The sequence below is a fragment of the Nocardioides sp. Leaf285 genome, from assembly GCF_001422955.1.
GTDB classification, from domain to species: Bacteria; Actinomycetota; Actinomycetes; order Propionibacteriales; family Nocardioidaceae; genus Nocardioides; species Nocardioides kribbensis.
On sequence record NZ_LMNH01000007.1, the window covers coordinates 1 to 57,098 of the forward strand.

Sequence of the window (57,098 nt, forward strand, 5' to 3'; positions counted from 1 at the left end):
TTCCACGACCTGTTCCACGACCTGATCTGCGCCACCGCCGCCGAGCTCGGCCGCCACCAGAGCACCACTGGAGCCGTGGTCGAGTCGCTGGAGGTCCGTAAAGCCAGGGCGRTCGGGGTGATCACCGACCGCGCCCAAGGATTGACCGCGTTGGACTCGGTGGAGCCCACGACGGCGAAGGAGCGGGTGGTCTACCTCCACCTGCGCCCCGAGGACCTCGAGCGTGCCGAGACCCTCGCCGCCCTCGACACAGCCCGCATGAACGGAGAAGAACCAGCGCCGGTGGAGCCCCCGCCACCCGCCGAGGCCCCGGCCGACGAGCCCCCACCCGACCCCCGGGACCTCCCCACCCCCGCCCCCGCCGACCACGAGACCGTCCCCGCGGGACAGGTCACGACCCCGGTGGCTGAGGAGCGAGCGCAGCGAGCGTCTCGAAGCCAGGCCTCCGCCGGCGGCGACCCCGAGACCACATCCGCCGAACAGGCCACGACCCCGGTGGCTGAGGAGCGAGCGCAGCGAGCGTCTCGACGGGCTCCCTTCTCGACCCCGGCGGCGACCCCGAGACCACATCCGCCGAACAGGCCACGACCCCGGTGGCTGAGGAGCGAGCGCAGCGAGCGTCTCGACGCCCCGCCGCGGGCAACGACCCCGAGACCACCGCCGGACAGGCCCCGGCCCCGGTGGCTGAGGAGCGAGCGCAGCGAGCGTCTCGAAGCCAAGCCCCGGCCACCGACGAACAGCCCGCGAACGAGCAGCCCGCCGACGAGCAGCCTGCGGACGACCCGTACGGCACCACCGGGCCCGACCTACGCCCCACAGCGGTCCACCGCCACCACGAGACCATCCACCTCTCCCAGATCGACCGCACCGGCCCACCACCCGGTGTCGCCACCATCGAGGGCCTCGGCGTCGTCTCCACCACCACCCTGCGCCGCTGGCTCCTTGGCACCAAGGTCTACGTGCGCCCCGTCATCGACCTCGACCCCACCACCGGCACGACCCACCACCCTGGATGCGCGAACACGTCACCCTGCGCGACCCACGCTGCGTGTTCCCCGGCTGCACCGTGCCCTCACGACGCTGCGACCTCGACCACATCCAGCCCTACCGAGACCCAGACCACGGCGGCAGACCCGGCCAGACGCACCCCTCCAATCTCGCGCCGCTGTGCCGCCACCACCACCGGCTCAAGACCACCGGCTCGGAGGGCAGTCCACCCTGGCGCTACCACCGGAACCCTGACGGCACCTACGCCTGGACCAACCCCCACGGCTGGACCACGCTGGTCCGCGTCGGCTGAGCCCTGTCGGCTTAGCCCTGTCGGCCCCCGGCGCCGAGGTGCGGCTCCCGGGGAAGCGGCCCGATGTGGGGGTGTCTGCGACCGTGGTGCGGTCGGGGTCCGGGTCGAGGGGTCCGGCTGGGCGACACGTCGCCTCCACGCCCACGACACCGCCCGTTCAGGAGCACCTGGTTGAACGTCCCCATGCCCCACGCCCCCTCCACGACCCACGCCCGCTCGACGCGCCACCGGCTCGTCGCGGTCGGTGTGGCCGCCGCGGCGGTCGGCGCGGCCACCGGGGGGCTCGGGATCGGCGCGCGCGAGCTGCTCCACCGCCAGGCCGACCACGCGCGCCGGCTGATCGGGAAGCCCCTGGGCGAGGTGGCGCCCGACGCCGACCGCACGTGGAAGAAGTCCTACGGCGACCCCGTGCAGCTGCTGCTGCTCGGCGACTCGATCGCGGCAGGTCTGGGCGCCGACCGGCCCAAGGAGACCCTCGGCGGCCGGCTGGCCAAGGGGCTGGCCAAGGCGACCCACCGGTCGGTGCGGCTGCGCACGGGCGCGGTCGTCGGGTCGGAGAGCTCGATGCTGACCGCGCAGCTGGCCGGGCTGCCCGCGTCGTACCGCGCCGACGTGGCCGTCATCGTCGTCGGCGGCAACGACGTGACCCACCGCGTGCCCGTGGCCGACAGCGTGAAGCACCTCGAGGAGGCGATCGCGCTGCTGCGCGAGCGCGGCACGGCGGTGGTGGTCGGCACGTGCCCCGACCTCGGGCTGCTGCGGCCGGTGCCGCAGCCGCTGCGGGCGCTGGGCTCGCGCGCCTCGCGCCAGCTGGCCGCCGCCCAGATGACGGCGGCGGTGGCCGCCGGGGCCCACGCGGTGTCGCTGGCGCACTGCGTGGGCCCGTTCTTCATCACCAACCCCGACGAGATGTTCAGCCTCGACCGCTTCCACCCCAGCGCCCTGGGCTACAAGCGCACCGCCAAGGCGATGCTGCCCTCGGTGCTCGCCGCCCTGGGCGTCGCGGAGCAGGTGCCGTTCGGTCACCGCGCCCCGGCCCTGCCGCCGGGCTGAGCCCGCGGGTGCGGCAGGCTCGTGGTGTGACGACCGTGCTGCTGGCCACCTTCGACCTCCTGCCCGACGGCGAGCGCGGGGGCGACCTGCTCCCGCCCGCCCTGGCCCGGCGCGGCGTCGACGCCCGGTGGGTCTCCTGGTCCGACGACACCGTCGACTGGGCAGGGGCCGACCTGGTCGCCGTGCGGTCGACCTGGGACTACCACCGCCGGCTCCCGGAGTTCCTGGCCTGGGCCGAGCGCGTGGGCCGGCAGGCGCCGCTGCTCAACGGGGCCGACGTCTTCGCCTGGAACGCCGACAAGGCCTACCTGCTCGACCTCGCGGCCGACCTGCCCGTCGTGCCGTCCCGGCTCGTCGACGACCCCGACCTCGCCGTCGCGCTGGCCGCGGCCCTGGCGGAGCACGGTGAGGTCGTGCTCAAGCCGCGCACGGGCGCCGGCGGCGTGGGCCTGGTGGTGGCCGCCCGCACCGACGACCCCCGCCTGGCCGACCTCGGCGCCGGGCCCTGGCTGCTGCAGCCGGTCGTGGCGTCGGTGCGCACGACGGGGGAGCGCTCGCTGTTCGTGCTCGACGGCGCCGTGGTCTCGCAGGTGGACAAGGTGGCTCCCTCCGACGACCTCCGCGTCCACCCGCAGTACGGCGGGAGCTCGCGTCCGGTGCCCCTCGACCCCGCGGCGGTCGACCTCGCGGAGCGCGCGACCGCCTGGCTGGGCGAGCGCTTCGGCCGCCCGCTGCCCTACGCCCGCGTCGACCTCCTCGAGGTCGACGGCGCCCTGGCGGTGAGCGAGGTCGAGCTGATCGAGCCCGGGCTCTACCTCGACCTCGTGCCGGGCAACGCCGAGGCGTTCGCCGACGTCGTCGTCGGCGCCCTCGGCGCCGCGTCGACCGCCCCCTGATTTCTTGCACTCGCCCAGGGCGAGTGCTAAACATGATGCTGGCACTCTCCTCTGGAGACTGCCAAGACATCAGGACCGGCGGGTTGAGGTCTGCAGCGTCGGCGGGAAGGGTCCGCCGGATCGGCCAGATCGTCCGTCGCGGGCAACGAGCCGGTCCGTCCACGCACGTCCCATGCGAAGGATCGCAGGAGTTATGTCGAAGCTGATTGCTTTCAACGAGGAGGCCCGACGCGGCCTCGAGCGTGGCATGAACACGCTCGCGGACGCCGTCAAGGTGACCCTCGGCCCCAAGGGGCGCAACGTCGTCCTCGAGAAGAAGTGGGGCGCACCCACGATCACCAACGACGGTGTCTCCATCGCCAAGGAGATCGAGCTCGAGGACCCCTACGAGAAGATCGGTGCCGAGCTCGTCAAGGAGGTCGCCAAGAAGACCGACGACGTCGCCGGCGACGGCACCACCACCGCCACCGTCCTCGCCCAGGCGATGGTCCGCGAGGGCCTGCGCAACGTGGCCGCGGGCGCGAACCCGATGGGTCTCAAGCGCGGCATCGAGGCCGCGGTGGCCGCCGTCTCGGAGCAGCTGCTCTCGATGGCCACCGAGATCGAGACCAAGGAGCAGATCGCCGCCACCGCGTCGATCTCCGCCGCTGACACCACCGTCGGCGAGATCATCGCCGAGGCGATGGACAAGGTCGGCAAGGAAGGCGTCATCACGGTCGAGGAGTCGAACACCTTCGGGCTCGACCTCGAGCTGACCGAGGGCATGCGCTTCGACAAGGGCTACATCTCGGCGTACTTCGCGACCGACATGGAGCGTATGGAGGCCGTGCTCGAGGACCCCTACGTCCTCATCGCCAACCAGAAGGTCTCCAGCGTCAAGGACCTGCTGCCGATCCTCGAGAAGGTCATGCAGTCGGGCAAGCCCCTGCTGATCATCGCCGAGGACACCGACGGCGAGGCCCTGTCGACCCTGGTCGTCAACAAGATCCGCGGCACCTTCAAGTCCGTCGCCGTCAAGGCCCCGGGCTTCGGCGACCGCCGCAAGGCCATGCTGCAGGACATCGCGATCCTCACCGGCGGCCAGGTCATCTCCGAGGAGGTCGGCCTGAAGCTGGAGTCGACCGGCATCGAGCTGCTCGGCCAGGCCCGCAAGGTCGTCATCACCAAGGACGAGACCACGATCGTCGAGGGCGCCGGCGACGCCGCCCAGATCGAGGGCCGGGTCAACCAGATCCGCGCCGAGATCGAGAAGTCCGACTCCGACTACGACCGCGAGAAGCTCCAGGAGCGCCTCGCCAAGCTGGCCGGCGGCGTGGCCGTCATCAAGGTCGGCGCGGCCACCGAGGTCGAGCTCAAGGAGCGCAAGCACCGCATCGAGGACGCCGTGCGCAACGCCAAGGCGGCCGTCGAGGAGGGCATCGTCGCCGGCGGCGGCGTGGCCCTGGTGCAGGCGTCGGCCACCGCGTTCGACAAGCTCGAGCTCGAGGGCGACGAGGCCACCGGCGCCAACATCGTGCGCTACGCCACCGAGGCCCCGCTCAAGCAGATCGCGGTCAACGCCGGCCTCGAGGGCGGCGTCGTGGCGGAGAAGGTGCGCAACCTGACCCCCGGCCACGGCCTCAACGCCGCGACCGGCGAGTACGTCGACATGCTGGCCTCCGGCATCATCGACCCCGCCAAGGTGACCCGCAGCGCGCTGCAGAACGCCGCCTCCATCGCGGCGCTCTTCCTCACCACCGAGGCCGTCGTGGCCGACAAGCCCGAGAAGGCCGCCCCCATGGGTGGCGACCCCTCCGGCGGCATGGGCGGCATGGACTTCTGAGTCCCGCCCCGCACGACCCGCAGCACCCGTAGCACCCGCACCACCGGCAGGGCCCCCGCTCCGGCGGGGGCCCTGCTGTGCTTGGCTGGAGTGGTGGACCCCGCCGAGCAGGACGCCCGCGACCGCGCGCGCTTCGAGGAGCTCGCACCCACCCTCGTCGAGCCGCTGCGTCGCTTCCTCGCCCGCCGCACCGACGCCGACACCGCCGAGGACGTGCTGGCCGACACGCTGCTCGTCTGCTGGCGCCGCGCCGACCAGCTGCCCGACGAGCCGCTGCCCTGGGCCTACGGCGTCGCGCGCAACTGCCTGGCCAACGCCGAGCGGGGCCGCCGTCGCCAGCAGCGCGTGGCCGCGCGCATCGCCGTGGTCGACCCGCCGCGGGCCAGCACCGCGGGGCCGGGGCACGACGCCGTCACCGACCCCGACCTCGCCGCCGACCTCGACGCCGCCCTCGCCGCGCTGCGGGAGGAGGAGGCCGAGCTGCTGCGGCTGTGGGCGTGGGAGCAGCTCACGCCCGCCGAGCTCGCCGTCGTGCTCGACATCAGCGCCAACGCCGCGAGCATCCGTCTCCACCGCGCCCGCGGCCGGCTGCGCGAGGAGCTCGCCGCCCGAAAGGACGAGCGCGCCGCCGGACATGAGGGGACGAGAGGGAGGAGCAGCCGATGACCGACGACCCGCAGCCCGACCCGCAGCCCGACCCGCAGCCCGACGCGGAGCACGACCCCGAGCTGCGCGCGCTCCTGCGCGGCGCCGACCCGGCCGTCTCCCTGCCGCCGGCCGACCCCGCGCGGGTGGCCCGACTCCTGGAGGACGTCATGAGCAAGCCCCGTCACGGTGAGGACGTCTCGACCACCACCGGCGAGAACCGCGCCAGCGGCACCCGCGGCCGCAGCCCGCTGACCTGGCTGGTCGCCGCGGCCGCGGTGGCCCTCATCGGCGTGCTCGGGGTGGGCGCCCTGCTCGGCGCCGACGACGAGGACGACGTGCCCACCGCCGGCGACGCCCCCGCCGTCTCCGGCGACGCGGAGCCCAGCGTCACCCGCCTCGAGGTCGCCGACGCCCCGGCCGGTCGCTGCATGGTGCCGACCCCCGAGGTCCTGGCGGGCGCCTCGCTGGCCTTCGAGGGCACCGTGACCGAGCTGGTCGACGGCACGGCGGTGCTCGAGCCCTCGGAGTTCTTCGCCGGCCGCTCCACCGACACCGTCGAGGTGACCGCGCCGAGCGAGGACCTCCAGGCCCTCGTCTCCGCGGTCGACTTCCAGGTCGGCGAGCGCTACCTCGTGGCCGCCGACGGCGCCCAGGTGATGGTCTGCGGCTTCAGCGACCTGGCCACCCCGGCCCAGGAGCAGCTCTACGCCGAGGCCTTCAACCGGTGAGCGCACGACCGTGACCGTCGCCGGCCTGCTGCTGGCCGCCGGCGCCGGTCGGCGGATGGGTACGCCGAAGGCGCTCGTCGACGACTGGCTGGTGCGCGGGGTCGCCACGCTGCGCGACGGCGGATGCGACACCGTGACCGTGGTGCTCGGCGCCGCCGTGGAGGAGGCCGTGGCCAGGCTCGAGGGCACCGGCGCCGACCACGTGGTGGCGCAGGACTGGCACCGCGGCATGTCGGCGTCGCTGGCCGCCGGTCTCGCCGCCCTCGGGAGTGACGGGCGCGACGGGTGTGACGGGGGCGGGCCGCCCGAGGTCGCCGTCGTCAGCCTGGTCGACCTGCCCGACGTGGGTCCCGCGGTGCTGCGGCGGCTGCTGGCCGAGCCCCGCGGTGCCGCCACCCTCGCCCGGGCCTCCTACGCCGAGGGACCCGGCCACCCGGTGCTGCTCGGACGCGACCACTGGGCGGGGGTGCGCGCCGGGGCCACCGGCGACCGTGGGGCCCGCGACTACCTGCGCAGCCACCCCGTCGAGCTCGTCGACTGCTCCGACCTCGCCACCGGCCGCGACGTCGACAGCCGCTGAGCGTGGCCCCGGTGGACCCCGTGCCCCCCGCACCGACCGCCCCCGTGCGGCTGCAGCCGCTCACGCGCGCGCGGGTCGCCGACCTCGGCGAGCCGGCCCGCGCCTGGGCCGCCGGCCTGCCCGCCGTGCTCGCCGAGCTCTGCGCGCGCTGGGGGCTGACACCGGGGCGCAGGCTGCCCGGCGGCAGCGCGTCGTACGTCGTGGGCGCGAGGACCGCCCGCGGCGAGGAGCGGGTGCTGAAGCTGCGCCTGCCCGACCCCGCGCTGGCCGACGAGGCCGGTGCCCTGCGACGGGCCGACGGCCGCGGCCACGTGCTGCTGCACGACCACGACGAGCGCCACGACGCGCTGCTGCTCGAGGCGCTGGGCGGGTCGCTGGAGCAGTCGCCCCTCGCGCCGCACGACGCCCTCGCGGTGCTGGCGGCCACCCTGCGCGAGGCCTGGACCGTGCCGCTGCCCGAGGGCCCGCCGCCGCCCCCGGGGGAGCGCGCCCTCGCGCTGGCCGCACTGCTGCGCCGCCGCGACGCCGACCTCGGCCGGCCCTGCGACCCCCGCGTGCTGGCCGCCGCCCTCGACGCCGCCGAGCGGCGCGCCGGGGCCGACGACCCCGCCCGCCACGTGGTGCTGCACGGCGACCCCCACCCGGCCAACGCGCTGCGCGTGCGCACCCCGCGACCCGGCGCCCCTGCGGGGTGGGTGCTCGTCGACCCCGACGGGGTGCGCGGCGACCCCGCCCACGACCTCGGGGTCGCGCTGCGCGACTGGACCTCGCGGCTGGTCGGTCCCGACCCGCGCGGGGTGCTGCGCGACTACGCCGCCAGGCTCGCCGACGCGACCGGTCACGACGCCGACGCGGTCTGGGACTGGGGCTACCTCGAGCGGGTCTCCACGGGGCTCTACGTGCTCTCCTTCGGCGCCGACGCGCTGGGTCGGCGCTTCCTCGACTCCGCCCGCGCGCTGGTCGACTGACCGGCTCAGCGGGCCCGACGGATCCGGATCGCGCCCTTGGCGGTGGAGGGGTCGACGACGCGGCCGCCCTGGGTGATCTCGACCTCGCCGGCCGCCACGAGCCGCCGGGCCGCACGCCGCGCCGGCTCCATCAGCTCGCGCCAGCCCTCGTCCTCGGCCGGCCCGACGGCCCGGGCGGCGTCGGAGGGGCAGATCGTCGACATGCGGGCGCGGGCGGCGAGCAGGTCGAGGATGGCGGCCTCGAGCCGGCGGTCGGTGTCGGTGACGCCGTGACGGCGGCACGAGGTGGAGCAGTACTTCACCGAGTCCCAGTCGCGCTCCCACTTCTTGCGCCACTCGATGGTGCGCCCGCACGACGCGCAGGTCTTGGGCTCGGGCACGCTCACGCCCCGAGTCTGCCTCCACCGGCCAACCCGGGACCAACACCGCCCCGTCTACGGTGGGCCGATGCAGCCGACCCCTCCCGCGAGCCCGTCCGACGTCGCGACGCTGCTGGGCTCGACGGGCTACCTCTGCGACGACGACCTCGCCACCGTCGCCTTCCTCGCCCTGCGCATGGAGCGCCCGCTGCTGCTCGAGGGCGAGCCCGGCACGGGCAAGACCGCGCTTGCCGAGGCGCTCGCGCAGACCCTCGACCTGCCCCTCGTGCGGCTGCAGTGCTACGAGGGCATCGACGCCACCCAGGCGCTCTACGACTGGGACTTCCCCCGCCAGATCCTCCACCTGCGCGCCCTCGAGGCCGCCGGCGGCGCCGACGCCGAGGAGGCCGAGAAGAGCCTGTACGACGAGCGCTTCCTGCTCGCCCGTCCCGTGCTCGCGGCCCTCCAGCAGAGCCCGGCCGTGCTGCTGGTCGACGAGGTCGACCGCGCCGACGACGAGTTCGAGGCCTTCCTGCTCGAGGTGCTCTCGACCTACCAGGTCTCGATCCCCGAGCTCGGCACCGTCGCGGCGGCGACCCCGCCGATCGTGGTGCTCACCTCCAACCGCACCCGCGAGCTCCACGACGCCCTCAAGCGGCGCTGCCTCTACCACTGGATCGACCACCCGGGCCTGGAGCGGGAGGTGGAGATCGTGCGCTCCCGCGCGCCCGAGGTGTCGGAGACCCTGGCCCGCCAGGTGGTGACCCTGGTGCAGCAGCTGCGCGAGGGCGGCTCGCTGCAGAAGCCGCCGGGCGTCGCGGAGACCCTCGACTGGGCGCGCGCGCTGGAGCACCTCGGTGCCGAGCACCTCGACCTGGAGACCGCCGCCCGCACGCTGGGCGCCCTGGTGAAGTACCGCGAGGACGCCGAGCGCGTGCGCCACGCGCTCGACCGGGTGCTCACGGCGTGAGCGTGCCGACCGACACCCGGGAGGCCCCCGACGAGGCCGGTCGCGGGGCCGGTCACGGGGCCGGTCACGGGGCCGACGAGATCCTGCTGGCCTTCACCCGCGCGCTGCGCGCCGCGGGGGTCGGGGTCACCTCCGACCGCGCCCAGACCTTCCTCGCCGCCGCGTCGGTGGTCGGGCTCGACGACGTCGACGCCACCCGGTGGGCCGGCCGGGCCACGCTGTGCGCCGGCCCCGACGACCTGGTGCGCTTCGACCAGGTCTTCGAGGCGTGGTTCAACGCCCGCGACGGCCTGCCCCGCACCGTGCCCACCCCGCCGACCGCCCCGACCGCGTCGCAGCTGCCGGAGTCCGACGCCGCGGGCGGGGCGGGCTCCGAGGCCGACGCCGACCTGGTCCGGGCGATGGCCAGCGACACCGAGGTGCTCCGCCAGCGCGACGTGGCCGGCATGACCCACCACGAGAAGGCCCGGCTCGCGGCGATGTTCGCGACGCTGCGGGTGCGCCCGCCGCGGCGGCGTACGCCACGGCACCAGGGGTGGCACCGCGGCGACGTCGACGCGGCCCGCACGCTGCGCGCCAGCCTGCGCCGCATGGGGGAGCCCTCGGAGATCGCGTGGCGGCGCCGCGCCACCCGCCCGCGGCGCGTGGTGCTGCTGGTCGACGTGTCGGGGTCGATGAGCGGCTACGCCGACGCGCTGCTGCGCCTGGCCCACCGCATCACCCTGGCCACCGCCGACGCGGCCGGGCGCGCGGGGTCGGTCGAGACCTTCACCGTCGGCACCCGACTGACCCACCTGACCCGGGCCATGCGGCTGCGCGACCCCGAGCGGGCGCTGGTCGCCGCCGGCGAGACGGTGCCCGACTGGTCGGGCGGCACCCGGCTGGGGGAGTCGCTGCGGCTCTTCCTCGACCGCTGGGGCCAGCGCGGCATGGCCCGCGGGGCCGTCGTGGTCGTCTTCAGCGACGGCTGGGAGCGCGGCGACCCCGCGCTGCTGGCCGAGCAGGTGGAGCGGCTGCACCGCGTCGCCCACCGCGTGGTGTGGGTCAACCCTCACCGCGGCAAGGCCGGCTACGCGCCGGTGCAACAGGGCGTGCTGGCCGTGCTGCCGCACGTCGACGACTTCGTCGCCGGCCACTCGCTGGCGACCTACACGGAGCTGTGCGAGGTGATCGGTCGTGCGTGAGGTGCTGCCCGAGCTGATGGAGTGGTGGGAGGCCGGCGAGACCGTCGGCGTGGCCACCGTCGTCGCGACCTTCCAGTCGGCGCCGCGCCCGCCCGGCGCCTCGATGCTGGTGGGCCCCGACGCCTCGGCGGTGGGCTCGGTCTCCGGCGGCTGCGTCGAGGGCGCGGTCTACGAGCTGGCCCAGGAGGTGGTCGGCTCGGGCACCCCGCAGCTCGAGCGCTACGGCGTCTCCGACGACGACGCCTTCGCCGTCGGGCTGACCTGCGGCGGCATCCTCGACGTCTACGTCGAGAAGGTCAGCCGCGAGACCTTCCCCGAGCTGGCCGAGATCGCCGACGACATCGCGCAGGGGCGTCCGGTGGCCGTGGCCACCGTCATCGAGCACCCCGACCCCGCGTGGCGCGGGCGCCGCGTCGTGGTGCGCCCCGAGACCGAGGGACTGGCCGCGGGCAGCATCGGCTCGCCGCGCGCCGACGACGCGGTGCGCGACGACGCCCTCGGCCTGCTCGCCACCGGCACCAGCGCCGTCCTCGGCTACGGCCCCGACGGGGAGCGCCGCGGCGAGGGCATGCGGGTCTTCGTGTGGGCCTTCGCGCCCAAGCCGCGGATGCTCGTCTTCGGCGCCATCGACTTCGCCGCGGCCGTGGCCCGGGTCGGGGCGTTCCTCGGCTACCACGTCACCGTCTGCGACGCCCGGCCCGTCTTCGCCACGGCCAGCCGCTTCCCCGAGGCCGACGAGGTCGTCGTCGACTGGCCCCACCGCTACCTCACCGCCGAGCACGAGGCGGGTCGCGTCGACGGGCGCACCGTGCTCGCCGTGCTGACCCACGACCCCAAGTTCGACGTGCCGCTGCTCGAGGTGGCCCTGCGCCTGCCCGAGGTCGCCTACGTCGGGGCGATGGGCTCGCGCCGCACCCACGACGACCGCCTCGCGCGGCTGCGCGAGGTGGGACTCACCGAGGCCGAGATCGCCCGGCTCTCCAGCCCGATCGGGCTCGACCTGGGCGCCCGCACCCCCGAGGAGACCGCGATCAGCATCGCCGCCGAGATCATCGCCGGGCGCTGGGGCGGCAGCGGCGAGCGGCTCGCGAGCACCGACGGCCGGATCCACCACCACGACCGGCCCGCGCTAGGGGTCTGACCCCCGGGCCGGAGCGGCGCCCGGGGCCGTCACGACGAGGTGAACAGGTGTGACCGCGATCACCCGCCCGGTGCTACGTTGGGCCCAGACCAGGCGGGATGCCGGCTCGTGCCGGGCGGAGAGGTCAGGGGTGGGCATGACGGGCAGCGACCTCCAGGCGCGCAGGTACGACGCGGTCCGCGCCTGGACCTCCTTCGTCGAGCGTGGTGACGAGGCCGAGGCCCTCGTGCGCCCGGAGATCCTCACCAGCTGGACCCGCTCGTCGCGTGCGGTCTCGAAGGACCTCACCGAGGCGCCCCTGGCCGACGAGGGCGAGACCGAGGCCTACTGGCGCGAGTCGCCGCTGGCCGTCGCCGTCGAGCGGGTGGAGTCCGAGCTGCGCCGCACCGCCGAGGACGGCGACCTGGTCGTCGCGGTCACCGATCCCGAGACCCGGATCCTGTGGACCTACGGCGGGCGGGTGATGCGCCGCAAGGCCGAGAGCGTCAACTTCGTCGCCGGCGCCCGCTGGGACGACCGCTCGGCCGGCACCAACGCCCTCGACCTGGCCAACCGCCTCGACGCCCCCAGCATGGTCTTCAGCGCCGAGCACTACGCCTCGATCGTGCACAACTGGGTCTGCTGGGCCGCCCCGCTGCACGACCCGGTGACCGGGCGCCAGCTCGGCGTGCTCGACCTCTCCACCACCTGGGACCGCACCCACCCGATCGGCATGGCCACGGCGCGCGTCATGGCGCGCCTCATCGAGGGCGCGATGCCCCACACCCACCACGACCCCGCCGCGGCACTGCTGGAGGAGACCGGCGACCCCGGGCTGGTGATGACCCTGCTCGGCACGGCCGAGTCGCGCCTCGACGGCCAGCGCCTGCTGCTCAACCGCCGCCAGACCGAGGTGCTGGCGCTGCTGGCGCTGCACCCCGGTGGGCTGTCGCTGGAGCAGTTGCACGCGATGGTCTACGGCGACCAGGCCGTCACCTTCTCCACGCTCAAGGCGGAGGTCTCCCACCTGCGGGCCGCCCTGGACGGGCAGCTCTCCTCGCGGCCCTACCGGCTGCTGATGCCCGTGGCCACCGACGTCGAGCAGGTGCTCGCCCTCCTGCGCCGCGGCCAGGTCCGCGCGGCCGTCGACGCCTACGGCGGCGACCTGCTGCCCGGCACCAACTCCCCGGCCCTCAGCGAGCTGGGGGAGTACGTCGCGGTCGCCCTGCGCGAGGCCCTCCTGGCCGACCCCCAGCCCGACGCGGTGCTGCGCTACGGCGAGCTCGCGCCCTACGACACCGAGGTCGTCGAGCGCTGCGTGGCGACCTTGTCCGCGCAGCCCGGCCCCCACCCCGCGCTGCCGCTGCTGAAGGGCCGCCTCGCCGCCGCCGACGGCTGATCCCTCCCGGATGAGACGGCCCGCCGGAGGCCAACCCAGCACCAACCAGACCGACCTAGCGTGATGCGCACCACAGTCACCCTCAGGGAGAGTCCATGACCCGGATCAACCTCACCGTCGACGGCGCCACGGTCGCCGACGACGTCGAGCCGCGCATGCTGCTCGTGCAGTACCTCCGCGAGAAGCTCGGCAAGACCGGCACCGTCATCGGCTGCGACACCAGCAACTGCGGCGCCTGCACCGTGCACCTCGACGGCACCAGCGTGAAGTCCTGCAACGTCCTGGCCGTGCAGGCCGACGGCTCGGAGGTCACCACGATCGAGGGCCTGGCCCAGGACGGCCGGCTGCACCCCGTGCAGGAGGCCTTCCGCGAGTGCCACGGCCTCCAGTGCGGCTTCTGCACCCCGGGCATGATCATGCAGAGCGTCGACCTGCTCAAGGACAACCCCGACCCGAGCGAGGAGGAGATCCGCCTCGGGCTCGAGGGCAACCTCTGCCGGTGCACGGGCTACCACAACATCGTGAAGTCGGTGCAGCACGCGGCCTCGCAGGGCGCCGCGGGCGGCTCCGCCGTCACCCAGGCCGCCGGAGGTGCCCAGTGACCGCCACCCAGGAGCGTCCCGCCGAGGCCGCCAAGGAGATCGGGCGCGACCGCCGCCGCAAGGAGGACCAGCGCCTCATCACCGGGCGCACCCGGTGGACCGACAACATCGTGCTGCCCGGCATGGTCCACGTGGCCATGGTCCGCAGCCCCTTCGCCCACGCGAGGATCACCGGCATCGACAAGTCCGCGGCCGAGGCCTCGCCCAACGTGGTCAGCGTGATCACGGGCGCCGACGTCGCCGACGTGCAGGGCGCACTGCCCAACGCCTGGCCCATCACCCCCGACCAGGTCGCGCCGGCCCACCCGCCGATCGCCGTCGACCGGGTCGTGTTCGCCGGCGAGATCGTGGCCGTCGTCGTGGCCCGCAGCGCCGCCGAGGCCCGCGACGCCGCCGAGCTGGTCGACGTCGACTACGACGAGCTGCCCGCCGCCCTCGAGCTCAAGGCCGCCGCCGAGGCGACCCCGGAGAACGGCGGCGCGCTCGCGCACCCCGACCTGGGCACCAACAAGTCGGCGTTCTGGAAGTTCGACTCCGCCGAGGCCGGCACCGGTGGCAACGTCGACGAGGCCATCGCCAAGGCGCGCGCCGACGGCGTCGTGCTCGAGCGGGAGTACCGCCAGCAGCGCCTCATCCCGGCCTTCATGGAGCCGCGCTCCACGGTCGTCGACCCCACGGGCGAGCAGATCACCATGTGGTCGGCCACCCAGATCCCGCACATCCTGAAGTTCCTGCTCGCCGCCGTCACCGGCGTCTCGGAGTCGAAGATCCGCGTGATCGCCCCCGACGTGGGCGGCGGCTTCGGCGGCAAGCTGCAGACGACGCCGGAGGAGTTCATCACCTTCCTGCTGGCGCGTCGTCTGGGCAAGCCGGTCAAGTACACCGAGACCCGCTCGGAGTCGCTGATGGCCGCCCACCACGGGCGCGACCAGTGGCAGAAGCTCACCATCTCGGCCGAGAAGGACGGCACCGTCACCGGGCTCAAGGTCGAGCTGCTGGCCGACCTGGGCTCGCACGTCTCGCTGATCGGCGGCGGCGTGCCCGTGCTCGGCGCCTTCATGTTCAACGCGATCTACAAGTTCCCGGCCTACCAGTTCAACTGCCAGACCGTGCTGACCAACAAGACCTGGACCGACGCCTACCGCGGCGCCGGGCGCCCGGAGGCCACCTTCGGCATCGAGCGGATCATGGACGACCTCGCCGCCGAGCTGGGCGTGGATCCCTTCGAGCTGCGTGAGAAGAACTGGATCAAGCACGAGGAGTTCCCGTTCACGACCGTGGCCGGCCTGGAGTACGACTCCGGCAACTACGAGGCCGCCACGGCCAACGCCAAGGCGATGTTCGGCTACGACGAGCTGCGCGCGGAGCAGAAGCGGCGCCGCGAGTCCGGCGACCGGGTCCAGCTCGGCATCGGCGTGTCGACCTTCACCGAGATGTGCGGCCTGGCGCCCTCGCGGGTGCTCGGCTCCCTCGACTACGGCGCCGGCGGCTGGGAGCACGCCAGCGTGCGGATGCTGCCCACCGGCAAGGTCGAGGTGCTCACCGGGGCCTCCGCCCACGGCCAGGGCCACGAGACGGCCTTCAGCCAGATCGTGGCCGACCGCCTCGGGGTGGCCTTCGAGGACGTCGAGATCCTGCACGGCGACACCCAGGTGGCCCACAAGGGCCTCGACACCTACGGCTCGCGCTCGCTGGTCGTCGGCGGTGAGGCCATCGTCAAGGCCGCCGACAAGGTCATCGACAAGGCCAAGGTCATCGCGGCCCACCTGCTGGAGGCCTCCGAGGACGACCTGGAGTTCTCCGGCGGACGCTTCAGCGTCAAGGGCACCGACCAGGGCCTGGCCATGGCCGAGGTGGCGCTGGCGACCTTCGCGGCGCACAACCTGCCCGACGGCGTGGAGCCCTCGCTCGACTCCGACGCGACCTTCGACCCGGTGAACTTCAACTACCCCCACGGCACGCACCTGTGCGCGATGGAGGTCGACACCGAGACCGGCCAGGTGACGATGCGCAAGTACGCCGCCTGCGACGACATCGGCAACATCATCAACCCGCTCATCGTCGAGGGCCAGCTGCACGGCGGCCTGGTGCAGGGCATCGCCCAGGCGCTGTGGGAGGAGGCGGTCTACGACGACGCCGGCACGCTGGTGACCGGCTCGTTCGTCGACTACCTGCTGCCGACGGCGGCCGACACGATCAGCTTCGACCTCGACCACACCACCTCCCCGGCGACGACCAACACGCTGGGCACCAAGGGCGTGGGCGAGGCCGGCACGATCGCCTCCACCCCGGCCGTGGTCAACGCCGTGGTCGACGCGCTGCGCCCGCTGGGCGTCGACGACGTGCGCATGCCGTGCACGCCGGAGCGCGTGTGGAAGGCCATCAACGACGCCCGAGGTGGGCAGAAGGCCGAGACGGTCGGTGCGGCCGCGCCGCACTTCGACCCCTCGACCGGCATGGAAGGCACCGTCGACCGCACGACCGGAGGAGCGGACGCATGATCCCCGCACAGTTCGACTACCTGGCGCCCACCACCGTCGAGGAGGCCGTCGCGGCCCTCGTCGAGCACGGTGACGACGCCAAGATCCTGGCCGGAGGCCAGAGCCTGCTCCCCGTGCTGCGGATGCGGCTCAACGCCCCCGAGATGGTGATCGACCTCAACCGCATCGACTCCCTGCGCGGGATCACCGACGACGGCGACGCGATCCGCATCGGCGCGATGACCCAGCACTCGGTCGTGGAGCACGACCCGCTGGTGGAGGAGCACGCGCTGCTCATCCACCGCGCGGTCGAGCACCTGGCCGACCTCCAGATCCGCCACCGCGGCACCTTCGGTGGGGCCCTGGCCCACGCCGACCCCGCCGGCGACCTGGGCGCGCCGGCGCTCGCGCTGGGGGCGCAGTTCGTCATCCAGGGCCCGAACGGCTCGCGCACCGTCGAGGCCGACGACTTCTTCGTCGACCTCTTCGAGACCGCCATCGGCGAGGACGAGATCCTCACCGCGGTGCGGGTGCCCAAGCACACCGGCTGGGGCGCGCACTACGAGAAGTTCGTCCGCGTGGCCCACCAGTGGCCGATCGTGGCCATCGCGGCCACGGTCAAGGCCGAGGGCGGGGTGATCACCGAGGCCCGCGTCGGCATGACCAACATGGGATCCACCCCGCTGCGCGCCCGTGCGGTGGAGGACGCCCTGCGCGGGCAGCCGGCCACCGACGAGGCCGTGCGGGCGGCCGCCGCCCACGCCACGGAGGGCGCCAACCCGCCCTCCGACCTCAACGGCGACGCGGCGTACCGCAGCCACCTGGCCACGGTGCTGACCCGCCGCGCGGTGCTCGCGGCAGCGGGGGCCTGAGGCCCGTGGACCTCACCCACCGCTTCACCGTGCCCACCGGCGTCGAGGAGACCTGGGCGCACTTCCAGGACATCCAGGGGCTGGCCGAGTGCTTCCCCGGCGCCACCGTCACCTCGGTCGAGGACAGCACCTTCACCGGCTCCTGCAAGGTCAAGCTCGGCCCGATCGCCCTGGTCTACAACGGCTCGGGCACCTTCGTGGAGAAGGACGACACCGACCACCGGTTCGTCGTCGACGCGAAGGGCAAGGACAAGCGCGGCAACGGCACGGCCGGCGCCAAGGTGAAGCTCTCGATGCAGGCCTCGTCGCAGACCCCGGGGTCGACCGACGTGGAGGTGCTCACCGACCTGGCGATCACCGGCAAGCCGGCGCAGTTCGGCCGTGGCGTCATGCAGGACGTCTCCGACAAGCTGCTCGGGCAGTTCGTGGGCTGCCTGGAGCAGCGGCTGAGCGGACCGTCGGCCGAGGAGGTCGCGGCGCAGTCGGCCGCGGCCGCCCCGCCCGTGGACCCGGCGGCGGCCTCGGCCCCGGCGGGGGAGACCAGCGCCCCGTCGGCCATGGGCGCGCCTGCGGCACCCGCGGCCCCTGCGCCGGTCTCGGCGGCGCCGCGCCACGCGGCGCCCCCGCCGCAGGACGACGCGCTCGACCTGGGCGCCGCGGTCATCCCGATCCTGGCCAGGACCTACTGGCGCCAGGCCGCCGCCGGCCTCGGGGCGCTCCTGGTCCTGCGCTGGCTCCTCGGGCGGCGCTGACCCGCCGCGAGCCACCCGCCGCGACCCACCCGTCACGACCGACCCGACGCCCTCCCCGCACCCGCGGGGAGGGCGTCGTCGTGCGTGCGGGGCGTTCCCGGCGGTCCTCTAGAGTCGCAGCAGCGGCCGCCGGCCGCCCTGACCCGGGGGAGCGCGTGGACCAGTACCAGTACCTGCTCGTCCTGGCCGGCTGCCTGCTGATCACCCTCCCGCTCGAGCTCGTGCTCGGCGCGCGGGTCTGGCGCCGGCCCCGACGACTCCTGCTCACCCTGCTGCCGGTGGTGGTCGTCTACTCCGTCTGGGACGTCCTGGCCATCGAGAGCGGCATGTGGGACTACAGCGAGCGCTTCACCACCGGCATCCTGCTGCCCTTCGCGATGCCGCTGGAGGAGCTGGCCTTCTTCGTGGTCATCCCGATCTGCGGCCTGCTGACCCTGGAGGCCGTCGGCAACGTGCTGGCGGGCCTGCGGGCCCTGCGCGCCGGGGCCGGGCTGCGCGAGGCGGCGCTGGTCGTGCACCGCGGAGGTGCGCGCTGATGCTGCTCTACACCGTGCCGGCCGTGCTGTCGGTGCTCGTCGTGGTCCTGGTCGAGCTGCTGTGGCTGCGCACCGGCGTCTTCCGCACCGCCCGCTACTGGCTGGCCATGCTCATCGTGCTGGGCTTCCAGGTGCCCGTCGACGGCTGGCTGACCAAGCTCTCCGACCCGATCGTGCTCTACGAGGAGGCCGAGATGACCGGCATCCGCTTCCCGTGGGACATCCCGGTCGAGGACTTCGCCTTCGGCTTCGGCATGGTCACCCTGACCATGCTCGTCTGGCTCCGCCTCGGCGAGCGCGAGGACCGCCGCGCCCGCACCCCGTCCCTCCAGGAGACCCCGTGACCCCCTCGACCGCCGCCAGCTCCCGCACCACCGGGGTCGACCTCGACGCGGTGCCCGACGCCTTCGACGGCGTCGCCTCGACCTACGACCTCATGGTCGCGCTCAACCCGGGCTACCACGCCCACCTGCGCGCGTCGGCCGACGTGCTGGTCGCCGCGCTGCCCCGCGACCTCGACCGGCCGGTGCGCGTCGCCGACCTCGGCTGCGGCTCGGGAGCCTCGACCGCGGCCCTGGAGGCCGCGCTGCGCGACGCCGGCCTCGACTACGAGCTGCTCGGCGTCGACGGCTCCGCGGGCATGCTCGCCCAGGCCCGTCGCAAGCCGTGGCGCGGGGCCGTGCGGTTCCTCCAGGGCAACGCCGAGACTCTGACCCCCGCCTCGCTCGCGCCCGGTGCGCCCGGCGGTGCCCCGGTCGAGGGCTACGACGGGGTCTTCGCGGCCTACCTCTTCCGCAACGTCGACGCCCGCGACCGGCTGCTCGCCCAGGTGCGCGACCTGCTCGTGCCGGGCGGGTCGCTCGTGGTGCACGAGTACAGCGTCGAGGAGAGCCGCTCGGGACGGGTCAAGTGGGACGTCGTGTGCTGGGGCGTGGTCGTGCCGCTGGGCCTGCTGACCGCCCCCCGCAGCAGCATCTACCGCTACCTGTGGCGCAGCGTGGTCGACTTCGACGGCGCCGAGCGCTTCCGCAGCCGCATGGTCGCCGCCGGGCTCGAGCAGGTCCGCAGCCGCACCTTCGGGGGCTGGCAGAAGGACGTGCTGCACACGTTCCACGGACGCCGACCCCGCGCCGCAGGGACGGCCTGACGTGCCCGCCGCGAGCGGCGCGACCGGCGCCTGGCGCCCCGGCGTCGACCCTCGGGCCGTGTGGCACCCGCCGGTCGACGGCCCGCACGACGCCGACGACGCGGGTCGCCACCACGTGGTGGTGGTCGGCGGCGGCATCGCCGGCCTGGCCGCCGCGACCGGGCTGGCCGAGCGCGGCGTACGCGTGAGGCTGCTGGAGTCGACGCCGCAGCTCGGCGGACGCGTGGCGGCCTGGCCGGTCGAGGCCGGGGGCGGCACCACCACGATGAGCCGCGGCTTCCACGCCTTCTTCCGCCAGTACTACAACCTGCGGTCGCTGCTGCGCCGCGCCGACCCCGCGCTCGAGCGGCTGCGCGCGGTCGAGGACTACCCGCTGGTGCTGGCCGACGGGCCCACTGACTCCTTCAGCGACATCCCGCGGACCCCGCCGCTGAACATGATGGCCTTCGTCGCGCGCTCGCCGAGCTTCCGCCTGCGCGACCTCGCCGCCGTCGACGTGCACGCCGCGATGGGCCTGCTCGACGTCGCCTTCCCGCGCACGTTCGTGGAGCACGACGGCATCAGCGCCGCCGAGGTGCTCGACCGGCTGCGCTTCCCCCACGACGCGCGGCACCTCGCCCTGGAGGTCTTCGCCCGCTCGTTCTTCGCCGACCCCCGCGACTTCTCCGGCGGCGAGCTCGTGGCGATGTTCCACGCCTACTTCCTCGGCTCGTCGGAGGGCCTGCTCTTCGACGTGCCGACCGACGACTACGACACCTCGCTGTGGGCGCCCCTGGGACGTCACCTGGCCGGGCTCGGGGTCGACGTGCGCACCTCCTGCGCCGCCGCCGCCCTGCGCGAGGGAGCCGACGGGCGGGTCGTCGTGGTCACCGGCGACGGTGAGGAGCTCACGGCCGACGCCGTCGTCCTGGCCACCGACCGGGCTCCGCTGCAGCGCCTCGTGGGCGACGCCGGATGGCTGGGCGACGCGACCTGGCGCGGCGCGCTGGCCGCCCAGACCTCGGCCCCGTCCTTCGCGGTCTGGCGGCTGTGGCTCGACCGCCGCGTCGCCGCGGGGAGCCCGCCCTTCCTGGCCACCAGCGGTTTCGGTCCCCTCGACAACGTCTCGGTGCTCGAGCTCTTCGAGGAGGGCGCCGCGCGCTGGTCGCGACGGCACGCGGGGTCCGTGGTCGAGCTGCACGCCTACGCCGTGCCCGCCGGCACCGACGACGCCGACCTGCGCGCGCGGCTGCGCGCCGAGCTCTCGCGCCTGCACCCCGAGCTCGACGGCGCCGGGGTCGTGCACGAGGAGTGGCTCGTGCGCGAGGACTGCCCGATGGCCGGCACCGACCCGTGGTCCGCGCGCCCGGGCGTCGTCACCCCCGACCCCCGCGTCGTGCTCGCCGGCGACGGCGTGCGCTGCGCCCTGCCGGTGGCGCTCATGGAGCGCGCCGCCACCACCGGGTGGCAGGCCGCCGACGCGCTGCTGGCCGGGTGGGAGGTCGCCGGTCACGGGGTCTGGAGCGTGCCGGTCACCGGGCGCCACCGGGTCGTGCCGGCGCTGCGCCGCGGCCTGGCCCGGGTCGCCCGCTGACGCGGGACCGGGCCGGCTACACGCCGTAGGACTCCCCGCGCGAGCGCAGCAGGTAGGACCGCTCGGCGTAGACCATGTCGTCGACCCACAGCCGGCGCGCGGTGGAGCGCATCGCCGGTCGCAGCAGCGGGGCCAGGCGGCGGGCCACCGCGAAGCCGGTGCGCTCGGAGGTCGCGACGGTGGCCTCGACCATCATCGTGCGCGGCCGGCCGGCGGCGTCGGGCCCCAGGGGGGTCGCGTGGGTCTCGACGACGCTCCCGGCGCCCTCGCCGTCGGTGATGGTCATGACGATCGTGCGGGCGTCGGGGCAGGCGAACTCCGCACGCACCGGCACGCCCCACGTGCGCGAGACGCGGAAGGTCACGTCGACGGTCAGCACCTCGTCGGTGCTGGCCGCCTCGTCGACGGTGAGGTGGCTGAAGGCGTAGGGGTGGAACCACGAGCCGTGCCACGGGTCGAGCCGGTTGGCGATGATGTCGCGCGGCTCGCAGGTGCCGGCGACCTCCACCACCGCGGCGACCGAGCTCGCGGCGTCGGGCCGCCGGGTGATCCTCGGCGCGTCGGCGGTGACCTCGCCCTGGGTGGGGACGCGCACCCACAGCAGCACCCCGTCGTCGTGCGCGGCGTACGCCGGCCAGCCCGGGGCGCCCGCGGGGTCGAGGGCCAGGCCGTGCCACCTGCAGACCACGGCGTCGGACATGACCTCGCAGTCGGTGAGCAGGGCCCCGAGGTGGGGGCACGAGCCCGGCCCGGCCGCGACGCCGGTGGAGGTGCGCCACACGACGACCTCGCGCCCGCCGACCGAGCGCACCAGCGAGCGCCGACCGAGGTCGCGGCTGGCGCCCACGACGTACCAGCCGCCCGGGTCGGCGGCGAGCGCCACGTCGAGGGCGCGCCGGATCCGGGCGGGGCGGGCCTCGCGCCAGGTCGGGGTCAGCTCGGTGCGCTTCGGCATCGGGCGCAGGGCGAGCGGCACCCGCGGCGGGGCCTCGGGGTCGCGCTGGGCCAGCGAGCGGGCGGCCACGCCGGCCTTGCGCCACGTGGGCACCCGGGCGCGGGAGGAGAAGACGTCGTAGTCGGCGGCCTCGATGCGGTCGAGGATGCCGGCGTAGAGGACACGGGCGGTGCGCACGCAGCGCTGCGAGGGGCCCGGCAGGTGGGCGAGCCCGGCGTCGGCCTCGCGGTAGAGCTCGCGGTTGCGGGCGATCTCGAAGCGCATCAGCTCGCGCCACTCCGGCGTGACGGCCCGGGCCGCGGGGTCGGCGGAGAAGCGCTCGAGGTCCTCCTGGGGCAGGTAGACCCGGCCCCGGTCGAGGTCCTCGTCGACGTCGCGCAGGAAGTTGGTGAGCTGGAAGGCCAGGCCGAGCGCGCGGGCCGGCTCGCGCGCGGCCGGGCTGGTGGGCTGCAGCACCGGCAGCATCATCTCGCCGATGACGGCCGCGGAGCCCTCCATGTAGTCGAGCAGGTCGTCCCAGCGGGCGTAGCGGGTGGTGTCGAGGTCCTGGGCCATGGCCCCGAAGAAGCGGTCGAAGCACTCGGGGTCGATGCGCGCGTCGAGCACGGTGCGCGCGACCGCCGCGAGCACGGGGTCGTCGCTGGTGCCCGCGGCGACGGCGTCCTGGAAACGGCCGCGGAAGGCCTCGAGCGCCGCGGTCGTGGTCGCGACGTGGCCCTCGGTGGTGGCGCCGGCGGCGTCGACGATGTCGTCGGCCAGGCGGCACAGCGCGTAGACCGCGTGCACGTGGCGACGCTGGGGGGCCGGCAGGATCGCGGCGCCCCAGAAGTACGTCGTGCCGTGACGGCGGGTGAGCTCGGCGCAGCGGCGGTAGCCCTCGGTGAGGAGGTCGTCGTCGTGGTGGAGCAGAGCCGTCATCGGCCCACCGTACCGGCGGCGGGCCGCTGGGGTCGCCGGCTGCGTCCGGCCGCGGGCAGGAAGGTGGTGACCCGCTCGGCGGCGAGACGCCCCGAGACGAGCACCATCGGCACGCCCACGCCGGGAGTGGTGCCGGAGCCGGCGAAGAACAGCCCCGGCACCCGCTTCTCCACGTTCGGCGGGCGGAAGGGGCCGGTCTGCGGGAAGGTGTGGGCCAGCGCGAACGGCGTGCCGCACTCCATGCCCATGCGCTGCCAGTCGACCGGGTCGACGAGCTCCTCGGCCACGACGTCGGTGGGGTAGCCCTCGCGGTCGAGGAAGCGCAGCAGCGACTCGCGGATCTTCGGGCGCTGCGTGCGCCAGTCGACGACGCCGTCGAGGTTGGGCACCGGCTCCAGCACGTAGAGGGTGTGGGCGCCCTCGGGGGCCAGCGACGGGTCGCTGAGCGAGGGCACCGTGACCAGGCGCGAGGGGTCGGGCATCATCTCGCCGCGCTTGATGAGCGCGTCGAAGGAGGAGTCCCAGGCGTCGGCGAAGTGGATGTTGTGGTGGTGCACGCCCTCGGGCAGCGACCCGCGCGCGCCGACGTGCCACACGACGGCGGAGGGGGAGTAGACCCCCTTGCGCACGGCGCGGTGGGGCTTGAGGTCGGGCAGCAGCTGGGAGTAGGCCACCGGGAGGTCGAGGGTGCAGACGACCGCGTCGGCGCGCAGCTGCTCGCCGCCGTCGAGCTCGACGCCGGCCACCCCGCCGTCACCGCGGCGCAGCACGCGGGTCACCGTCGTGCCGTAGCGCAGCTCGGCGCCGCCGTCGGAGGCGGCCTGGGCCAGGGCGACCGGCACCTGGCTCATGCCGCCCTCGGGGAACCACACGCCCTCGATGCAGTCCATGTAGGTGATGACGGCGTAGAGCGCCAGCGCGTCGGAGGGCGGCAGCCCGGCGTACATCGCCTGGAAGGTGAACAGCCGCTGGAGGCGGTCGTCGTCGAAGCGGCGGCGGATGGCGGGGCCGAGGCGGCCGAAGCCGCCGAGGCGCACGAGCCGGGCGGCGGCGCCGGGGGAGGAGAGCAGGTCGAGCGGGGAGTCGAAGTTGCGGTCGATGAAGTGGGGCATCTCGACGTCGTAGAGGTCGCGCAGCCAGTCGACGAAGCCGTCGAAGGCGGCGGCGTCGTGGGCGCCGGCGACGCGGGCGATCTCCTCGCGCATGGCGTCGTGGCCGAACTTCACCAGGATCTCGGAGCCGTCGGCGTAGCGGGCGCGGTAGCCCGGGTCGAGGCGACGCATCGGCAGCAGCGTGTCGAGGTCGCCGCCGGCCGCGGAGACGACGTCGTCGAGCAGGTTGCGCATGGTGAGCACCGTCGGGCCGGTGTCGAAGGTGAAGCCCTCGCGGTGGATGCGGCCGGCGCGGCCACCGGGGATCGGCTCCCGCTCGACGACCGTCACCTCGTGCCCGCTGCCGGAGAGGTGGCACGCGGTGGCGAGGCCGGCGAGGCCTCCTCCGATGACGACGACGCTGCTCATGCTCGGCTCCTGGTGTCGGTGTGGGCGGTGGTGCGGGCGGTGGTGGCGCGTGCTGTCAGGTCGGGGCCCAGGGCGCGCGCCTGGAGGACGAGCCACGGGCTGAAGACGGCGGGGGTGCGGGTGACGGCGCCGTGGACGTCGGCCCAGGGCACCCAGGCGTGCTCGGCGACCTCGCCGGGGTGCGGGTCGAGCACCGGGTCGCGCTCCACCCGGGCGACGTGCACGGGGCAGACCTCGTGCTCGACGACGCCGGAGGCGTCGACCGCGCGGTAGCGGAAGTCGGGCAGCACCACGTCGACCCCGGTCAGCGCGAGGCCGAGCTCCTCGCGGGTGCGTCGGCGCACGGCGTCGGCGACGGGCTCGCCCGGTCGCGGGTGGCCGCAGCACGAGTTGGTCCACACCCCGGGCCAGGCCTGCTTGCCCAGGGCGCGCCGGGTCAGCAGCGTGCGGCCGTCGGGGTCGAGCAGGTGCACCGAGAAGGCGAGGTGCAGCGGGGTGTCGGTGGTGTGCACCTCGAGCCGCGGCGCCGAGCCGGTCGGGCGACCCTCGTCGTCGAGCAGCACGACGTCGTCGGCCGGGTCGTCGGCCGGGTCGTCGGCCAGGCGGTCGGGACGGGCGGGCGCGGTCATGGCTGACCTCTCGGGAGGCGGGGCGTGCGGCTCCGACGGTAGCCGGGCCCACCACGCACGATCTCACCCTCGCGGCTCCTCACCGGTCGGGCAGGTGGGCCTGCCCGTGCGGGCGGTGGCCACGCCGGGCGGCGTTCCTAGGGTGGGGTGTGAAGGAGGTCACCCATGAGCCGATACGTCATCGAGCGCGACCTGCCCGGAGCCGGGGACCTGGACGACCGGGCGCTGCACGACCTCAGTGCCCGGTCCAACGAGGTGCTCGCCGGCCTCGACGACATCAGCTGGGTCGAGTCCTACGTCACCGACGACAAGCTGTTCTGCGTCTACGACGCCGCCGACCCCGCCCTCATCGAGGAGCACGCGAGCCGCGGGGGGTTCCCGTGCGACCGGATCAGCGAGGTCCGCTCCACCATCTCGCCCGAGACGGGGCGCTGACCCGGCCCGTGGCGCGTCGCCGACCAACGTTCTGACAACGTCGGGCGGGCAGTGTGGTCCACGTCACGCAGGGGGAGGCCGTCATGTCCGCAACGCTCTCGCCGCGACGCGCGCCGGACGCCGTCACCGGTCCGACGCCGGGCCCGAGCACGGAGCCGGCCACCGAGCGGGTGCCGCTGGTGAAGTTCCACGCCCCGGAGGTCGTGTTCGGGATCGGGTCGCTGGCCGAGGCCGGCTTCGCGGCCGCTCGGCTGGGCGCCCGGCGCCCCTTCGTGGTGACCGACCCCGGCATCATCGAGGCGGGCTGGGTCGACGCCCTGCTGGGCCACCTGCGCGAGGCGCGGCTCACGCCGGTCGTGTGGTCGGAGATCACGCCCAACCCCAAGGACCACGAGGTCCGCGCCGCCCACCGCCGCTACGTCGAGCAGGGCGCCGACGTCATCATCGCCCTGGGCGGCGGCTCGTGCGCCGACGCGGCCAAGGGCGTGGCCCTGCTCAGCGGCAACGGCGGCGACATCCTCGACTACGCCGGCGTCGACCGGGCGACCGCACCGATCCCGCCGCTGCTGGTCATCCCCAGCACCTCGGGCACGGGGGCCGACGTCTCGCAGTTCTGCATCGTCACCGACACCGAGCGTTCGGTGAAGATCACCATCATGGGCCGCGCCCTGGTGCCCGACATCTCGATCACCGACCCTCGGCTGCTGATGACGATGCCCGAGCAGCTCAACGCCGCGACCGGGCTCGACGCGCTGACCCACGGCGTGGAGGCCTTCGTGTCGCTGGCGCACAACCCCCTGGCCGACACCCACGCCCTCGCGGCGGTCGGGCTGGTGTGCGCCCACCTGCGCACGACGATGAGCCACCCGCGGCAGGAGGCGGCGCGCACGAAGATGGCGCAGGCCAGCCTGCAGGCGGGGCTGGCGTTCACCAACGCCATCCTGGGCGCCACCCACGCGATGAGCCACCAGGTCGGCGGGCTGCTCGACGCGCCCCACGGGGTGGTCAACGGCGTCCTGCTGCCGCACGTCATCCGCTACAACGCCCGCGCCACCCCCGACCGCTTCGTCGACCTGGCCGCCGCCGCCGGCCTCCCGGTCGCCGGCCTGCCCGGGGTGGAGGCGGCCGAGCTCCTCGCCGCCCACGTGCGACGGCTGGCCGACGACGTGGGCGTCCCCCGCGGGCTGCGCGCACTGGGGGTCGGCGAGCACGACGTGCCGCGCCTGGCGGCGACCACCCTCGACGACGCCTGCCTGACCACCAACCCGCGCCCGGCGAGCGCGGCCGAGGTGGAGCAGCTCTTCCGAGACGCGCTGTGAGCAGCACCGAGCGTCCCCTCGACGTCGCGACCCTCACCGGGGTCCGCTCCGGCAAGGGCTCCTACTACCGCGCCTACGTCCGCTCCGACGAGCGCATGCAGCGCGCGGTGCGGGCGATGGACTCGATCTCCCGGGCGCTCGTGCGCACGGTGGAGGGGCCGCGCAGCCTGCTCGAGGAGGTCGTGCGGGCCGCGGGCTCCCACCTCGACGCGACCTGGACGATGCTGGCGCTCGCCGACGGTCACCTGCCCGGCGCCCGCCCGCGCTTCCTCCTGGTGGGGCCCGACGGCGGGGTGCATGACGAGGTCGCGGCCGTGCCGGCCGAGGTGCGGCGCGAGCTGGGCGCCGTGCGGGCCGGCCACGTCACCCGCAGCCGGGCCGACCAGCGCTGGGTGCGGGTGCCGATGAGCCTGGAGGGCCGCCACATCGGCAGCCTGGCCGGGCTCCACGGACTCGACGACGACCCCGAGCCGCGCGACCTGTCCGTGCTGCGCATCCTCGCCAACCAGGCTGCGGTCTCGCTGCACACCTCCGAGCAGTACCAGGCCGGCCTGGCCCTGCACCGCCGGGCCCAGCGGCTCTACGACGAGGCCACCGACCGCGCCCGCGACCTCGAGGACCGCACCCGTGAGCTGCGCCAGGCCGAGGAGCGTCTCGTCGTGGCCCACCAGCGCGAGCTGGTCGACCACGAGCGCCACCGCATCGCCCGCGAGCTGCACGACAGCGTGACCCAGTACGTCCTGTCGGCCGGGATGGCCGTCGAGGTCGCGCGGGGCGAGGCCGAGGACCTCGGCTCCGCCGGCGCCCCGATCCTGGAGCGGCTGGCCACCGCCAAGGCCCTGAGCCAGGAGGCGGTGGACCAGCTGCGCCGCGCCATCTACGCCCTCCACCAGCCCCACCGCGACACCGTGGGCACGCTGCCCGAGCTGCTCCACGAGGTCGCCGAGCACCACCGCCCCCAGCTGTCGGTGAGCGTGCGGGTCGAGGGCGACGCCCAGGTGCTGGCCGCCGACGCCGACCACGAGATCGCCCGCGCCGTGGGCGAGGCCCTCTTCAACGTCGCCACCCACGCCGAGGCGACGCGGGCGGTGGTGCGCCTGCGCTACCGCGCCGAGGAGATCCTCGTGAGCGTCGCCGACGACGGCACCGGCGACCCCACCGAGCTCGCCCGCCGCCTGCGCCTGGAGCGCGGCCCGGTGGTCGACGGCCGGCACCGCGGGCTGGTCAACATCGAGAGCCGCATCGGCGACCTGGGCGGCCGCGTCGTCTTCCGCCGGGCGCGGCTCGGCGGCGTGCGGGTCGAGATGCGCCTGCCGCTACCCCTCGTGGCGTCCCGCCACGCGGGGGTCATCCACGGCCTGGTCGGCACCGGGCAGAAGGAGCCACCATGGCCACGCTGAGCCCACCCCAGCCCACCCGCCCCGCGCGGTCGGCGGGCGTCGACATCATGCTCGTCGACGACCACGCGATCGTGCGCCAGGGCCTGCGCTCGATCCTCGAGCGCGAGCAGGACCTGCGGGTGGTGGCGGAGGCCTCCACCGCGGCGGAGGCGATGACCGTGATCGGCCGGGCCCGCCCGGCCGTGGTGCTGCTCGACCTCAAGCTCTCGACCTCCTCCGACACCGAGGGCCTCGACCTGTGCGAGGCGCTCGTCGAGCGCTTCCCGGGCCTGGGCATCCTCGTGCTCACCACCTTCCTCGACGACCAGCTCGTGCTGCGTGCGGTGCGGGCCGGGGCACGGGGCTACGTCGTCAAGGACGTCGACACCTCCGGCCTCGTGCGCGCCATCCGCGACGTGGCCCGGGGCGAGAGCGCCTTCGACGCCCGCAGCGCCGCCGCCATGGTGCGCGGGCTCAACACCCCGCCGCCCGAGGAGGCCCGCCACCTCACCCCGCGCGAGTGCGAGGTGCTGCGGCTGCTGGCCCGGGGGCTGTCCAACCGCGACATCGGGGCCCAGCTCTTCATCTCCGAGACCACCGCCAAGTTCCACGTCGGCAACATCCTGCGCAAGCTCGACGTCACCCGCCGCGCCGAGGCGGTCTACGAGGCCTCCAAGATGGGCGTGATCTGAGGTCATCCCGTGTCGAGCACGAGCCAGGCGCCGTGGTGCTCGTGCACGGCGTAGGGCAGGCCGCTGCGGCGTCCGGCCGCCTCGAGGTCGGCGGTCGTGAACGTCCGCACGTGGCCCCAGGTCTCGTCGGGGACGTCCTCGACCGGCACGGCCACCACGACCCGGCGTCGCGCCAGGCGCACGGCCTCGGCCAGCACCCGCTCGCCGTGCTCGGCGTCGAGGTGCTCGAGCAGGTGCACCGCCAGCACGGTGTCGGCGGTGGCGTCGGGGGCCGGGAATCGCGCGGCGTCGGCGGCGCAGGTGCCGAGCGTCGCACCCAGGCGCGGCGCCACCGCGGCGAGCAGGCCCACGGTGCCCTCGCACAGGTCGGAGGCCAGGACGTCGTGGCCGGCCGCCGCGAGCCGCAGCGAGAGGAAGCCGAAGCAGCAGCCCAGCTCGAGCACCGACCCGGGGGCCACCTGCTGCTCGGCGAAGGCGTAGACCGGGGCGTAGCCGTCGATGGTGCCGTGGCCGCTGCGGCTGCCGCTCCCGGCCGGTGCGTCGCTGCCGGTCCCGCCCGCGGCCAGCGACTCCTCGATGCGGGCCAGCGTGGTGCGGTAGAAGCGGGTCCAGCAGTCCAGGGCGCTGCCGCCGGAGGTCAGCACGACGCCGGTCAGGAGCCGCTCGAAGAGCTCGGGGCCGCGCAGCCAGCCGGGGTTGAACAGCTCCGCGGCCAGCAGCCCGGCGAGGTCGTCGTCGACCAGCTCGGGGGGCACGACGTGGTCGACCTGCACCCGCTCGGGGCCCTGGACCACGTCGAAGTGAGGGGTGCGGACCATGTGCAGCGAGCGACGCGGGCGCGCCCCCGTCACGCGGCGGACCTCGACGAGGGTGTCGCGGTAGGCCCCCTCGCGCAGCGGGGCCAGGGGGTCGATGCGCTCGAGCTCGCCCCGGGTGGTGTGGTCCGCCGGGGTGCTCATGGCGCCGCGGCGGTGGACACCAGGTCGAGGCCGTGCAGGCTGCGCACGACCTGCACCCGGCTGCAGTGCTCGGCGTACAGGGGGAGGTCGCAGGAGCCGAGGCCCCAGGAGTAGCGCGGCTCGGGGGTCAGCCACACGGTCTCGCGGGCCCGGCGGCTGAGCTCCTCGAAGGCGCCGAGGCCGGGGTCCTTGCCGTTGCCGCGGCCGTCGCCCAGCACGACGAGCGTCGTGCGGCGGGTGACGGCCGACCCGAACTGCTCGAGGAACTGCTCGAAGGTCGACCCGTAGTCGGAGTCGGCGTCGACGTCGAGGACCCCTCCGGCCGGCAGGCCCGACATCACCAGGCTGAGCGCGTCCTCGGTGCGGTGCTCGGCGAAGAGGTCGGTGATCTCGACGAGGTCCTTGACGAAGGCGAAGGTGCGCACCGACGAGGCCACCGACTGCAGGCCGTGCACCAGGTGGAGGGTGAAGCGGGCGGTGGAGCGCACCGACAGCGACACGTCGCACAGCACGAGCAGCCTGGGCCGGTCCTCGACCTTGCTGACCGTCACCGGCCGGAAGGGCACGCCGTCGTAGCGCATGTTGGCGCGCATCGTGCGGGCGCCGTCGACGACGCCGCGGGCGGCGGCCTTGCGGCGGGGCCGGGGTGCGCCGCGCAGGCTGCGCAGCAGCCGCCGCAGCGACTCCTCGAGGTCGGCGCGCTCGTGCTCCTCGACGCTCTCGGCCCGGGCCGCCGCGATCTCGCGCTCCTCGATGTCGTGCTCGAGCTCCATGAGCCGCTCGAGGTGCTGCTTGAGCCGCTCGGGGAGGCTGGCCAGGAAGGGCGCGAGCGCCTCGCGCAGCGCGGCGAGGCCCTCGCCGGCCGGGCCCTCGTCGTCGGGGTCGTCGGGCCCGTCGGGCATCGCCTCCTCCAGCCAGCCGAGCAGCATCATCTCCTCGGCCACCGTCAGCTCGGTGTCGAGCGTCATCCCGGGTCGGCGCACGAGGTCGCCGGGCGCCCCGGGGTTGTGCATGCGCTGGGTGGAGATCTGCACGCGGGCGGCCTCGCCGGCGCTGTCCTGGGTGTCGTTGGACAGCACGATCTCGTCGGTCAGGGCGGCGATGTCGATCTTGTTGGCCTCCTGGTGCAGGTTGTACTGCTGGGCCATGTCCTCGGGCTTGAAGAACTCCTTGATGTCGTCGGGCTTGCCGTGGGAGTGCCCGTCCTCCGGGGTGTCGCCGGGCTCCTCGGAGAGCGTGAACTGCTCGAGCTCGCCGTCGTCGGTGAGGTCGTCGTGGGCGTGGGAGTGCCCGTGGCCGGTCTCCTCCTCGACCACGGCCCGCAGCCCGAAGAAGCGGTCGAAGACCCGCTCGAAGGTCGGCAGGTCGCGCCGGTCCTTGACCAGGCTCACCGCCAGCGCGGAGCGCAGGACCTCGCGGTCCGACAGCACGCCGGGCTGGGCCACGGCGTGCATGGCGTCGATGGCCTCGGCGGTGCTGACGCGCACCCCGAGCAGCCGCAGCAGCCGGATGAACCGGTGGACCGCGCCCTCCACGGGATCAGACCGGACGCTTGCGGGCGCCGCGCGCCGCGAAGGAGCGCGCGCCCTGTCCGGCGGGCACCGCCTTGGCGGGCTTGCCCTCGCTGGAGGTCCGGCCGCCGCCGGCGTACGCCGCGTCGTGGCGCCCGGGACGGTCCTTGGCCGCACGCACGTCGCGACCGTCGGGCCCGTCACCGGGGTCGCCCGGGCCGCCGGGGCCGCCGGCGCGGTCGTCCGCGTCGTGGCCGTGGCCGTGCCCGTGGCCGTGGCCGTGGCCGTGGTCGAGGTGGTCGGGCACGGTGGCGTTGGGGTCGACCAGGCCGGGCAGGGCCTTGCGGGCCTTGTCGAGGTCGCGCTCGTACTTCACGACCACGCTGAGGGTCGACGACAGCACGTCGGCGGTCAGCTCCTCCACGCCGAGCACCGCAAGGGTGCGGGCCCAGTCGATGGTCTCGGAGATGCTCGGCGACTTGCGCAGGTCGAGCTCGCGCAGCCCGCGCACGACGTCGACCAGGCGGACCGCGAGGGCCTCGGCCAGGCCGGTGTCCTTGGAGCGGATGATCTCCAGCTCGCGGGTCGCCTCGGGGTAGTCGAGGAAGAGGTGCAGGCAGCGTCGCTTGAGGGCGGCCGACAGGTCGCGGGTGTTGTTGGAGGTCAGCACGACGTAGGGCAGGTGGGTGGCGCGCACGGTGCCGATCTCGGGGATGGAGATCTGGAACTCGCTGAGCAGCTCCAGCAGCACGGCCTCCAGCGCCTCGTCGGCGCGGTCGACCTCGTCGATGAGCAGCACCACGGGCTCCGCCGAGGTGATGGCCTCCAGCAGCGGCCGGGCGGCGAGGAAGCGCTCGGAGAAGAAGATGCTGTCCTGGTCGGCGATGCGCTCCACGGCCTCGGAGAGGGTGGCGGCGTCCTCGACGACCTGCCCGATCTTCTCGCGCAGGATCTGGGTGTAGAGCATCTGCTTGCCGTAGTCCCACTCGTAGAGCGCCTTGGTCTCGTCCTGTCCCTCGTAGCACTGCAGCCGGATCAGGCGCCGGCCGGTGACCTGGGCCAGGCTGGTGGCCAGCTGGGTCTTCCCGACGCCGGCCGGTCCCTCGAGCAGCACCGGCTTCTCCAGCCGCGAGAGCAGGAAGACGGTGGTGGCGAGCCGGTCGTCGGCGAGGTAGCCGGCGTCGCGGAAGCGCTCGCGGGTCTCGTCGACGTCGCGGAACTCGCTGTCGGACGGGGTGGTGGGTGCGTCGCTCACGCGCTGCTCCTGGGCTCTGGGGGTGGGCGGGACCTGACCGGCGCGCGGCGGGCGTGGGAGCGCCCGCCGCGCGGCGGCGTCAGCTGAGCAGGTCGTCCAGGTCGCCGTTCATGCAGTGGTCGACCACGGGGCGCACCGTCTCGAAGGTGCACTCCTTGGCGTTGCCCGGGGTGCAGGCGTCGCCGAGGACGTGGTGGGTGATGCGGTCGACGTCGGCGGCGTCGCCGGTGATGACCCCGGCGTTCTCGTAGAACGCGGTGGGTCCCTCGCCGAGCCGGTTCTTGGAGTAGCTGTCCTTGGTGACGTCGGTGAACTTCTCGGTGATGCCCACGTCGCGCAGCAGCCGGATGGCGGCGGCGAGCGCGGCGTCGGCGGCCTGCGGCTTGGTCATGCCGTGGGTGTCGATGCCCATCGCCTCGGCGATGTCGGCGAAGCGGGCGTACTGCGCGGGCATGTTGAAGGCCCACACGCGCGGCAGCGCGATGGCGTTGTTGAGGCCGTGGTGGGTGTCGTAGAAGGCCGACACGGCGTGCGAGATGGAGTGGATGATGCCGAGGCCGCCGGAGTTGAAGGCCTGGGCGGCGATGTACTGGGCGTACATCATGCCCTCGCGGCCCTTGAGGTCCTGACCGTTCCAGACCGCCTCGCGCAAGTTCTCCGAGGTCAGCTTGATCGCGCGGATCGCGTTGCCGAGCGACGGCTCGAAGTTCAGCCGCGAGACGTAGGGCTCGCTGGCGTGGGCGAGCACGTCGAAGCCGCACTGGGCGGTGTAGTCGACCGGGCAGTCGAAGTAGAGCACCGGGTCGTCGATGGCCAGGCTCGTCACCGAGGCGTCGTCGAAGGCGACGTACTTGTGCGGGTTGTCGGGGTCGGTCGTGGTGTCGGTGATGACGTAGGCCCACGAGGTCTCCGAGCCGGTGCCGGCCGTGGTCGAGACCGCGATGTGGGGCGGGTTCTTCGGGTTCTCGGACATGTTGAAGCCCTCGAACTCGTTGACGTTGCGCCCGTCGTGGGCCACCGAGACCCGCGCGCCCTTGCAGGCGTCGTGGGAGGAGCCGCCGCCGATGGAGACGAAGGAGTCGCACTCGTTCTGCTGGTAGAGCGCCACGGAGTCCATGACGTTGTAGTCCTTGGGGTTGGACTCGACCTTGTCGTACACGACGACCTCGAGGCCGTGGTACTTCATCGACTCCACGATCTTGTGCACGATGTCGGTGCCGCGCAGGCCCGACGTCATCACGAGGGTCTTGCGGAAGCCCATCTTGAGGGCCTCGGGGCCGATCATCTCGTGGGCGCCCGGACCCATGAGGGCACGGGGGAAGGGGTGGAACTCCTTGATCGGGAAGGGCTTGAGCAGCTCGTCGACTTGCATGTGGGACCTCCTGGTCGCGCTGGCTGGTGCTCGCCCTGCGGACGCTAGGAGCGTGCGGACCGCACCGACAGACGAGGACGCGGAAACACCTCGGCGGGGCAGTGGGGACCTGCCCGTCGGGACAGGTCGGCCACGGCCCGGGGAGGGGTGCGCCGGGTCGCGCCGGTGCCTAGCGTGAGCGGGTGCGGCCACCGACCGAGCCCCTCGCGACGCTCTCGCCGCGCACCCACGTCTGCGACGGCGGTCGCTCCCTGCTCGGGGTCGGGGGCGGGGTCGGCGGCGAGTCCGGTCTGGTGCGCCTCGACGACGCGGAGGCCGCCGCTGTCGCGGCCGGACCCGTGGGGGGCGAGCTCGCCCGCCGGCTCCTCGACGCCGACCTGGCCGACCCGCTGGTCACGCCGCGGCCGGTGGACGCCCGCGAGGTCAGCGTGGTGGTGCCGGTGCGCGACGACGCGGTGCGACTGGGCCGGCTGCTCGCCGCGCTGCGCGAGGACCTCCCACCCGGGGTGGAGGTCGTGGTCGTCGACGACGCCTCGCGCGCCCCGGGCGAGGTCGCGGCGGTGGCGCTGGCCCACGGCGCGCGAGTGGTGGCGCACCGGCGCAACCGCGGCCCCGCCGCGGCCCGTGACAGCGGCCTGCGGGAGGTGACCACGCCCTGCGTCGCGTTCGTGGACGTCGACGTCGTGCCGGAGCCGGGCTGGCTCGAGCGACTGCTGCCGCACCTGGACGACCCGTCGCTGGCCGTGGTCGCGCCGCGGGTGCTGGGGCCCGCCGCGCGCCCCGGCGACGGCGCGGTCGCCCGCTACGAGCAGGCGCGCTCCTCCCTCGACCTGGGCCCGGCGCCGGCGGCGGTGCGCGCGGGCGGCCGTGTCTCCTACCTCCCCGGCGCCTGCCTCCTGGCCCGCACCGCGGCGCTGGGCGACGGCTTCGACCCACGGCTGCGCTGCGGCGAGGACGTCGACCTGGTGCGCCGCCTGCTCGCCGCGGGCTGGCGGGTGCGCTACGAGCCCGGCGCCCACGTGCGTCACGAGCACCGGACCGGCGTGGCGGCCTGGGCCGGCCGCAAGGCCTTCTACGGCACCTCCGCGGCTCCGCTGGCCGCCCGCCACCCGCAGGCGGCGGCCTCGCTGGTGCTGCGGCCGTGGACCGTCGCGCTGGTGGGCGGGTTCGTGGGCGCGCCCCTGCTCGGGCGGCGGGCGCTGGCGGTGACCGGCGCCGCGGCGGGCCTCGCGCTCGTCGGGCGCACCCGCGGCCTGCGGCGCGACGGGTCGCCCCGCCCGGTGCGGGCGGCCGCGGTCCTGGTGCTCGAGGAGGCGGTGGCGGCGCTGTGGGGGAGCGGGTCGGTGCTGCTGCGCGAGCAGTGGCCCACGGCCCTGCTCGCCGCGGTCGTCTCGCGCCGGGCCCGGCGTACGGTCGTGGTGGTGGGGATGCTCGACGCCGTCGCCGACCACCGCCGCACCGGCCCGCGCCTCGGCCTGCTGCCGTACGCCGCCCTGCGCCGCCTCGACGACGTGGCCTACGGGGCCGGTGTGTGGGCCGGTGCCCTGCGGGAGGGATCGGTTCGCGCGCTGGTGCCCGTGCGGGTCAGTCGACCGCGGCGCCCGACCGGTCGGGGCGGGGCCGCACCCCGTTGGTGACGGGGTCGAGCTGGGGCTCCAGGCGCAGCACGGCCAGGGCGCCGCAGAGCAGGCACCCGACGACGAGAAGCCCGATGTAGACCTCGCCCAGCGCGTGGCCGATGAGGAAGCCGGAGACCGGCGGGGCGATGACGGCGGCGGCCTGGAAGGAGGCCGAGCTGAGCGCGTTGTAGCGCCCCCGCAGGTGGTCGGGGGCCAGGTCGTTGACCAGCGCCGGGATGGTCGGCTGGAGCAGGGTCTCGCCGAGGGCGAAGACGGAGGCGCAGGCGGCGACGAGCACGGTGGCCGCGACGGTGCCGGCGACCAGCCCGGTGGCGCCGAGGCAGAGCCAGGCCAGCGACCAGATCACCGCCATCACCGCGATGACCCGGGTGCGCCGCAGGCCCTCGATGCGCTGGAGCACGAACAACTGGAGCACCACGATGACCAGGGTGTTGGCGCCGAAGGCCAGGCCCAGGCCCTGGGTCGAGACCTCGCCGACGGCGCGGGCGTAGGCCGGCATCCCGGCGTTGAGCTGGGAGTAGCCGACGAAGGACGACACGAAGCCCAGCACCATGAGCGAGGCCACGGCGGGCCGGCGCAGGACCACGAGGTAGCCGACCGACGGCCCGGTGGTCGCGGTGTCGTGGTCGGGCCGCCCGGCCACGTGGCGCAGCGGGCCGAGGAGCAGGACGATCGCGGGCAGGTAGCTCGCGGCGTCGCCGAGGTAGATGGCCTGGAAGGTCGAGACCTGCCCGACGTCGACCAGCACCCCGCCGAGGATCCCGCCGATCCCGATGCCGAGGTTGAGCAGGGTGAAGTTGACGCCGAAGTAGCGCTGGCGGAGCGCGGCCGGCACGACGGCGGCGATGAAGCTCTGGGAGGCCGGCCAGGAGACGCCGAAGGCGACGCCGTTCAGCGTCAGCGCCACCCCGGCCAGCAGCATGGTCGAGGCGAAGGCGAGGAGGGCGTTGCCGGCGACCAGCAGGAGCAGCGAGGCGAGCAGCACCCGTCGGGCCCCGATGCGGTCGATGAGGGCGCCGCCGGGGCCGACGATGAGGAAGCCGATCAGCGGGGGCACCGCGAGCAGCAGCCCGACGTCGGCGAGGGCGAAGCCGCGGACCTCGTTGAGGTAGACGACCTGGAAGGGCAGCACCAGACCGGTGCCGAAGAACTCCAGGACCACCACCGACAGCAGCAGCCGCCCCTCCCGGGGCAGGTCGTGCCAGAAGGACGCGAGGGTCGGGCGGTCGGTCGTGCCGGTGCTGCCGGGGGTGCTGGTGCTCATCTCTGGCGCAGTCTCGCACCTGCGCCGGAGACGGCGGAATCGACCGCGGTCAGCCCTTGCGGTTGACCTTCACCTCGCGCTTGACGCGGCGTCGCAGCTGCAGGATGCGCATGCTGCCGACGATGCCGGCCAGCAGCATGCCCGCGGCGGCGGCGATGAGGAGGGCGGCGGCCTGGGGCAGCTCGGCCTCCCAGGGCAGGAAGGCCACGGTGACCCGCTCGGTGTTCTGCATGATGAAGACCACCAGCAGCACGAGCACCACGATCGAGGCGATGACGGCGACCCAGAGGCCGCTGGTGCGTGAGCCGCGCAGCGGGTCCTCGTGGCGGCTCGAGCCGGTGTCGGTCGGGGTGGGCGTGGGGTCGGTGCCGGGGCCGCGGTCGCCCGCGGTGGGCTCGTGGGACTGGGTGCTCATCGGTCGTCTCCTGGTGGTGGGGAAGGGGGTCAGGCCGTGGCCCGGGCCAGCGCCTCGAACTCGGGGTCGCTCAGCTCGATCCCGGCCGCCGCGGTGTTGGACTCGAGGTGGTCCAGGCTCCTGGTGCCCGGGATCGGCAGCATGACAGGGGAGCGGCGCAGCAGCCAGGCCAGCGCGAGCTGCGAGGGCGTGGCGTCGTGCTCGCGGCTCGCCGCCGCCAGCGGTCCGTCGTCCTTCGACAGGGCGCCGGTGGCGAGGGGGAACCACGGGATGAAGCCGATCCCCTCCGCCGCGCAGTAGTCCACGAGCTCCTCGGCGCTGCGGTCGGCGAGGTTGTAGAGGTTCTGCACGGTGGCGATGGTCGCGACCTCGCGGGCGGCCCGGGTCTGCTCGACGCTGACCTCGGAGAGCCCGATGTGGCGGATCTTGCCCTCCTGCTGCAGCGCGGCCAGCTCCCCGACCTGGTCCTCCAGCGCGACCTCGGGGTCGATGCGGTGCAGCTGGAAGAGGTCGATGCGCTCGAGGCCGAGGCGGCGCAGGCTCAGCTCGCACTGCTGGCGCAGGTAGGACGGGCGACCGACCGGGATCCACTGGCCGGGACCGGTGCGGGTCAGGCCGGCCTTGGTGGCGATGACGACGTCGTCGGCGTAGGGGTGCAGTGCTTCGCGGAGCAGGTCCTCGGCGACCTCGGGGCCGTAGGAGTCGGCGGTGTCGAAGAGGGTGACGCCGAGCTCGACGGCGCGACGGAGCACGGCGATCGCGCCGTCGTGGTCCTCGGGCGGCCCCCAGACGCCCTCGCCCGTGAGCTGCATCGTGCCGTAGCCCAACCGGCTCACGGGCAGGTCGCCGCCGATGCGGAAGGCGTCGCTCGTGCCGGTCATGTCAGGCCTCCTGCTCGGTGCGGTCGCCCGCCCACGTGGTGTGGAAGGAGCCGTCGCGGTCGACCCGCTGGTAGGTGTGGGCGCCGAAGTTGTCGCGCAGGCCCTGGATGAGCGCGGCGGGCAGGCGGCCGCGCCGCAGCCCGTCGAAGTAGGACAGCGAGGAGGCGAAGGCCGGGATCGGCACGCCGGCCTGCGCCGCGGTGGCCACCACGTCGCGCCAGGCGTCGACGCCGTCCTTGACCGCGTCGGCGAAGTAGGGCGTGGTCAGCAGCGTGGTGAGGTCGGGCTCCTCGGCGTAGGCCTCCTTGATGCGGTCCAGGAACTGCGCCCGGATGATGCAGCCGCCGCGCCAGATGGTGGCGACGCTGCCGAGGTCGATGTCCCAGCCGTGCTCCTCCGCGCCGGCCGCGATCTGGTCGAAGCCCTGCGCGTAGGCGACGACCTTGGAGGCGTAGAGCGCCGCGCGCACCTGGTCGACGAAGACGTCGCGGTCGACCTCGACGGTGTGCTCCTCGGAGGTGGTGGAGAACATCTCGCGGGCCGCGGCGCGCTGCTCGGCGTGGCCCGAGAGGCTGCGGGCGAAGGTCGCCTCCGCGATGCCGGTGATCGGCACGCCGAGGTCGAGGGCGCTCTGCACGGTCCAGCGGCCGGTGCCCTTCTGCTCGGCCTGGTCGAGCACGACGTCGACGAAGGGCTTGCCCGTCTCGGCGTCGGTGTGGCGCAGGACGTCGGCGGTCATCTCGATGAGGAAGGACTCGAGGTCGCCGCGGTTCCACTCGTCGAAGACGTCGGCGATCTCGGCGGGCTCGAGGCCGCCGACGGTGCGCAGCAGGTCGAAGGACTCCGCGATCAGCTGCATGTCGGCGTACTCGATGCCGTTGTGCACCATCTTGACGAAGTGCCCGGCGCCGTCGGGACCGACGTGGGTGCTGCACGGGGTGCCGTCGACGACCGCGGCGATCGACTCCATCACGGGGCCGAGGTTCTCGTAGGCGTGCTCGGAGCCGCCCACCATGATCGAGGGCCCGTTGAGGGCGCCCTCCTCGCCGCCCGAGACGCCCATGCCCACGAAGTGCAGGCCCTTCTCCTCGAGGGCCTGCTGGCGGCGCAGGGTGTCGGTGAAGTGCGCGTTGCCGGCGTCGACGACGATGTCGCCCTCGTCGAGCAGCGGCACCAGCTCGTCGATGACGGCGTCGGTCGGCTCGCCGGCCTTCACCATCACCAGGATGGTGCGGGGCTGCTGGATCGAGGCGACGAAGTCCTCGAGGCTCTCCGAGCCCACCAGCTCCCCGCCGCCCTCGCGGGCCTCGTCGGAGAACTCCTCGACGAGCGCGGTCATCTTGGCGGCGGTGCGGTTGTGCACGGCGATGGTGTGCCCGTTGCGGGCGATGTTGCGGGCCAGGTTGCGGCCCATGACAGCGAGGCCGGTCAGGCCGATGGTGGCAGTGGCGTCCATGGTTCGACACAACCACGGGTGGGGGGCCGCTGTTCCGCCCAAGGGGGTGAGTGGGTGCGGTCAGAACACGTTGAGCGGGCGGAACTGCACCGAGACCCGCGGCCCGGCCGAGGCGACCTTCGGCACGGCGTGCTCCCAGGTGCGCTGGCAGGAGCCGCCCATGACGAGCAGGTCCCCGTGGCCCATCTCGAAGGACAGCGAGGCCCCGCCGCCACGGGGGCGCAGCGCCAGGCGCCGCGGGTCGCCGAGGGAGACGATCGCGACCATCGTGTCCTGCGTCGAGCCGCGCCCGATGGTGTCGCCGTGCCAGGCCACGCTGTCGCGCCCGTCGCGGTAGTAGCAGCAGCCGGCGGTGCGGAAGGGCTCACCGAGCTCGTCGGCGTAGTGCGCGCTCAGCGCGTCACGGGCCTGTGCGAGCCGCGGGTGGGGCAGGGCGTCGCCGACGAGGTAGGTGTGCACGAGCCGCGGCACGTCGACGACGCGGTCGTACATCTGGCGTCGCTCGGCGCGCCACGGCACGTCGGCGACCAGGGTGGCGAGCACGTCGTCGGGCTCGGGGAGCCACGTGCGGTGCACGTCGACCCACGCGCCGTGCGACAGCGGGTGGCGCTCGAGGGCGCTCAGGTCACCGACCTGCGCGACCGGCGCCTCGAAGAGCGACGACTGGAAGTCCACGCGACCACCCTAGCCCGGTTGGTCGAACGCGTGTTCGACCGACCGGCCGGCGCGCCGCCGGTCAGACGGCCTTGTTCAGCAGCGTGCGGGTGATCTGCTCGACGGTCTCGTCGGCCAGGGTGTCGAGCTTGCCGCGCAGCACGACGGGTGCCACGAGGTTGAGCAGGAAGCCGAAGTCGAAGTCGGCCCGGTAGTGGATGCGGGTCGCGCTGCCGTCGGCGTCGGGGGAGAAGCTCAGCGTGTCGGTCGCGGTCGCCGACTTGTTGGTGCCGCGGAACTGCACGCGCGAGGGCCGCTCGAAGGCCGTCGTCTCGTAGGTCAGGTCGACCGTGCGGCCCATGAACTGCGAGGTGTTGGCGTACGTCGTGCCGACGCCGACGCCGCCGTCGCCGGAGGTGCGGGTGGTGGTGACGGTGCCGGGGTCCCACTCGCGGGTGTGCGCGAAGTCGCTGAGGTAGTCGAAGACGGCCTCGACGGGCCGCGGGACGGTGAAGGTGCGCTCGACGTGCATGGGTCGAGGGTAGGGAGGGGGACGCGGCACGGGCTCACCCCTGGGGCGCCCGAGGTTGCGCATTCGCCGGACAGGGCGCCGCGCGCCTCCCTAATCTGGGGGGCGTGGAAGACGTTCTGGCGCCGGATGGGCGTGGCCTCAAGCACGTCGCGGTGCGCGAGTACGTCCGCTCCCTGGTGACCGGCAGCGCTCCCGGGTCGCCCGCTCCCTCCGAGCGCGAGCTCGTGCACCAGTTCGGCGTGGCCCGCATGACGGTGCGCCAGGCGATGGACGCGCTCGTGGTCGAGGGGCTGCTCGAGCGCATCCCCGGGCGGGGCACCTTCGTCGCCCGCCCGCGGCGTGCGGCCAGCCGGATCACCGGCTACACCGAGGAGATGTCGCGGCGCGGGCTGCTGGCTGAGTCGCAGACCCTCCTCGCGCGTCGTGAGCAGGCCGGTCCCGGCGTGGCCCGTGCGCTGAGCCTGACCGAGGGCGACGCCGTCATCCACTGGCGGCGGCTGCGCCGCGCCGACGGCACGCCGATGTGCCTCGAGGACGCCTACCTCAACGAGGTCCTCCTGCCCGGCTTCCTCCAGAGCGGCATGCCGACCAGCCTCTACGACGCCCTCGACGGCCGCGGCCTGCGCCCGACCTGGGCCGAGGACTCCATCACCGCCGACCGGGCGACGCCCGAGGAGGCGACCCTCCTGGAGGTCGACGAGGGCGCGCCGGTGCTGCGCCACTCGCGACGCGCGCTGGCCGGCGACAAGGTCGTCGAGGTCTCGCGCACCGTCTACCGCGCCGACCGCTTCACGCTCTGGGTCCAGCTCGGCCACGACGCCTGAGGGCCACGACGCCTGGGAGGGGTCGGCTCAGAAGGGGCGCCACTCACCGAGGCGACCCAGGTCGGCGACCGTCTGGCCGGTCTCCTCGCACACCCAGTGCGGGTCGGGGCCCCCGAGGTCGGGCTGGATGTAGAGCGAGTGCTCCGGCGCGCCGGGGCAGCCGACGCACAGGGGCCAGCGACCGGTGCTCTCGAAGAGCGCGTCCTGCACGTCCTGGGCGACCAGGCCGGCGACGTACTGCGCCCCCTCGGGCCACTGCCCCGCCCACCACGAGCGCGCCGAGACGGCGTCCTCCAGCGCCGACACGGCGGGTGGCGTGGCGTGGTCGCGGGCCCGGAGGTCGGCCAGCACCCGCGCCCGGGCGTCGAAGAGCAGCGCGTTGTCCACAGCCCCATCATGCTCCCGTTTCAAAGCCCGCCCCCGCCGGGCACCTGGAGGGGGCCGGCGCACCGTGCGCCGGCGGGGAGCGGGAGGTGGGTCATGACGGGTGGACCGGAGATCACGAGCTGGGCGGAGACGTGGCGGGTGCCGCGTCACCTCGCGGTGCTGGCCGAGCAGGAGCGCGCGGTGAGCGACTACGCCCGGGAGTGGGTGGCGCGGCGCGACGGCTTCGAGCCGAGCCCGGTGTGCGTGCTGCGGCCCCTGGCCGAGGCCATGGACCTCGTGTCGGCCGCCTTCGACGCGCTCGACCGGCGCTTCGCGGCGGTCTGGGCCGACGCGGTCGACGACGTGGAGTCGGCCCTGGCCGGGCTCGAGGCCGCCGACCTCGACGCGTCGGCGTCGGCCGCGCTCGTGCACCGCGACGTGGCGGGAGCGGGGGCGTGAGCGGCCCGGTGCTGCTCGACCCGGTGCTCCTCGCGCCCGGGGAGAGCGACCCCCAGCGCCGCCACGACGCCGCCTTCGAGTCGTGGGACGCCGCCTTCTCGGCCATGCGCGACACGATCAACCTGGGGGTGCGCGCCCTCAACGGCGTGGGCGCGGGGCTGCCCGAGCTGCCGGGCGGCAGCCTCGAGGAGCTGGTCGTGCTGCCGTTGAGCGGCGACTACACCGCGATCCGGCAGAACGCGACGGCCTGCGTGACCACCGGGTCGGCGTGGGCCGCCTGGGCCGGCAACCTCGACCGTCTCGCCGTGCACGTCGCGCTCGGGTGGAGCGGGCTGGCCGGGGCCGCCTGCGCGGCACGGATCGAGGGGCTCGCCCTCGCCGGCCGCGCGGTGGGCGCCGTCGTGGAGCGCGGCGCGCTCGTGCTGGAGGAGGTCGCCGACGTCTCCGAGCGGCTCGGGGTCGAGGTCGAGCACCTCGTCGTCGAGCTCGGCAAGGCCATGGCGCGGCTCGTGCGCGCGCTGCTCAGCCGCGCCTCCGGACCGGCCGGGTGGGCCGCCCTGGCCGCCGAGGTGGCGATGAAGGGGCTCGACGCGATCACCGACCTCGTCGACGACGTCCGGCTCGTGGTCGACCTGGTCCAGCGGTTGCTGGAGCTCAAGGAGACGGTGCCGGTCTGGGCCCGCCACGTGGGCGACCGGCTCGCGCTGCTCGCCTCCCTGCCCGACCTGGTGCCGTGAGCGGCTCGCAGGCCGACCGGCTCCTCGCCGCCGCGCTTGAGCGGTCGGGTCGCACCCTGCGGCGCGCCGCGGAGCTCGACCGCGGTGTCCCGCGGCCGGTGCTCGGTGCGCTGGAGCGCGCTGCGCGCGGCGGGACGCTCGCCCAGCGGCGCCACGCGGCCTCGGTCGACCGCGGTGAGACCACGTGGGAGGCGCTGTGGCGCGACCCCTGGAGCCTCGGGGCGGGCGAGGGCGTCGACCTCGTGCGCGCCGCGGTGGTCGAGACCGCGGTGGTCGAGACCGGGCGGGGCGCGTTGGCCCCACCCGTCCGGGGGTCCTAGGGTCGGTCCCGTGTCAACGACGACGCATGATCTGGACAAGTCCGACCTCCTCGCGAAGGCGACCGACCTGGCCCGGGCCGGGAAGGGCACGGGCGGTCCGCCCCACGACGACGTGGGCGCGCTGCTGGCCGCCTACTACCGCCACGTCGCCCCGGAGGACCTCGCCGGTCGGAGCGAGGCCGACGTCTACGGCGCCCTCGCCTCCCACCACCGGCTGGCCACGGAGCGGCCGCAGGGCACCGCGGCGGTGCGCGTGCTGACCCCGACGCTCGCCGAGCACGGCTGGTCGGCCTCCGGTCACACGGTCGTGGAGGTCGTCACCGACGACATGCCCTTCCTGGTCGACTCCCTCACCATGGAGCTGGCCCGGCAGCTCCACGACGTGCACGTGGTCGTCCACCCCCACTTCGACGTGCGGCGCGACATCACCGGAGCCCTGCAGCACGTCGGCGTCGTCGACGACGGCGCGCTGCAGCCCGACGGCGAGGCCGTGCGCGAGTCGTGGATGCACGTCGAGATCGACCGGCTGCCCCAGGGCGAGACCGGGGAGCAGCTCGCGCGCGACCTGGTCGCCGACGTCCAGCGGGTGCTGCGCGACGTCCGCGAGGCGGTCGAGGACTGGAGCCGCACCCGCGGCCGGATGCTCGAGATCGTCGAGGAGCTGCGCCAGGACCCGCCGCCGCTGGACCCCGAGGAGGTCCGGCAGGGCGCCGAGCTGCTGGAGTGGCTCGCTGACGACCACTTCACCTACCTCGGCTACCGCGAGTACCACCTCGAGACCGTGCCGTCCGAGGGCTCCGCCGGCGGCTCGACCGGCGGCTCGGAGGGCTCGGCCGAGGACGAGGTGCTGCGCGCGGTGCCGGGCACGGGCCTGGGCATCCTGCGCGCCGACCAGGACCAGTCGGAGTCCTTCGCGCGCCTGCCCGAGGCGGTCAAGGCCCGCGCGCGCGAGCGCAGCCTGCTGGTGCTGGCCAAGGCCAACTCCCGGGCGACCGTGCACCGCCCGGCGTACCTCGACTACGTCGGGGTGAAGACGTTCGACGCCTCGGGGGCCGTGGTCGGGGAGCGTCGCTTCCTCGGGCTGTTCTCCTCGACCGCCTACGCCGAGAGCCTCACCCGCATCCCGCTGCTGCGCGAGCGCGCGGCCGCCGTGCTGCGCCGCAGCGGCTACGACCCGCGCAGCTACGCCGGACGTGCCCTCATGGACACCCTCGAGACCTACCCCCGCGACGAGCTCTTCCACACCAGCGTCGACGAGCTGGCGCCGCGCGCCGAGGCGGCCATGCACGCCCGCGAGCGGCGCGCGGTGCGCACGATCACCCGGCGCGACACCTACGGGCGCTACGTCTCGGTGCTCGTCTACCTGCCGCGCGACCGCTACAACACCGCGGTGCGCGAGCGCTTCTCCCAGATCCTCCTCGACCGTCTCCACGGCGAGTCGGTCGAGTTCACCGTGCGGATCAACGAGTCGACCACCGCGCGCGTGCACTTCGTCGTCCACCTGTCCGCCGACGCGGCCGGGGGGAGCGGCGACATCGACGCCGCCGACCTCGAGCGTCGGCTCTCGGAGGCCAGCCGCAGCTGGCGCGACGACTTCACCTCCGCGGTCATCGCGGAGTACGGCGAGGAGGCCGGTGCGCGCCTCGGGCGGCGCTACGTCGACTCCTTCCCGGAGGCCTACAAGGAGGACTTCTCCCCGCGCACCGCGGCGGTCGACCTGCGTCGCCTCGAGGACGTCGAGGGCGAGGAGGGCATCGACCTGTCGCTCTACGAGCAGCTCGACGCCGGCCGCGGCGAGGCCCGGCTCAAGGTCTACCGCGTCGGCGAGCCGCTGAGCCTCTCGCAGGTGCTGCCCATGCTGTCCTCCCTCGGGGTCGAGGTCGTCGACGAGCGCCCCTACGAGCTCGACGGCCTCGACCGGCCGTCCTACGTCTACGAGTTCGGCCTGCGCTACGGCCGCGCCCTGCCCGAGCGGGCGCGCGGCCTCTTCCAGGACGCGCTGCGCGCGGTCTGGGAGGGACGCAGCGAGATCGACGGCTTCAACGGGCTCGTGCTCGGCGCCGGGCTGACCTGGCGCCAGACCTCGGTGCTGCGCGCCTACGCCAAGTACATGCGCCAGGCCGGCTCGCCCTTCGCCCAGGACTCCATCGAGGGCGCACTGCGCGACAACGTCGACCTCACCCGGCTCCTGGTCGCGGTCTTCGAGGCCCGCTTCGATCCCCACCCCGACGCCGGGGCACGCGGGGAGGACGACCTCGTCGCGGCCTTCGGTCGGGCGCTGGAGGACGTCGCCAGCCTCGACCACGACCGCATCCTGCGGTCCTACCTCACGCTGGTCCGCGCCACCCTGCGCACCAACTACTTCCAGACCGTCGACGGTGAGCCCCACGCCTACCTGTCCTTCAAGCTCGACCCGCAGGCCGTGCCCGACCTGCCCCAGCCGCGGCCCCGCTTCGAGATCTTCGTGCACTCCCCGCGGGTCGAGGGCGTGCACCTGCGCTTCGGCGCGGTCGCACGCGGCGGACTGCGCTGGTCCGACCGCCGCGACGACTTCCGCACCGAGGTGCTCGGCCTGGTCAAGGCCCAGATGGTCAAGAACACCGTGATCGTGCCGGTCGGCGCCAAGGGCGGGTTCTACGCCAAGCAGCTGCCCGACCCGGGCGACCGCGAGGCCTGGATGGCGGAGGGGGTGGCGGCCTACACCACCTTCGTCCGGGGTCTGCTCGACCTCACCGACAACCTGGTCGACGGCGTGACCGTGCCCCCGCGCGACGTGGTGCGCCACGACGGCGACGACTCCTACCTCGTGGTCGCCGCCGACAAGGGCACGGCGACCTTCTCCGACCTCGCCAACGCGGTGGCGGCCGACTACGGCTTCTGGCTCGGCGACGCCTTCGCCTCGGGCGGCTCGGTGGGCTACGACCACAAGGCCATGGGCATCACCGCCCGCGGGGCGTGGGTCTCGGTGCAGCGCCACTTCCGCGAGCGCGGCATCGACTGCCAGACCCAGGAGTTCACCTGCGTCGGCATCGGCGACATGAGCGGCGACGTCTTCGGCAACGGCCTGCTCTGCTCGCCCACGACCCGGCTGGTGGCCGCCTTCGACCACCGCCACGTCTTCCTCGACCCCGACCCCGACCCCGCGACGTCCTACGCCGAGCGCCGTCGGCTCTTCGACCTGCCGCGCTCCAGCTGGCAGGACTACGACGCCTCCCTGATCTCCGAGGGCGGGGGCGTGTGGTCCCGGGGCCTGAAGTCCGTGCCGGTCAGCCCCCAGGTGCGGCGGGCGCTCGGACTGCCCGACGACGTGGACCGGCTGACCCCGGCCGAGCTGATGCGGGCGATCCTGCAGGCCCCCGTCGACCTGCTGTGGAACGGCGGCATCGGCACCTACGTCAAGGGCTCGCAGGAGACCCACGCCGACGCCGGCGACAAGTCCAACGACGCCATCCGCGTCGACGGTCGCGAGGTCCGCGCCCGCTGCGTCGGCGAGGGCGGCAACCTGGGCCTGACCCAGGCCGGCCGCATCGAGTACGCCCAGCGCGGCGGCGACGGCTCGGGCGGGGCGATCAACACCGACTTCATCGATAACTCCGCCGGCGTCGACACCTCCGACCACGAGGTGAACATCAAGATCCTGCTCGACCGGGTGGTGGCCGCCGGCGACCTCACGGGCAAGCAGCGCAACGCCCTGCTGGCGGAGATGACCGACGAGGTCGCCTCGTTGGTGCTGGCCGACAACTACGAGCAGAACCTCGCCCTGGCCAACGCCGCCGACCACGCCGCCGCGCTGCTGCACGTGCACGAGGACTGGATGCGCCGCCTGGAGCGCGACGGCGTGCTCGTGCGCGAGATCGAGGGCCTGCCCTCGAGCGCCGAGGTGCGCCGGCGCCTCGACGCCCGGGAGGGCCTCACGGCGCCCGAGCTCTCGGTGCTGCTGGCCTGGACCAAGATCGTCCTGGCCGAGGAGCTGCTCGAGTCCGACCTGCCCGACGACCCCTACCTCGCCCACGACCTGGAGGTCTACTTCCCGACGCCGATGCGCGAGCGCTTCGCCGCGCAGGTCGCCGACCACCCGCTGCGACGCCAGATCATCGTCACGCAGGTGGTCAACGACCTGGTGAACGGCGCCGGCATGACCTTCTGGCCCCGCCTGGGCGGGGAGACCGGCGCGAGCGCCGCCGAGCTGACCCGGGCCAACTTCGTGGCCCGCGAGATCTTCGGCTCCCTCGACCTGCGCGAGCGGCTCGCGGCCCTCGACACCCGCATCGACGCCGGCGTGCAGACCCGGGCCCGGCTGGAGATGCGCACGCTGGTCGAGCGGGCCTCGCGCTGGCTCGTGGTCAACCGCCGCCCCCCGCTCGACTCCTCGGCCACGGTGGAGCACTTCCGCGATCCGGTGCAGGCGACGATGGCGGCCCTGCCCGACCTGCTCACCGGGCGCGAGCTGCAGGCCTTCGAGGACCGGCGTGACCGGTTGGTGCGCGGCGGGCTCGACGAGGAGCTCGCCTCGCGCGTGGCCGGTCTGCAGCCGGCCTACACGCTGCTGGGCGTGGTCGACCTCGCCCTGCGCGACGGGCTCGACCCGGTCGAGGTGACCCGGGTGCACGTGGCCCTGGGCGAGCGGCTCGGTCTGCCGGTGCTGGTCGACCGGATCCTGGACCTGCCGAGGCACGACCGGTGGCAGACCATGGCCCGGGCCGCCCTGCGCGACGACCTCAACGCGGTGCACGTGCAGCTCACCGGTCAGGTGCTGGCCGCGACGTCGGGGGAGGAGTCGGCCACCGCCCGCATCGGCTCGTGGGAGGACGGCGACGAGGTCGTGGTCTCGCGGGCCGCGGCCACGCTGCAGGAGATCTGCTCCGACGAGAGCGCCGACCTGGCGCGGATGTCGGTCGCGCTCCGTGTCGTGCGGGGACTGCTGGCCGGCTGACGGATTGGCCCGTTGTCGGCGCCCGCGCCTAGGCTGCTTGACGATGTCAACTGTTCTCGGGCCGTCCCCCGCCGAGGCCCCGGCGGGGGCCGCCGCGCCGCCGCCGGCCGACGTGCGCTCGCTGCTGCGCCTGGCGCCGTACCTGCGCCCGCACGTGGTGGCCCTGACCATCATGCTGCTGACCAGCCTCGGGGTGGTGGCCCTGTCGATCGCGGTGCCGCTGGTCACCAAGGCCCTCATCGACGGGCCGATCACCGAGCGCGACGCGGGGGCGATCCTCCCGCTCGGCCTGCTCGCGCTGGGGCTCGGCGTGCTCGAGGCCGTGCTGGTCTTCTGGCGCCGCTGGGTGCAGTCCAACGCCGTGCTCGGCATCGAGACCGCGATGCGCCACGACCTCTACGAGCGCCTCCAGCGCCTGCCCATGGCCTTCCACAGCCGCTGGGGCTCGGGTCAGCTGCTCTCGCGCGCCACCACCGACCTCTCCGCGATCCGCCGCTTCAGCGGCTTCGGCGTGCTCTTTCTGCTGGTCAACGTCGTGCAGCTGGTCGCCACGACCGCGGTGCTGCTGCACATGTACTGGCCGCTGGGCCTGGTCGTCGCGGCGGCCGCCGCCCCCATCGTGTGGCTGTGCATGCGCTTCGAGAAGGAGTACGTCGTCGTCTCGCGCCGCGTGCAGGACGAGCAGGGCGACCTCGCCACCCTCGCCGAGGAGGGCGCCGTCGGCATCCGCGTCATCAAGTCCTTCGGCCGCAGCGGCCACGTCGGCGAGCAGTACGCCGCGGCCGCCCGCACCCTGCACGCCACGAGCATGGACAAGGTCCGTCTCTCGGCCCGCTTCTGGACCTTCCTCGGCGCGGTGCCCAACCTCGCGGTCGCGGCGGTGCTGCTGCTCGGTGCGATCGGTGTGGGCCGCGGCGCGCTCACGCCCGGCGAGCTGGTCGCCTTCATCACGCTGATGCTCTCGCTGGTCTGGCCGATCTCCTCCCTCGGCGTCATCCTCGCCATGGCCCAGGAGGCGATGACGGCGAGCGCGCGGATCCTGGAGATCTTCGACACCGAGCCCGCCATCGTCGGCGGCACGCGCCGCATCGAGCGGCCCCGCGGCCACCTGCGCCTGGAGCACGTCGACTTCGCCTTCCCCGACGCCCCCGACGAGCCGGTGCTGCGCGACGTCAACCTCGACGTCGCGCCGGGGGAGACCGTGGCCCTCGTCGGTGCCACCGGGTCGGGCAAGACCGCGCTGACCGCCCTGGTGCCGCGGCTGTGGGACGTGACCGGCGGACGGGTGCTGCTCGACGGGATCGACGTGCGCGAGCTCGACCTGGTGCACCTGCGCTCGCTGGTCGCCACCGCCTTCGAGGACCCCACGCTCTTCTCGATGAGCGCCCGGGAGAACCTCACCCTCGGTCGCGCCGACGCCTCCGACGCCGACGTCGCCGAGGCCCTCGAGATCAGCCAGGCGCAGTTCGTCCACGACCTGCCGTGGGGTCTCGACACCCGCATCGGCGAGCAGGGGCTCTCGCTCTCCGGGGGCCAGCGGCAGCGCCTGGCCCTGGCCCGTGCCGTGCTGGCGCGCCCGGCCGTGCTGGTGCTCGACGACACCCTGTCGGCCCTCGACGTGCACACCGAGAAGCTGGTCGAGGAGGCGCTGGGCCGCGTCCTGGGGTCGACCACGGGGCTCGTCGTCGCGCACCGTGCCTCCACCGTGATGCTGGCCGACCGGGTCGCGCTGGTGGAGCACGGCACCATCACCCACGTCGGCGAGCACCGCGAGCTGCTGGCCACCGTGCCCGCCTACGCCCGGCTGCTGTCGGCCGAGGCCTGGGCCGACGACGCGGCGGTGTCGGTGTGAGCGCCGCGACCGACTGGCGTGGCGCGGCGGCCGTCGACGCCGACGAGGCCGCCGAGGCGATGACCGCCGCGCGGCTGGGCGGGGGCGCCCGCCGGCTGCTGGGGGAGCTGCTCGCGCCCTACCGACGGGCGCTGTGGCTGCTCGTCGCGGTCGTCGTCGTCGAGAACGCCGCGCGCCTGGCGATCCCCTACCTGGTGAAGGTCGGCATCGACTCGGGCATCCCGCCCATCCGTCGCGACGACGACCTGACGGTGCTGCTGGTGGTGGTCGGCGCCGTGCTGGGCGCGACCCTGCTCCAGGCCGTCGCGCGCCAGCTCTTCCTGGTGCGCTCCGGGCGCATCGGCCAGGACGTCCTGCTCCAGGTGCGGCGCCGGGTCTTCGGCCACTTCCAGGACCTCAGCCCCGCCTTCCACGACGGCTACACCTCGGGCCGGGTCATCTCGCGCCAGACCTCCGACGTCGACGCCGTCTACGAGATGCTCGAGACCGGCTTCGACGGGCTCGTCACCGCGGCGCTCACCCTGGTCGGCACCGCGGCCATCCTGCTCTTCCTCGACGTCGAGCTGGGCCTGGTGGCGCTGCTGTGCGGGCCGTTCCTGGCGCTGCTCACCAACTGGTTCCGCAAGGCCTCGGCCCGCAGCTACCGCGCCACCCGCGAGAAGGTCGCGCTGGTCATCGTCCACTTCGTGGAGTCGATGGGCGGCATCCGTGCGGTGCAGGCCTTCCGGCGCGAGCCGCGCAACCAGGAGATCTTCGACGACGTCAACGAGCAGTACCGCGCGGCCAACCTCGTCGCGTTCCGTCTCGTCGCGTGGTTCATGCCCGGCATCCGCCTCATCGGCAACGTCACCATCGCCGTCGTGCTGCTCTACGGCGCCCTGCTGGCCTACCGCGGCGACGTGACCGTGGGCGTGCTGGCCGCCTTCCTGCTCTACCTGCGCCAGTTCTTCGAGCCCATGATGGAGATCTCGCAGTTCTACAACACCTTCCAGTCGGCCTCCGCGGCGCTGGAGAAGCTCGCCGGGGTGCTGGAGGAGGAGCCCGACGTGCCGGAGCCGACCTCACCGGTCGCGCTGCCCACCGCCCACGGGGAGCTGCGCTTCGACCACGTGCGCTTCGCCTACGTCGAGGACCGCCCGGTGCTGCCCGACCTCGACCTCGTCGTGCCGGCGGGCCAGACCCTGGCGCTGGTCGGCACGACCGGCGCGGGCAAGACCACCCTGGCCAAGCTCGCGACCCGCTTCTACGACCCCACCGGCGGCCGGGTGCTGCTCGACGGGGTCGACCTGCGCGACCTGACCTCCGACACCCTGCGCGACCACGTCGTCATGGTCACCCAGGAGAGCTACCTGTTCTCCGGCACGATCGCCGACAACATCCGCTTCGGGCGCCCGGGGGCCACGATGGCGCAGGTGGTCGAGGCGACCACCGCGCTGGGGGCCCACGACTTCATCGCCGCGATGCCCGACGGCTACGACACCGACGTCGCCAACCAGGGGGGTCGGCTCTCGGCCGGCCAGCGCCAGCTGGTCGCCTTCGCCCGGGCCTTCCTGGCCGATCCCGCGGTGCTCATCCTCGACGAGGCGACGTCCTCGCTCGACGTGCCCTCCGAGCGCCTGGTGCAGCAGGCGCTGCGCACCGTGCTGGCGGGCCGGACGGCGGTGATCATCGCCCACCGGCTCTCGACGGTGGAGATCGCCGACCGGGTCCTGGTGATGGAGCACGGACGCATCGTCGAGGACGGCGCGCCCGGCGACCTGGTCGCCGGCGGCACCGGGCGCTACTCCGCCCTCCACGACGCCTGGGTGGAGTCGCTGGCCTGAGCGCGGCGCGGGTCAGAGGCCGCCGTCGAGGAACTGCGCCCTGCCCTCGCCGAAGGACCAGTCCTCCTTCTCGTTGGCACTCACCGAGACGATGAGGTCCTGCGGGCGCACCGCGCAGTGCTCCTCGAGCCGGTCGGCGAGCGCCCGGTAGAGCGCCTGCTTCTGCTCGGCGTCGCGGCCCTGCTGGAAGACCTGCACGACGACGATGCCGTCGGTGCGCTCGTAGCCCAGCCCGGTGTCCTCGGCGATGATCTGCCCGGCCGGGTGCTCGGTGACCACCTGGTAGCGGTCGCGGGCCGGCGCGGCGAAGACGTCGAGCATCACCTCCTGCACGACGTCGGCGAGGCGCCGCAGCTCCTCGGGGGTGCGGCCGGCGGTGACGTCGATCCTGACGAGCGGCATGGGTCTCCTCGGGGTGGTGGGGTCGGCGGTGACGGGTCGTGCCCGAGTCAAGCAGCAGGCCCCAGGGTCGGGTCTAGGGTCGGGTCATGGACGAGCGCAGGGGCGTCGACGAGCACGACGCGGTGGCGGTGGCCGAGCGGGTCGCCTCGGGACGGGCGAGCGCGCGGGAGGTGCTCGAGGAGAGCCTCGCGCGGGTGGCGCGGCTCGACCCGCCGCTCAACGCCTTCTCGGTCGTGCTCGCCGAGGCGGCCCGCGCCGAGGCCGACGCGCGCGACGCGGCACAGGCGGCGGGGGAGCCGCTGGGGCCGCTGCACGGGGTGCCGGTGGCGGTCAAGGAGGAGCTCGACGTCGCCGGCGCCGTGACGACGTACGGCGGCGAGGCCAACTCCGCCGCGGCGCCGGCCGACGCGGAGCTGGTGCGTCGGCTGCGCGAGGCGGGCGCGGTGGTGGTCGGCAAGACGACGATGCCGGAGTTCGGTGCGTTCCCGTTCACCGAGGGCGCCTCGCGCGGGCTGACCCGCAACCCCTGGGACCCCTCGCGGACCCCGGGCGGGTCGAGCGGGGGCACGGCGGTGGCGGTGGCGACGGGCATGGTGCCGGTGGCCGTCGGCGGCGACGGTGGCGGGTCGATCCGCATCCCCAGCGCCTGCTGCGGGCTCTTCGGCCTCAAGCCGCAGCGCGGGCGGGTGACCGCGGCGCCGCAGCCGCACCTGTGGTGGGCGCTGGGCACGACCGGCCCGCTGGCCCGCAGCGTCCGGGACGCCGCGCTGGTCTACGACGTGGTGCGCGGCAGCCTGCCCTCCGACCTCCACCACGCCGGGGAGGCCGGGTCCTTCGTGGAGGCGGCCGGCCGTGCTCCGGGACGGCTGCGGGTCGGCTGGTCGGTGCGACCGGTCACCCGTGGCGTGCGCCCGCACCCCGAGCACGTCGCGGCCGTCCACGACACCGCGCGGCTGCTGGCCGACCTGGGCCACGAGGTGCGCGAGGTCGACCCGCGCTACCCCGACCCGACCGCTGCCTTCGTGCCGCAGTTCCTCGCCGGCATCCGCTCGGAGGCCGAGCTGGTGCAGCACCCCGAGCGGCTGGAGCGTCGCACGCGCGAGACGCTGCGGCTGGGGGCATGGGTGACCCCGCGGGTGCGGGAGGCCGCCCTGCGGCGCACCCGCACCGTCTCCGCCCTGGCCAACCGGGTCTTCGAGGGCGACGGCGCCGTCGACGTGCTGCTCACCCCCGCCACGGCCCACCGCCCCGCCCGGGCCGGAGTCCTCGACGGCCGGGGCACGGTGGCCAGCTCGCTGCTGGCGCTGCCCTCGATCGCCTATGCCGCGCTGTGGAACGTCGCGGGCAACCCCGCGGCCGCGGTGCCGGCGGGGCTGGCCTCCGACGGGCTGCCCCTGGCGGTGCAGCTGGTGGGCCGCACCGACGACGAGCCGACGCTGCTGAGCCTCAGCGCCCAGCTCGAGGCGGCACGCCCCTGGTCGTTCCCGCCCGCGCCCTAGACTCCGCGGGTGCTGCTGACCACGCCCGTCTCCCGCGTCCGTCGTCTGCTGGGCTTCCCCAGCCCCCTGGCCGACCGGGTCGTGCTCGTCACCGGCGCCTCCTCCGGCATCGGCGAGGCCACCGCGGTGCAGGCCGCCGCGAAGGGCGCCACGGTGCTGCTCGTCGCCCGTCGTGCCGAGGAGCTGGCGCGCGTGCAGGGCGCCATCGAGGCGGCCGGCGGCCGGGCCGCGACCTACCCCTGCGACCTCACCGACCCCGACGCCGTCGACGCCCTCGTCGCGCAGGTGCTGGCCGAGCACGGCGCGGTCGACCACCTGGTCAACAACGCCGGTCGCTCGATCCGCCGCTCGCTGCGCCTGAGCCACGACCGGCTGCACGACGTGGAGCGCACGATGGCGGTCAACTACCTCGGCCCGGTGCGGCTGACCATGGGCCTGCTCCCCGCGATGCGGGCCCAGGGCTTCGGCCACGTGGTCAACGTCGTGACCTGGGGCGTGCAGGTCAAGGCCCCGAAGTTCTCCGCCTACATCGCCTCCAAGACCGCCCTCGACACCTGGGGCCGCATCGCCGGGCGCGAGACCTACGCCGACGGCGTCGCCTTCACCGCCATGCGCTTCGCGCTGGTCCGCACCCCGATGATCGCCCCCACCGAGGCCTACGCCGGCCGGGGGGAGACCCCCGAGCGGGCCGGCGCGCGGGTCGTGCGGGCGCTGGAGGACCGCCCGGTCACCGTCGACACCCTCGCGGGCCGGCTGGGCGAGATCGTCACCATCGCCGCCCCGCGGCTCTCCGACGCGGTGTTCTCCCTCGTCGACGCGCGCTTCCCCGACTCCGCCGCGGCGCGCGGCTCCGACCGCCCCTAGACCAGCAGCCCGACGGCGGCGGCCACGCCCGCGGCCACGACCAGGGAGCGCAGCACGGTCGGCGGCAGGCGCCGGCCGATGCGGGCGCCGACGTAGCCGCCGCCCACCGAGCCGAGGGCGAGCAGCCCGACCGCGGTCCAGTCGAGGTCGGCGACCACGACGAAGATCGCGCCGGCCACGAGGTTGCCGCCCATCACCGCCAGGGTCTTCAGGGCGTTGAGCACGCGCATCTCCACGTCGAGTCCCAGGCCGAGCACGGCCATCGCCATCACCCCGGAGCCGGCGCCGAAGTAGCCGCCGTACACGCCGGTGAGGGCGCAGAAGACGCGGGTGGTGCGCGACATCGCGGTGCGGTCCACGGGGGTCCCGCCGTCGTGGCGCGACCGCATCCGGGCCGAGAGGCGCGGCTGGACGCCCACCAGCAGGCACGTGAAGAGGATCAGCCACGGCACCACCGCCCCGAAGACCTCGGCCGGCAGGGAGAGCAGCAGGAAGGCCCCGGCCACCGCGCCGGTGCCGCAGGCCAGCAGCACCGACCAGGTGAGCCGCGGGTGCACGCGCAGCTCCGCGCGGTAGCCCAGCGAGCCGCTGACGGCGCCGGGCAGGAGGCCCACGGTGTTGGAGGCGTTGGCCACCACCGGCGGCAGCCCGACGGCGAGCAGCACCGGGAAGCTCAGCAGCGACGCCACCCCCACCGTCGAGGTGAGCACGCCGGCCCCGAGGCCGGCGGCCAGCACGGCCAGCTGCTCGAGCCCGCTCACCGCTCCTCGTCGCGCAGCACGGCGACGTCGCTGACCATCTCGACGTGGCGGTGCATCGCCGCCGCCGCGGCGACGGGGTCGCCCGCGGCGATGGCGTCGGCGATGGCGCGGTGGCCGGCCAGGGAGTCCCGCGGGCGCCCGGGCTGGGAGAGCGACTCGATGCGCGACTCGCGGACGAGGTCGCCGATCTCGCCCATCAGCCGGGCCAGCAGCAGCGAGTGGGCGGCCGCGGTGACGGCGCCGTGGAAGCGCTCGTCGCCCTCCACGCCGCGACCACCGGCGGCGATGTCGGCCTCCATGGCGGCCAGGGCGTCGTGGATGCGCGCCAGGTCGTCGTCGGTGCGGCGCGCCGCGGCGAGCGAGGCGATCTTGGTCTCGAGCGCGTCGCGCGTCTCGAGGATCTCGGGCAGCCGGTCGGCGTGGGCGCGGATCGCGTCGGTGATGCGGGTGGTGGCCGGCACGCCCGGGGAGCCCGGGGAGCCGGTCACCACGGTGCCGTCGCCGTGGCGCACCGCGACCACCCCGATGACCTCGAGGGCCACCAGGGCCTGGCTCAGCGTCGCGCGGCTCACCCCGAGCCGGGTCGCGAGCTCGCGCTCGGGCGGCAGCCGGTCGCCGGCCACGAGTCCGTTCTCCTGCACCCACCCGGTGATCTGCTCCGCCACCTGCTCGTAGAGCCGGGTGCGGGCGAGGCGGCGCGGGAAGGCGGCGTCGGACATGCGGCCAGCGTATTGACTAATGGGTCATTGGGCTATTGGCTAGGCCACTGAGCCAGATGTGATCGCGGTCACCGGGACCGCCGGGGCTCGGGAGAGAGGGACCTGATGGGACCGGAATGGGTAGCGATCATCGCGCTCGTCGCGTTGTTCGTGATCGGCACGCTGCTGCCGATCAACATGGGAGCGTTGGCCTACGTCGCCGCGTGGTTGGTGGGCATGTACGCCCTGGAGCTCGACGAGAAGGAGATCCTGGCCGGGGTCAGCGGTGACCTGATCCTCACGCTGATCGGCGTCACCTACCTGTTCGCGATCGCGAGGAACAACGGCACCGTCGACCTCATCGTGCGCAGCGCGGTCAGGGCCGTGGGCGGGCGCGTCGCGCTCATCCCGTGGGTGATGTTCTTCGTGACCGCGCTGCTGACCGCGATCGGCGCGGCCAGCCCGGCCGCCTGCGCCATCATCGGCCCGATCGCCCTCGGGTTCGCCGGTCGCTACCGGATCAGCCCGCTGATGATGGGCATGTTCGTCGTCCACGGCGCGCAGGCCGGCGGGTTCTCGCCGATCAGCATCTACGGCATCATCACCAACTCGGTGATGGAGGACGCCGGTCTGCCGTCCAACGAGATCGTGGTGTTCCTCTCCAGCCTGATCGTCAACTTCCTGCTCGCGGTCCTGCTCTTCGCCGTCCTCGGCGGTCGCGAGCTCGTCAGCCGCCGCATCGACGCCGACGAGGCCCAGGGGCCCGACACCCTCACCGAGGACCT

At 74.4% G+C, this 57,098-nt stretch carries 53 protein-coding genes (1 of these 53 running past the window's edge); 35 read left to right on the forward strand and 18 right to left on the reverse strand.

Annotation, left to right across the window (positions count from 1 at the left end; translation table 11 throughout):
* Positions 1-1,012 precede the first annotated feature (1,012 nt).
* The 8 genes from ASF47_RS20080 (at position 1,013) to ASF47_RS20115 (ending at position 7,995) form a co-directional block, all read left to right on the forward strand.
* A complete protein-coding gene (locus ASF47_RS20080; protein ID WP_056865827.1) occupies positions 1,013-1,300 on the forward strand; it encodes an HNH endonuclease signature motif containing protein in 288 nt (95 codons plus the stop codon).
* 183 nt (positions 1,301-1,483) lie between these two features.
* Positions 1,484-2,353 (forward strand): SGNH/GDSL hydrolase family protein, encoded by an 870-nt coding sequence (locus ASF47_RS20085; protein WP_082500569.1) that lies wholly within the window; start codon positions 1,484-1,486, stop codon positions 2,351-2,353.
* Positions 2,354-2,379: 26 nt separating this feature from the next.
* On the forward strand, positions 2,380-3,249 hold the full coding sequence (locus ASF47_RS20090; protein ID WP_056865828.1) for an ATP-grasp domain-containing protein: 870 nt from the start codon (positions 2,380-2,382) through the stop codon (positions 3,247-3,249).
* Positions 3,250-3,442: 193 nt separating this feature from the next.
* Complete coding sequence (groL, locus tag ASF47_RS20095) at positions 3,443-5,071, forward strand: chaperonin GroEL (RefSeq protein ID WP_056865829.1); 1,629 nt, start codon at positions 3,443-3,445, stop codon at positions 5,069-5,071.
* Between the two features lie 93 nt (positions 5,072-5,164).
* Complete coding sequence (locus ASF47_RS20100) at positions 5,165-5,737, forward strand: RNA polymerase sigma factor (protein WP_056865830.1); 573 nt, start codon at positions 5,165-5,167, stop codon at positions 5,735-5,737.
* Complete coding sequence (locus ASF47_RS20105; RefSeq protein ID WP_056865831.1) at positions 5,734-6,447, forward strand: hypothetical protein; 714 nt, start codon at positions 5,734-5,736, stop codon at positions 6,445-6,447. Before ASF47_RS20100 ends, ASF47_RS20105 begins: the two co-directional genes overlap by 4 nt.
* A gap of 10 nt (positions 6,448-6,457) precedes the next feature.
* Entirely contained in the window at positions 6,458-7,027 is a 570-nt protein-coding gene (locus tag ASF47_RS20110; protein WP_082500570.1) for a nucleotidyltransferase family protein, read from the forward strand.
* An 11-nt stretch (positions 7,028-7,038) separates the two neighbouring features.
* Positions 7,039-7,995: an aminoglycoside phosphotransferase family protein gene (locus ASF47_RS20115; protein ID WP_162242303.1), complete on the forward strand. Its 957-nt coding sequence runs from the start codon at positions 7,039-7,041 to the stop codon at positions 7,993-7,995.
* A gap of 5 nt (positions 7,996-8,000) precedes the next feature.
* On the opposite strand, the gene ASF47_RS20120 is transcribed toward ASF47_RS20115, so the two are convergent.
* On the reverse strand, positions 8,001-8,381 hold the full coding sequence (locus ASF47_RS20120) for a DUF2256 and DUF3253 domain-containing protein (protein ID WP_056865833.1): 381 nt from the start codon (positions 8,379-8,381) through the stop codon (positions 8,001-8,003).
* A gap of 61 nt (positions 8,382-8,442) precedes the next feature.
* Here ASF47_RS20120 and ASF47_RS20125 point away from each other — a divergent pair, with 61 nt between their 5' ends.
* The 12 genes from ASF47_RS20125 (at position 8,443) to ASF47_RS20180 (ending at position 20,989) form a co-directional block, all read left to right on the forward strand.
* A complete protein-coding gene (locus tag ASF47_RS20125; protein WP_056865834.1) occupies positions 8,443-9,324 on the forward strand; it encodes an AAA family ATPase in 882 nt (293 codons plus the stop codon).
* Positions 9,321-10,508 carry a vWA domain-containing protein gene (locus tag ASF47_RS20130; protein ID WP_235558823.1) on the forward strand — a complete coding sequence of 396 codons (1,188 nt, stop codon included), beginning with the start codon at positions 9,321-9,323 and terminating at the stop codon, positions 10,506-10,508. The genes ASF47_RS20125 and ASF47_RS20130 overlap by 4 nt, the downstream gene beginning before the upstream one ends.
* A complete protein-coding gene (locus ASF47_RS20135; RefSeq protein ID WP_056865835.1) occupies positions 10,501-11,649 on the forward strand; it encodes an XdhC family protein in 1,149 nt (382 codons plus the stop codon). Before ASF47_RS20130 ends, ASF47_RS20135 begins: the two co-directional genes overlap by 8 nt.
* Positions 11,650-11,785: 136 nt before the next feature.
* The gene (locus tag ASF47_RS20140; protein WP_056865888.1) at positions 11,786-13,027 is read left to right on the forward strand and encodes a helix-turn-helix domain-containing protein; all 1,242 of its coding nucleotides are present in this window, start codon (positions 11,786-11,788) and stop codon (positions 13,025-13,027) included.
* Positions 13,028-13,122: 95 nt separating this feature from the next.
* Positions 13,123-13,629, forward strand: a complete 507-nt coding sequence (locus ASF47_RS20145) for a (2Fe-2S)-binding protein (RefSeq protein WP_056865836.1) — start codon at positions 13,123-13,125, stop codon at positions 13,627-13,629.
* Positions 13,626-16,130, forward strand: coding sequence for a xanthine dehydrogenase family protein molybdopterin-binding subunit (locus ASF47_RS20150; protein WP_056865837.1), 2,505 nt, complete (start codon positions 13,626-13,628; stop codon positions 16,128-16,130). Before ASF47_RS20145 ends, ASF47_RS20150 begins: the two co-directional genes overlap by 4 nt.
* Entirely contained in the window at positions 16,127-16,981 is an 855-nt protein-coding gene (locus tag ASF47_RS20155) for an FAD binding domain-containing protein (protein WP_056865838.1), read from the forward strand. Before ASF47_RS20150 ends, ASF47_RS20155 begins: the two co-directional genes overlap by 4 nt.
* Positions 16,982-16,986: 5 nt before the next feature.
* Positions 16,987-17,733, forward strand: a complete 747-nt coding sequence (locus tag ASF47_RS20160; RefSeq protein ID WP_056865839.1) for an SRPBCC family protein — start codon at positions 16,987-16,989, stop codon at positions 17,731-17,733.
* Positions 17,734-17,888: 155 nt separating this feature from the next.
* On the forward strand, positions 17,889-18,269 hold the full coding sequence (locus ASF47_RS20165) for a lycopene cyclase domain-containing protein (protein WP_056865840.1): 381 nt from the start codon (positions 17,889-17,891) through the stop codon (positions 18,267-18,269).
* Positions 18,269-18,613, forward strand: a complete 345-nt coding sequence (locus ASF47_RS20170) for a lycopene cyclase domain-containing protein (RefSeq protein ID WP_056865841.1) — start codon at positions 18,269-18,271, stop codon at positions 18,611-18,613. The genes ASF47_RS20165 and ASF47_RS20170 overlap by 1 nt, the downstream gene beginning before the upstream one ends.
* Complete coding sequence (locus ASF47_RS20175; RefSeq protein WP_056865842.1) at positions 18,610-19,416, forward strand: class I SAM-dependent methyltransferase; 807 nt, start codon at positions 18,610-18,612, stop codon at positions 19,414-19,416. Before ASF47_RS20170 ends, ASF47_RS20175 begins: the two co-directional genes overlap by 4 nt.
* 58 nt (positions 19,417-19,474) lie before the next feature.
* The gene (locus ASF47_RS20180; protein ID WP_056865889.1) at positions 19,475-20,989 is read left to right on the forward strand and encodes an FAD-dependent oxidoreductase; all 1,515 of its coding nucleotides are present in this window, start codon (positions 19,475-19,477) and stop codon (positions 20,987-20,989) included.
* Between the two features lie 16 nt (positions 20,990-21,005).
* Here the strand turns inward: ASF47_RS20180 and ASF47_RS20885 are convergent, their stop codons facing one another.
* Genes ASF47_RS20885 through idi form a run of 3 tightly spaced genes read right to left on the reverse strand, consistent with a single transcriptional unit; the run spans position 21,006 to position 25,011 of the window.
* Positions 21,006-22,862: a DUF5914 domain-containing protein gene (locus tag ASF47_RS20885; protein WP_082500572.1), complete on the reverse strand. Its 1,857-nt coding sequence runs from the start codon at positions 22,860-22,862 to the stop codon at positions 21,006-21,008.
* The gene (locus ASF47_RS20195; RefSeq protein ID WP_056865843.1) at positions 22,859-24,382 is read right to left on the reverse strand and encodes a phytoene desaturase family protein; all 1,524 of its coding nucleotides are present in this window, start codon (positions 24,380-24,382) and stop codon (positions 22,859-22,861) included. Before ASF47_RS20195 ends, ASF47_RS20885 begins: the two co-directional genes overlap by 4 nt.
* Entirely contained in the window at positions 24,379-25,011 is a 633-nt protein-coding gene (gene idi / locus ASF47_RS20200) for an isopentenyl-diphosphate Delta-isomerase (RefSeq protein WP_056865844.1), read from the reverse strand. The genes ASF47_RS20195 and idi overlap by 4 nt, the downstream gene beginning before the upstream one ends.
* Before the next feature lie 165 nt (positions 25,012-25,176).
* Here idi and ASF47_RS20205 point away from each other — a divergent pair, with 165 nt between their 5' ends.
* The 4 genes from ASF47_RS20205 (at position 25,177) to ASF47_RS20220 (ending at position 28,836) form a co-directional block, all read left to right on the forward strand.
* Positions 25,177-25,446: a DUF4242 domain-containing protein gene (locus ASF47_RS20205; RefSeq protein WP_056865845.1), complete on the forward strand. Its 270-nt coding sequence runs from the start codon at positions 25,177-25,179 to the stop codon at positions 25,444-25,446.
* 83 nt (positions 25,447-25,529) lie between these two features.
* Positions 25,530-26,765 carry an iron-containing alcohol dehydrogenase gene (locus tag ASF47_RS20210; protein WP_056865846.1) on the forward strand — a complete coding sequence of 412 codons (1,236 nt, stop codon included), beginning with the start codon at positions 25,530-25,532 and terminating at the stop codon, positions 26,763-26,765.
* On the forward strand, positions 26,762-28,165 hold the full coding sequence (locus tag ASF47_RS20215; RefSeq protein ID WP_056865847.1) for a MadS family sensor histidine kinase: 1,404 nt from the start codon (positions 26,762-26,764) through the stop codon (positions 28,163-28,165). The genes ASF47_RS20210 and ASF47_RS20215 overlap by 4 nt, the downstream gene beginning before the upstream one ends.
* On the forward strand, positions 28,153-28,836 hold the full coding sequence (locus tag ASF47_RS20220; protein ID WP_056865848.1) for a MadR family response regulator transcription factor: 684 nt from the start codon (positions 28,153-28,155) through the stop codon (positions 28,834-28,836). Before ASF47_RS20215 ends, ASF47_RS20220 begins: the two co-directional genes overlap by 13 nt.
* A gap of 2 nt (positions 28,837-28,838) precedes the next feature.
* Here the strand turns inward: ASF47_RS20220 and mftM are convergent, their stop codons facing one another.
* The 4 genes from mftM to mdo form a co-directional block, all read right to left on the reverse strand.
* Positions 28,839-29,795, reverse strand: coding sequence for a mycofactocin oligosaccharide methyltransferase MftM (gene mftM / locus ASF47_RS20225; protein WP_056865849.1), 957 nt, complete (start codon positions 29,793-29,795; stop codon positions 28,839-28,841).
* Positions 29,792-31,330 carry a VWA domain-containing protein gene (locus ASF47_RS20230; RefSeq protein WP_056865850.1) on the reverse strand — a complete coding sequence of 513 codons (1,539 nt, stop codon included), beginning with the start codon at positions 31,328-31,330 and terminating at the stop codon, positions 29,792-29,794. The genes mftM and ASF47_RS20230 overlap by 4 nt, the downstream gene beginning before the upstream one ends.
* Before the next feature lie 4 nt (positions 31,331-31,334).
* Entirely contained in the window at positions 31,335-32,561 is a 1,227-nt protein-coding gene (locus ASF47_RS20235) for an AAA family ATPase (protein ID WP_056865851.1), read from the reverse strand.
* 79 nt (positions 32,562-32,640) lie between these two features.
* On the reverse strand, positions 32,641-33,933 hold the full coding sequence (mdo, locus tag ASF47_RS20240; RefSeq protein WP_056865852.1) for an NDMA-dependent methanol dehydrogenase: 1,293 nt from the start codon (positions 33,931-33,933) through the stop codon (positions 32,641-32,643).
* A gap of 182 nt (positions 33,934-34,115) precedes the next feature.
* On the opposite strand from mdo, the gene mftF reads away from it, so the two are divergent.
* Entirely contained in the window at positions 34,116-35,570 is a 1,455-nt protein-coding gene (gene mftF / locus ASF47_RS20245; RefSeq protein WP_056865853.1) for a mycofactocin biosynthesis glycosyltransferase MftF, read from the forward strand.
* Here the strand turns inward: mftF and ASF47_RS20250 are convergent.
* From ASF47_RS20250 to ASF47_RS20275, 6 genes are all read right to left on the reverse strand, one after another.
* Positions 35,518-36,837 carry an MFS transporter gene (locus ASF47_RS20250; protein WP_056865854.1) on the reverse strand — a complete coding sequence of 440 codons (1,320 nt, stop codon included), beginning with the start codon at positions 36,835-36,837 and terminating at the stop codon, positions 35,518-35,520. The genes mftF and ASF47_RS20250 overlap by 53 nt on opposite strands.
* Before the next feature lie 49 nt (positions 36,838-36,886).
* Positions 36,887-37,252, reverse strand: a complete 366-nt coding sequence (locus ASF47_RS20255; protein WP_056865855.1) for a lipopolysaccharide assembly protein LapA domain-containing protein — start codon at positions 37,250-37,252, stop codon at positions 36,887-36,889.
* A 29-nt stretch (positions 37,253-37,281) separates the two neighbouring features.
* On the reverse strand, positions 37,282-38,133 hold the full coding sequence (locus ASF47_RS20260) for an aldo/keto reductase (RefSeq protein ID WP_056865856.1): 852 nt from the start codon (positions 38,131-38,133) through the stop codon (positions 37,282-37,284).
* A 1-nt stretch (position 38,134) separates the two neighbouring features.
* A complete protein-coding gene (gene gndA / locus ASF47_RS20265; RefSeq protein ID WP_056865857.1) occupies positions 38,135-39,589 on the reverse strand; it encodes an NADP-dependent phosphogluconate dehydrogenase in 1,455 nt (484 codons plus the stop codon).
* A 60-nt stretch (positions 39,590-39,649) separates the two neighbouring features.
* Positions 39,650-40,264 (reverse strand): alpha-ketoglutarate-dependent dioxygenase AlkB, encoded by a 615-nt coding sequence (locus ASF47_RS20270; RefSeq protein WP_056865858.1) that lies wholly within the window; start codon positions 40,262-40,264, stop codon positions 39,650-39,652.
* 61 nt (positions 40,265-40,325) lie between these two features.
* Positions 40,326-40,775 carry an SRPBCC family protein gene (locus ASF47_RS20275; RefSeq protein ID WP_056865859.1) on the reverse strand — a complete coding sequence of 150 codons (450 nt, stop codon included), beginning with the start codon at positions 40,773-40,775 and terminating at the stop codon, positions 40,326-40,328.
* 104 nt (positions 40,776-40,879) lie between these two features.
* Here ASF47_RS20275 and ASF47_RS20280 point away from each other — a divergent pair, with 104 nt between their 5' ends.
* Positions 40,880-41,599, forward strand: a complete 720-nt coding sequence (locus tag ASF47_RS20280) for a GntR family transcriptional regulator (protein ID WP_056865860.1) — start codon at positions 40,880-40,882, stop codon at positions 41,597-41,599.
* Positions 41,600-41,626: 27 nt separating this feature from the next.
* Here the strand turns inward: ASF47_RS20280 and ASF47_RS20285 are convergent, their stop codons facing one another.
* Entirely contained in the window at positions 41,627-41,986 is a 360-nt protein-coding gene (locus tag ASF47_RS20285) for a hypothetical protein (protein ID WP_056865861.1), read from the reverse strand.
* Between the two features lie 93 nt (positions 41,987-42,079).
* Here ASF47_RS20285 and ASF47_RS20290 point away from each other — a divergent pair, with 93 nt between their 5' ends.
* From ASF47_RS20290 to ASF47_RS20315, 6 genes are read left to right on the forward strand one after another with little or no spacing between them, the layout of a single operon-like run.
* Complete coding sequence (locus ASF47_RS20290) at positions 42,080-42,424, forward strand: hypothetical protein (RefSeq protein WP_056865862.1); 345 nt, start codon at positions 42,080-42,082, stop codon at positions 42,422-42,424.
* Entirely contained in the window at positions 42,421-43,161 is a 741-nt protein-coding gene (locus ASF47_RS20295; RefSeq protein WP_056865863.1) for a hypothetical protein, read from the forward strand. Before ASF47_RS20290 ends, ASF47_RS20295 begins: the two co-directional genes overlap by 4 nt.
* Complete coding sequence (locus ASF47_RS21405; RefSeq protein WP_056865864.1) at positions 43,158-43,481, forward strand: hypothetical protein; 324 nt, start codon at positions 43,158-43,160, stop codon at positions 43,479-43,481. Before ASF47_RS20295 ends, ASF47_RS21405 begins: the two co-directional genes overlap by 4 nt.
* A 10-nt stretch (positions 43,482-43,491) precedes the next feature.
* Positions 43,492-48,414 carry an NAD-glutamate dehydrogenase gene (locus ASF47_RS20305; RefSeq protein ID WP_056865865.1) on the forward strand — a complete coding sequence of 1,641 codons (4,923 nt, stop codon included), beginning with the start codon at positions 43,492-43,494 and terminating at the stop codon, positions 48,412-48,414.
* A gap of 43 nt (positions 48,415-48,457) precedes the next feature.
* Positions 48,458-50,266 (forward strand): ABC transporter ATP-binding protein, encoded by a 1,809-nt coding sequence (locus tag ASF47_RS20310; RefSeq protein ID WP_056865866.1) that lies wholly within the window; start codon positions 48,458-48,460, stop codon positions 50,264-50,266.
* A complete protein-coding gene (locus ASF47_RS20315; RefSeq protein ID WP_056865867.1) occupies positions 50,263-52,089 on the forward strand; it encodes an ABC transporter ATP-binding protein in 1,827 nt (608 codons plus the stop codon). The genes ASF47_RS20310 and ASF47_RS20315 overlap by 4 nt, the downstream gene beginning before the upstream one ends.
* A 12-nt stretch (positions 52,090-52,101) precedes the next feature.
* Here the strand turns inward: ASF47_RS20315 and ASF47_RS20320 are convergent, their stop codons facing one another.
* Positions 52,102-52,491 carry a tautomerase family protein gene (locus tag ASF47_RS20320; RefSeq protein WP_056865868.1) on the reverse strand — a complete coding sequence of 130 codons (390 nt, stop codon included), beginning with the start codon at positions 52,489-52,491 and terminating at the stop codon, positions 52,102-52,104.
* An 86-nt stretch (positions 52,492-52,577) separates the two neighbouring features.
* Between ASF47_RS20320 and ASF47_RS20325 the strand changes: the two genes are divergently transcribed.
* Both ASF47_RS20325 and ASF47_RS20330 read left to right on the forward strand, forming a co-directional pair.
* Complete coding sequence (locus ASF47_RS20325) at positions 52,578-53,990, forward strand: amidase (RefSeq protein ID WP_056865869.1); 1,413 nt, start codon at positions 52,578-52,580, stop codon at positions 53,988-53,990.
* 9 nt (positions 53,991-53,999) lie between these two features.
* Positions 54,000-54,854, forward strand: a complete 855-nt coding sequence (locus ASF47_RS20330; RefSeq protein ID WP_056865870.1) for an SDR family NAD(P)-dependent oxidoreductase — start codon at positions 54,000-54,002, stop codon at positions 54,852-54,854.
* Here ASF47_RS20330 and ASF47_RS20335 read toward each other — a convergent pair.
* Together ASF47_RS20335 and ASF47_RS20340 are read right to left on the reverse strand one after the other, a co-directional pair.
* Positions 54,851-55,615: a sulfite exporter TauE/SafE family protein gene (locus ASF47_RS20335; RefSeq protein WP_056865871.1), complete on the reverse strand. Its 765-nt coding sequence runs from the start codon at positions 55,613-55,615 to the stop codon at positions 54,851-54,853. The genes ASF47_RS20330 and ASF47_RS20335 overlap by 4 nt on opposite strands.
* The gene (locus ASF47_RS20340; RefSeq protein WP_056865872.1) at positions 55,612-56,334 is read right to left on the reverse strand and encodes a FadR/GntR family transcriptional regulator; all 723 of its coding nucleotides are present in this window, start codon (positions 56,332-56,334) and stop codon (positions 55,612-55,614) included. The genes ASF47_RS20335 and ASF47_RS20340 overlap by 4 nt, the downstream gene beginning before the upstream one ends.
* A gap of 105 nt (positions 56,335-56,439) precedes the next feature.
* Between ASF47_RS20340 and ASF47_RS20345 the strand changes: the two genes are divergently transcribed.
* Positions 56,440-57,098 carry the 5' portion of an SLC13 family permease gene (locus ASF47_RS20345; RefSeq protein ID WP_056865873.1) on the forward strand. Its footprint extends 670 nt past the window's final position, so 659 of the gene's 1,329 nt are visible here — the first part of the coding sequence; the start codon lies at positions 56,440-56,442; its stop codon lies beyond the right edge, outside the window.

Excerpts from the sequence above, each read along its gene's own strand:
- ASF47_RS20080 (WP_056865827.1), top strand. The coding sequence starts at position 1,013 with ATGCGCGAACACGTCACCCTGCGCGACCCACGCTGCGTGTTCCCCGGC.
- ASF47_RS20085 (WP_082500569.1), top strand. The coding sequence starts at position 1,484 with ATGCCCCACGCCCCCTCCACGACCCACGCCCGCTCGACGCGCCACCGG.
- groL (WP_056865829.1), top strand. The coding sequence starts at position 3,443 with ATGTCGAAGCTGATTGCTTTCAACGAGGAGGCCCGACGCGGCCTCGAG.
- ASF47_RS20105 (WP_056865831.1), top strand. The coding sequence starts at position 5,734 with ATGACCGACGACCCGCAGCCCGACCCGCAGCCCGACCCGCAGCCCGAC.
- ASF47_RS20125 (WP_056865834.1), top strand. The coding sequence starts at position 8,443 with ATGCAGCCGACCCCTCCCGCGAGCCCGTCCGACGTCGCGACGCTGCTG.
- ASF47_RS20140 (WP_056865888.1), top strand. The coding sequence starts at position 11,786 with ATGACGGGCAGCGACCTCCAGGCGCGCAGGTACGACGCGGTCCGCGCC.
- ASF47_RS20145 (WP_056865836.1), top strand. The coding sequence starts at position 13,123 with ATGACCCGGATCAACCTCACCGTCGACGGCGCCACGGTCGCCGACGAC.
- ASF47_RS20155 (WP_056865838.1), top strand. The coding sequence starts at position 16,127 with ATGATCCCCGCACAGTTCGACTACCTGGCGCCCACCACCGTCGAGGAG.
- ASF47_RS20170 (WP_056865841.1), top strand. The coding sequence starts at position 18,269 with ATGCTGCTCTACACCGTGCCGGCCGTGCTGTCGGTGCTCGTCGTGGTC.
- ASF47_RS20885 (WP_082500572.1), bottom strand. The coding sequence starts at position 22,862 with ATGACGGCTCTGCTCCACCACGACGACGACCTCCTCACCGAGGGCTAC.
- ASF47_RS20195 (WP_056865843.1), bottom strand. The coding sequence starts at position 24,382 with ATGAGCAGCGTCGTCGTCATCGGAGGAGGCCTCGCCGGCCTCGCCACC.
- idi (WP_056865844.1), bottom strand. The coding sequence starts at position 25,011 with ATGACCGCGCCCGCCCGTCCCGACCGCCTGGCCGACGACCCGGCCGAC.
- ASF47_RS20205 (WP_056865845.1), top strand. The coding sequence starts at position 25,177 with ATGAGCCGATACGTCATCGAGCGCGACCTGCCCGGAGCCGGGGACCTG.
- ASF47_RS20210 (WP_056865846.1), top strand. The coding sequence starts at position 25,530 with ATGTCCGCAACGCTCTCGCCGCGACGCGCGCCGGACGCCGTCACCGGT.
- ASF47_RS20220 (WP_056865848.1), top strand. The coding sequence starts at position 28,153 with ATGGCCACGCTGAGCCCACCCCAGCCCACCCGCCCCGCGCGGTCGGCG.
- mftM (WP_056865849.1), bottom strand. The coding sequence starts at position 29,795 with ATGAGCACCCCGGCGGACCACACCACCCGGGGCGAGCTCGAGCGCATC.
- mdo (WP_056865852.1), bottom strand. The coding sequence starts at position 33,933 with ATGCAAGTCGACGAGCTGCTCAAGCCCTTCCCGATCAAGGAGTTCCAC.
- ASF47_RS20250 (WP_056865854.1), bottom strand. The coding sequence starts at position 36,837 with ATGAGCACCAGCACCCCCGGCAGCACCGGCACGACCGACCGCCCGACC.
- ASF47_RS20255 (WP_056865855.1), bottom strand. The coding sequence starts at position 37,252 with ATGAGCACCCAGTCCCACGAGCCCACCGCGGGCGACCGCGGCCCCGGC.
- ASF47_RS20260 (WP_056865856.1), bottom strand. The coding sequence starts at position 38,133 with ATGACCGGCACGAGCGACGCCTTCCGCATCGGCGGCGACCTGCCCGTG.
- gndA (WP_056865857.1), bottom strand. The coding sequence starts at position 39,589 with ATGGACGCCACTGCCACCATCGGCCTGACCGGCCTCGCTGTCATGGGC.
- ASF47_RS20275 (WP_056865859.1), bottom strand. The coding sequence starts at position 40,775 with ATGCACGTCGAGCGCACCTTCACCGTCCCGCGGCCCGTCGAGGCCGTC.
- ASF47_RS20290 (WP_056865862.1), top strand. The coding sequence starts at position 42,080 with ATGACGGGTGGACCGGAGATCACGAGCTGGGCGGAGACGTGGCGGGTG.
- ASF47_RS20310 (WP_056865866.1), top strand. The coding sequence starts at position 48,458 with ATGTCAACTGTTCTCGGGCCGTCCCCCGCCGAGGCCCCGGCGGGGGCC.
- ASF47_RS20320 (WP_056865868.1), bottom strand. The coding sequence starts at position 52,491 with ATGCCGCTCGTCAGGATCGACGTCACCGCCGGCCGCACCCCCGAGGAG.
- ASF47_RS20325 (WP_056865869.1), top strand. The coding sequence starts at position 52,578 with ATGGACGAGCGCAGGGGCGTCGACGAGCACGACGCGGTGGCGGTGGCC.
- ASF47_RS20340 (WP_056865872.1), bottom strand. The coding sequence starts at position 56,334 with ATGTCCGACGCCGCCTTCCCGCGCCGCCTCGCCCGCACCCGGCTCTAC.